Here is a 51058-nt window from a genome sequence, read left to right on the forward strand (position 1 = left end):
CGCGGCGGGCCCGGGCCCGCGCCAGGTGCGCCGACACCCCCAGCGCGGCGATGACGAGGAGGCCGAGGACGAGCTCGAGCCACGCCGACGGCACCGAGCGGGCGAGCACGAGCCCGCCGGGCACCCCGACGAGCGCCGCGAGCGTCACCGGCAGGAGGCGCCGCGGCTCGACGTCGCGCCGCACGCGCAGCAGGACGAGGAGCGCCACGATCGCCCCGAGGAGGTTGACGAGCACGACGCCGGGCGACGGCCCGACGAGCAGCACGAGCACCGGCGCCGCGACGACGGCGAAGCCCAGCCCCGTCACGCGCTGGGCGGCCGCCCCGACGACGAGGACGAGGGCCACCACGAGGGCCGCCGTCGTCGTCACGCCGCGCACCCTGCCACCGCCGCCCGGGAGCCCGCTGCGCGAGGCCGCCCGGCGCCGCTGGTCGGCAGGTCCGGCGCCGCCCGCCCGTGCGTCGGACTCAGCCCGCCAGCAGCTCCACGAGCCCGCGCACGGCGATGGTCGCCGCGCCGGTGGCGGCGACGACGAGGAGGCCGGCGCGCGCCGTCCGCTGGCTGAGGTGGCGGGACACCCGGTCCCCGAGCAGGACCCCGACGCCGAGGGCCGCGGCGATGCCCAGCCACACCCACCAGGCCAGCGCGGGCAGGGACGACGGGTCGATGGCGAGCTTGGAGCCGAAGGACACGAGGCCGGTCGTGATGAACAACGGCTGCAGGGTCGCCGCGAAGGAGCGCTGCGGCCACCTGCTCGCGACCGCGTAGACGCTGAAGGCCGGCCCGCCGACGCCCGCCGTCGTGTTCATCGCGCCGGCCGCCAGCCCCGCGACGACGGCCGGCGCCGTCCCCGTGGCCGCCGGCGCCCGGCGCGCGAGCAGCGAGGACGCGAGCGCCAGGAGCACGAGGACGCCGACGACGAGCTCGAGCCACGCGCTGGGCGCGGCCTGCGCCAGCACCGAGCCGGGGAGGATCCCGACGACGGCCGCGCCGCCGAGCAGCGCGTACCGGCGCCAGGCGACGTCGCGCCGCACGCGCAGGAGGATGAGCGTGCTCGTCAGCGCGGCGCAGACGTTGACGACGAGCACCCCGCCGACGGGGCCGAGCAGCAGGACGAGGAAGGGCGCCGTCACGAGCGCGAAGCCCATGCCCGTGACGCGCTGGCTCACCCCGCCGAGCACCACGGCCACGAGGAGGAGCACGGCGGTCGCCACGACGCGCCACCCTGCCACCCGGCCGTCGCCCTCCCCGACCGCGCCGTCACCGCCACGTCGAGCCCTGACCTGTTCGTCGGACGTGACCGCGCACGGTCACGTCCGACGAACAGGTCCGCCGAGCGGGGCCGGAGCGGAGCCGGTCAGGGGCGCACGGACAGCCGCGCCGCCGTCCCGAGCAGCGACACGGCGGCGAGCGCGCCGACGACGTCGCGGACGACGTCGTACGGCGTCACCGCGATGAGCAGCGCGACGCCGGTGGCGCCCGCGAGCACGAGCCCGGCGCCGGCCCAGCGGTACTCGGGCTGGTCGAGGGCGTAGGCGGCCGGGAGGCCGTGCGCGCCCATGGCCACCGCGGCGAAGGGCGCGAGCACCTGCGGCGAGCGCGTCGTCACCCCGAGGACGAGGACGACGGCGAGCACGAGCGCCAGGGACCCGGCCGTCCGGACGAGCAGGCGCCGCCACTCGGCGGGGTGGTCGCGCAGCCGCTCCGTCATGCCGCCGTCGGTGCGGGGCACGGGGCGGTGCGCCAGCCCCGCGAAGAGCCCCGCGAGGACGAGCGCGCCGCCCACGAGCCACAGCCCCCGCGGCACCCCGAGCCCGGTCGCCGCGACGGCGGACCACCCGACCCCGAGCGCCGAGATGGCCAGGGCGCCGCGCCGCCGCAGGACGCGGCTCCACAGCTCGGCCGCCTCGCCGCTCGTCGGCACGTCGGCGTGCTGGCGGGCCCGGACCCGCCCCCAGGACGTCCTCACGGCGACGAGGGTGGCACCGCGGGCGCGGCGCTCGTGGGTGTCCTGAGGCATCGATCCGGTCACGGCACCCGTCCGGCCCGCCCGGCCGCCCTCAGTCCTGGCTGCTGAAGGCGGCGTCGAACGACGCCGTCGGGCGGTCCCACAGCAGCGAGCGCACGAAACCGACGGCCTCGGCCGCGCCCTTGAGGCGGTCCATGCCGGCGTCCTCCCACTCCACCGAGATGGGGCCGGCGTAGCCGATGGCGCGCAGGGCGCGGAAGGAGTCCTCCCACGGCACGTCGCCGCGCCCCGTGGAGACGAAGTCCCACGAGCGGCGCGGGTCGCCCCACGGCAGGTGGGAGCCGAGGACACCGGCGCGGCCGTTGGCCGGGCGCAGGCGGGTGTCCTTGCAGTCGACGTGGACGATGCGGTCGGCGAACTCGGTGATGAAGGCCACCGGGTCGATCCCCTGCCACATCATGTGGCTCGGGTCCCAGTTGAAGGCGAAGGCGTCGCGGTGCTCGAGGGCCTCGAGCGAGCGCACCGTCGACCAGTAGTCGTAGGCGATCTCGCTGGGGTGCACCTCGTGGGCGAAGCGCACGCCCTCGCCGTCGAAGACGTCGAGCACCGGGTTCCACCGGCGCGCGAAGTCCTCGTACCCCGCGTCCATGACGGACGCCGGCACGGGCGGGAACTGGGCCACGTACGGCCAGATCTTCGAGCCCGTGAAGCCGACGACGACGTCGACGCCCAGGCGCCGCGCCGTCCGCGCCGTCAGCCGCATCTCCTCGGCGGCGCGCTGCCGGACGCCCTCGGCGTCGCCGTCGCCCCACACCCGCTTCGGCACGATCGCCTCGTGGCGGAAGTCGATCGGGTCGTCGCAGACGGCCTGGCCGGAGAGGTGGTTGGAGATCGCCCACACCTGCAGGCCGTTCCGGTCGAGGATCTCCCGGCGCTCGGCGAGGTAGGCGTCGTCCTCGACGGCGCGCTGCACGTCGAGGTGCGGGCCGCAGGCGATCTCGAGGCCGTCGTAGCCCCACGACGCCGCGAGGCGCGCGACCTCCTCGAGCGGCAGGTCGGCCCACTGGCCGGTGAAGAGGGTGACGGGCTGGCCGGCGCCGGGGGCACCCGTCCTGGCGGCGGCGGTCGTCGTGCTGTCGGTGTCGGCGGTCACGAGGCAGCTCCTGCGGGGGTGGGTGTGCGGGGGGCGGGCACGTCGACCCAGCCGCCCGAGCGGTGCGACGCCAGGACGGCGGCGGTGAGGTCGACGGCGCGGGCGCCGTCGGCGGCGAGCGGCAGCGCCTCGGGGGCGGCCCCGCGGGCGGCGGCGTGGGCGTCGGCGACGAAGGCGTCGAAGGCGTCCTGGTAGCCCTGCGGGTGCCCGGCCGGGACGGCGCACAGCCGGGCGGCGTCGGGCGCGAGCTGGTCGGCGTCGCGCGGCACGAGCAGGCTGCCGGAGCGCCGGCCGACCCACAGCCGCTCGGGGTCCTCCTGGTCGAAGGCCAGGCTCTCGGCCGAGCCCGCCACCTCGAGGTGGAGGCGGTTCTTGCGGCCCGGGGCCACCTGCGAGACGAGCAGCGTGCCGACGGCGCCGCCCGCGGTGCGCACGACGACGGCGGCGGCGTCCTCCGTCGCCACGTCGCGGTGCTGCGCGCGGTGCGGGTGGACGGTCGACAGGGTCGCCGCGAGCGAGGACACGCGGTCCCCCGTCACCGTCTCGAGGAGGTCGACGAGGTGGGAGCCGATGTCGGCGAAGGCCCGGCTGGGCCCGCCGCGCTCCGGGTCGACGCGCCAGTCGTCGTCCTCGGGGCTGAGCATCCAGTCCTGCAGGTAGGAGCCGGCGACGGTGAGGACGCGGCCGACCTCGCCGGAGCGCACCCGCGCCCGCGCCTCGCGGACCATCGGGTGGAACCGGTAGACGAACGGCACGGCGACGACGACGCCCGCGGCGGCCGCGGCGTCGACGACGGCCGCGGCCTCCTCGGGGCTCGTGGCCAGCGGCTTCTCGCAGACGACGTGCTTGCCCGCCGCGACGGCCGCGAGCACCTGCTCGGCGTGCAGCGCGTTGGGCGTGCAGACGTGGACGACGTCGACGGCGTCGTCCGCGAGCAGCTCCTCGAGCGAGCCGTAGGCGCGCTCGTGCCCGAGCGCCGCGGCGGCGCGCCGCGACCCCTCCGGCGTCGAGGTGAGCGCACCGACCAGCCGGGCGCGGGCCGTGCGCGCGGCCCGGGTGTGGACGGCGGCCATGAAGCCGCCGCCGACGACGGCAGCGCCGAGCGGGCCCCCGCCGCCGGTGGTGGCGGCGGGGGCCTCGAGCAGGGGGCTCACGAGGTGAGGGTCCGCGCGGTCGGGTCGAAGTCCTCGGGCAGGGCCGGGGCGACGTCGACCGTCGTCGTCAGCTCGACGGGGGCACCGTCGGTGGCGGCGCGCGTCGTCGAGACCATCGCGTCGAGGACGTGCAGCGCCAGGTCGCCGGAGGCCCGCTCGGGCACGCCGGCGCGGATGGCCCGGGCGAGCTCGAGGACGCCGGTGCCGCGCGTCGTCGTCGCGCCGACGGCCGGCTCGGCCACGAGGTCCTCGTCGAGGCGGTGGACGCCGACCTCGCCCTCGAAGGTGTTGGGGTCGGGCACGACGAGCGTGCCCTCGGATCCCGCGACCTCGAGCTGGGTGCGCTTGACGGCCGAGTCGAAGCTGAAGACGGCGACGGCGCTGGCCCCGCCGGCGAACTCGTAGAGCGCGCTGACGTGCGTGGCGACCGTGACGTCGAACTGCTGGCCGGCCTTCGGGCCCGAGCCGATGGTCCGCACCGGGCGGGCGACCGACGACGTCGCGCTGACGCGCCGGATCGGCCCGAGGAGCTGGACGAGCGCCGTCAGGTAGTAGGGGCCGATGTCGAAGAGCGGCCCGGCGCCCTCGGCGAAGAGGAAGGCCGGGTCCGGGTGCCACGACTCCGGGCCGGGGCCCTGGAAGAGCACCAGCGCCGACAGCGGGGCGCCGACGCGGCCGGACTCGAGGACGCGGCGCGTCGTCTGCAGGCCGGCGCCGAGGAAGGTGTCGGGCGCCGACGCCGCGCGCAGGCCCGCCGCGCGGGCGGTCTCGAGGAGGCGGCGGCCGCCCTCGAGGTCGAGCGCGAGGGGCTTCTCGCCCCACACGTGCTTGCCTGCGGCGACGATCTGCAGCCCCACCTCGACGTGCACGGCGGGGATGGTGAGGTTGACGACGACCTCGACCTCGTCGTCGGCCAGCAGCTCGGCGACCGTGCCCGAGCGGGGGACGTCGAACTCGGCGGCGCGCTCGGCGGCGCGCTCGACGTCGAGGTCGGCGACCCAGCGGACGTCGAGGTCCGGGAACGCCGTGAGGTTGGTCAGGTACTGGCGGCTGATCGTCCCGGCCCCGACGAGGCCGACGACGACGGGGCCGGTGCGGACGGCGCCGTCCGTGGCGGCGCTCACGCCAGGCCCTGCTCGCGCAGGAAGGCCGCGCTGTCGGCGACGGCCTGCAGGCGGTCCCCGCGGGAGTCGTCGAGCTCGACGACGCGCAGGGCGGTCGGGGCGGCGGCGACGATGTCGGCCACGGGCATGCGCCCCTGGCCGAGGGCCACCTGGTCGGCCGTGTCCGTCGAGACGGGGCCGTCCTTGAGGTGCAGCGCGACGACGCGGCCGCCGAGGCGCTGCAGCAGCGCCACCGGGTCCTGCCCGCCGACGGCCACCCAGTAGGTGTCGACCTCCAGGCCGACGGCGTCGTCGAGGGAGTCGGCGAGGACCTCGAGGGCCGGGCGCCCGTCGATCACGCTCTCGAGCTCGTGCGCGTGGTTGTGGTACCCGACGGCGACGCCGTGACGGGCGCCGACGACCGCCGCCGCGTTGAGCTCGGCCGCGACGGCGGCGACGTCCTCCGCGGTGCCCCAGCGGTCGGCGCCGACCATCGGCTCGACGACGCGGCCGATGCCCAGCGCAGCGGCGGCCGCGAAGACGGCGTCGAGCTCGTCCTCGGACAGCCCGACGAGGTGCTGGTGCGTCGTCGGGGCGGCGAGCCCCGTCTCGGCCAGGGCGCGGCCGAGGTCGGCGCCGCCCTCGCCGAAGGAGGTGAACGAGAAGGGCTCGACCTGGGCGAAGCCGAGGTCGGCGAGCGCCCGGAGGGTCCCGGTGAGGTCCTCCTGCAGCCGCTCGCGCAGCGTGTAGAGCTGGACGGACAGCAGGCCGTCGGCGGTCGGTGCGGTGGTCACGGGTCTCCTCGTCGAGTCGCTGGACTTCTGCCAGCAGTCAAGCACAAGTCGGCCGGACGGCGACACCCTTCCGCCGCGCGGATGGCCGTGCTGGTTGACTGCCCCCGTGACCGCAGGTGGCGCGCCGCTGGACGCCGGGACGCTCGTGCCGCCCGGCGCCGCGCCCGTCCTCCGGCTGCTGCGCTCCGGGCCGCCGCGCACGCGCTCGGAGATCGCCGCCGAGACCGGCCTGGCCCGCTCGACCGTGCAGGCGCGCGTCGACCAGCTCGTCGCCGCCGGGCTCGTCGCCCCCGCGGGCGAGGCGCCGTCGACGGGCGGCCGGCCCCCCGCGCGGGTCGAGTTCCGCCCCGACGCGCGGGTCGTCCTCGCCGTCGACCTCGGGGCGGCGCACGGGTCCGTCGCCGTCGCCGACCTCGCCGGGCGGGCGCTCGGCAGCCGCTCGCGCGCCCTGGCCATCGCCGACGGCCCGGGCCCCGTGCTCGACTGGGTGGCCGAGGCCGCGGCGGAGCTGCTGGCGGAGCTCGGCGGCGCCGGCGGGAGCGCCGCCGGGAGCACGGGGGTCCTCGTGGGCGCGGGCGTCGGCCTGCCCGGGCCCGTCGAGCACGCCACCGGCCGGCCGGTGCGGCCGCCGATCATGCCGGGCTGGGACGGCGTCGACGTGCCCGGCGAGGTGCGCGCCCGGCTGGTCGCCCGGGGCCTCGCGCCCGGCACGGGTGACCTGCCGGTCCTCGTCGACAACGACGTCAACCTCCTCGCCCTCGGCGAGCACACGAGCAGCTGGCCGGCCGAGGAGGACCTGCTCTTCGTCAAGGTCGCCACCGGGGTCGGCGCCGGCGTCGTCAGCGGCGGCCGGCTGCAGCGCGGCGCGCAGGGCAGCGCCGGCGACCTCGGCGCCGTCCACGTCGCCGGGGCGAGCGGCGCCGGTGCCCCCGGGGCGCCCGACGACGGGACGACGCTCGAGGCGCTGGCCAGCGGCACCGCCGTCGCCGCCCGCCTGCGCGCGCAGGGACGGCAGGCGCGGACGAGCCGCGACGTCGTCGCCCTCGTCCGCGCCGGCGACCCGCTGGCGCTCGACCTCGTGCGCCAGGCGGGCCGCGACCTCGGCGAGGTGCTCTCGACGTGCGTGAACCTGCTGAACCCCGGCGCGCTCGTCGTCGGCGGCTCGCTCGCCCTGGCGGGCGAGGACCTGCTCGCCGGCGTCCGCGAGGTCGTCTACCGGCGCTCGACGCCGCTGGCGACGCGGCACCTCACCATCGCGACACCGCGCGCCGGGGCCGACGGCGCGCTGCTGGGGGCAGCGCTCGTGGTGGCGCAGCACCTGCTCGACCCCGCCTGAGCGCCTGCTCCGCCCGGTGCCCGGGAGGGTCCGAGCACCTACGGTGCGTCCATGCTCCGCAGGCACCCCTGGCTCACGCTCCTCGCCGTCCGGCTCGGCGTGGTCGTCGTGGTCCTCGTGGCGGTCGAGGTGCTCGCCCCCGGGGCGGACTTCCTGCTCGGCGCCCTGGTCGCCCTCGGCGCGAGCGCGCTCGTCGGCGCCCTCGTCGAGAAGCGCCTCGGCATCGACGCGGCGAGCCGCCGAGCGGCGGCGGAGGGCGCGGAGGGCGCACGGCGTGCGACCCCCGACGGCGGGACGCCCCCGCCCGGAGGACCGGGCGGGGGCGCCGGGGGGCGCTGAGCGCCCCGACAGCCGAGCGTCCTGCGTCAGCCGGAGGTGGGCGCGCTGTTCGCCGCCTCCGCGAGCGCCGGCAGCTCCGCCTCGTCGACGGGGAACCCCGGGAAGCGCGTGAGCCGCACCAGCGGGATCGCCCGCATCATCCGGCCGTGCTGGGGGTCGTCGAGCATGGCGGCGGCGTCGCCCAGGCGGGCGCGCAGGTCGGGGCCGGCGACGGTGTGCTCGAGCCACGTGCCCGCCTCGGACTGCGGGGTGAGGAGCGGCACGAGGTCCTCGCCCTCGACGTCGACGACCGCCCGCTGGCGCACGTCGCGCGAGGACGCGCCGACGCGGACCTCGTAGCGGCCGCCCTCGAGCACCCAGCGGCGGTGGACCTCGCTCCAGTGGCCGAGGTCGCGGGCCGACAGGGTGAGCGAGACCTGCCGCGACGCACCGGCCTCGAGGTCGACGCGGGCGAAGCCGACGAGCTCCTGCTCCGGGCGGAAGACGCCGGCGTCCTGCGGCGCCGCGTAGACCTGGACGACCTCCGCCCCGGCGCGAGACCCGGTGTTGGTGACGGTCAGGGTGACCTCGACGCTCGCGTCCTGGCCGGCCCCCGAAGCCCGCACCACGAGGTCGGTGTGCTCGAAAGTCGTGTAGCTCAGGCCGTGCCCGAAGGGGAAGGAGACGGCCATCCGCCGGGTGTCGTACCAGCGGTAGCCGATGAGCAGGCCCTCGCGGTAGCGGACGACGCCGCTGTCGCCGGGGAAGGCGCCGTGCGCAGGGGTGTTCTCGAGGCGCAGCGGGACCGTCTCGGCGAGGCGCCCGGACGGCGAGACGACGCCGTAGAGGAGGTCCGCCGTCGCGGTGCCGCCGGCCTGGCCGAGCAGCCAGCCCTCGAGCAGGGCGTCGGCGTGGTGCGCCCAGCCGTCGACCGCCACGGCGCCGCCGTTGGAGAGGACGACGACGACCCGGTCGCAGACGCCGCGCACGGCCTCGAGCAGCGCGACCTGGCCGCCGGGGAGGTCGAGGTGCTCGCGGTCGTAGCCCTCGGACTCCCACGACGCCGGCAGCCCGAGGACGAGGACGGCGACCTCGGCGCCGCGCGCGGCCTCGACGGCCTCGGCGACGAGCGCGTCGTCGGCCCCCTCGCCCTCCGCGGGCTCGGCGACGTAGCCGGCGGCGAAGACGACCTCGCGGCTCGTGCCCGCGCGCAGGGCGGTGAGCGCGTCGTCGAGACGCGTCGGGTTCACCTGGCTGGAACCGGCGCCCTGGTAGCGGGGGCTGCGGGCCATCTCGCCGATGACGGCGATGCGCCCGCCCACGGACGGGTCGAGCGGCAGGACGCCGTCGTTGGTGAGCAGGACCGCGCTCTCGCGGGCGGCCTCGCGGGCGAGCGCGTGGTGGGCGTCGGCGTCGAAGGTCTGGCCGGGCGTCATCGCCGGCAGCGCCTTGGCGAGCAGCTCGAGGTTCCGGCGCACGACGACGTCGAGCTCGGCCTCGGTGAGGTCGCCCGCGTCCAGCCCGGCGCGGATGCTCGCGTCCCCGGAGCCGCCGGACGCCGGCATCTCGAGGTCGAGCCCGGCCGCGACGCCGCGCCAGCGCTCGTCGACCGCGCCCCAGTCGGAGACGACGAGGCCCTCGAAGCCCCACTCCTCGCGCAGCACCTGCGTGAGCAGCCACGGGTCCTGGCTGGCGTAGACGCCGTTGACCTTGTTGTAGGAGCACATGACCGTCCACGGCTGGGCGCGGGTGACCACGCGCTCGAAGGCCGGCAGGTAGATCTCCCGGAGCGTCCGCTCGTCGACCTCGGCGGAGATGCTCATCCGCTCGGTCTCCTGGTTGTTGGCCGCGAAGTGCTTCAGCGAGGTCCCCACGCCGCGGCCCTGGACGCCCTGCACGAGCGCGGCGGCCAGCTCGCCGGCGAGCAGCGGGTCCTCGGAGAAGTACTCGAAGTTGCGGCCGCACAGGGGGCTGCGCTTCATGTTGACGCCCGGGCCGAGCAGGACGGCGACCTGCTCGGCGCGGCACTCGTCGCCGAGCGCGGCGCCGACGCGGCGCAGCAGGTCGGGGTCCCACGTCGACGCCAGGCCGGCCGCGGGCGGGAAGCACGTGGCGGGCACGCTGTCGTTGAGGCCGACGTGGTCGGACTCGCCCGCCTGCTTGCGCAGGCCGTGCGGGCCGTCCGTGACCATGACGGCCGGCACGCCGAGGCGCTCGACGCCCTGCGTGTGCCAGAAGTCCGAGCCCGACGCGAGCGAGATCTTCTCCTCGAGCGTGAGCTGCGCCATGACGGCGTCGACGTCGAGCGGCGGGTCCTGCGGGGTGCTCACGGCGGTCCTCCTGCTCGCGCGCCCTCGCGCGGGTGGGTGGGGCGGGTGGACGGGGTCCATCGGTGGGGCTGCACCGGTCGGGCCGGGTGCCCGGCCGGACGCTAGCGCCGTACCGTGAGCGGGGTGCTGCACCGCCACCCCCGCGTGACGTCCTTCGTCGCCCGCTTCCTCGTCATCGTCGTCGTCCTCGCGGTCGTCGACGCGCTGGCACCGGGGCTCGGGACCGTCCTGCGCGTGGTCGTGGCCGTCGCCGCCAGCCTCGCCGTCGGCGCGCTCGTCGACCGGCACCTTGGCCTCACCGGCCGGCGCAACCCGGGGGACGGGCCGCCCGGGCAGCACTGACGGCCCACCCCGGGACGGGCTCAGGCCGGACCGACCGTCCGGAACCCGGCGTTGCCCATCGACGAGTCGGGCGTGTTGGCCGAGCGCGCGCTGTTGCGGTAGCGGTTGCAGTAGGAGTCGTGGCACAGGTACGAGCCGCCGCGCATGACCCGCTGGCCGGTCTCGCGCTGGGGGCCGCGGGGGTCGCGCCGCGGCGAGCGCGCGTAGTAGCCCGGGTCCGACCAGTCCGCGCACCACTCCCAGACGTTGCCCACCGTCTGCCACAGGCCGTAGGCGTTGGGCGCGTAGGTGCGCACCGGCGCCGTCGTGAGGAAGCCGTCCTCCTCGGTGTTGCGCACCGGGAAGTCGCCCTGCCAGATGTTGCAGGCCCACGCCTCGGGCAGCGCGTCGCCCCACGGGTACCGCGCGCCGTCGACGCCGCCGCGGGACGCGCACTCCCACTGCGCCTCCGAGGGCAGCGAGCGTCCCGCCCACGCGCAGTAGGCGACGGCGTCGTTCCAGCTGACGTGCGTGACGGGGTGGTCCTCGAGCCCGTCGACGTCGGACAGCGGCCCGCCGGGGTGGCGCCAGTCGGCGCCGCGGACGCCGAACCACCAGGGCGTCTGCGCCGGGCGGCCGAGGACGTCCTCGTCCCGCGCGGCGAGCGCGAGGTGGAAGACGGCGGAGAAGCCGAAGACCTCGGCCTCCGTGGCGTACCCGGTGGCGTCGACGAAGCGGGCGAAGTCCGCGACGGTCACCGAGGTGGTGTCGATCGAGAAGGCGTCGAGCTCGACGGCGTGGACGGGCGTCTCGCCGTCGCCGTGCCGGCCGTCGCCGCGGGCGTCGCCCATGGCGAAGACCTGCGCGGGGACGACCGCCTGCTCGACGCGGTGCTCGCCCGCCCCGCGGCCGGGCGCCACCGCCGGTGCGCCGCTGACGGGCGGGCGCGGCGGCGCCTGCGTGGGCTGCACGACGTCGGCCGCGGACGGCGCGCAGCACGCGCTCCGGGAGGCGTCGGCGGGTCCGGTCATCTCGTGCTCCTCGGGTGGTCGGGCGCCGCCGTCGGTGGTCACGCCGCCACCGCCCGGGCGACGACGAAGGCGAGCGACGCGGCGCCCACGAGCCCCAGCGCGGCCGTCAGCGCGGCGACCGCCGGGCCCGGCGACGGCAGGGCGCCGCCGCCGTCGGACACCAGCTCTCGGCTCACGCGGTGGTACTGCGTGGCGGCGCCGACGTACGCGGCGCCGCACAGGACGAGCCCGAGGAGCCCGACGACGGCGACGACCGGCCCCAGCACCGGCGCGACGAAGCGGACCACCGCCGCGCAGGCGACGGCCAGCGCGAGCGTCGTCCGCCGCCACGCCAGGAGCGTGCGCTCGGGCTGCAGGCCCGGGTCGAAGAGGTCGTCGACGGGCACCGCCCGGCTCACAGCAGCAGGCCCACGACGAGCAGGGCGCTCGCGAGGACCACGCCGCCCGCGACGACGGGCGCCAGCGAGGGGGCGGGCAGCGGCGTCGCCCGGCGCATGGCGATCTCCGCGCGGGCCCAGCCGAGCCACGCCTGGGCCGCCGACAGCAGGCCGAGGACGACGAAGACCACGGCGGAGGCGAGCCGCAGCACCGGGTCCACCGGCAGGGCGAGCGCCTCGAGGGCGACACCGGCGGCCAGCAGCGCCAGCGACGTCCGCACCCAGGCGAGGAAGGTGCGCTCGTTCGCGAGGCTGAAGCGGGGGTCGGGCTCCTCGCCGCGGCTGTACACGCGGCGGGGGAACCTCACGCGCTCAGCCACCCGTCGTCCTCCTCGCTCGCACCGACCGTTCGACGTCCTCACCCTGCCACCCGTCGGCGCCCCGACCGGCACGGCCTCGGGGGAGGGCCGGGCGCTACCCCTGCGCGACCCGCCCGTACCGCCGCGTCGCCGGCGCGGCCGTGACGCCGAAGGCGAGCGTGCTCACGGCGACGGCGAGCGACCCGGCCGCGAACAGGCGCGGGTCGGTGACGCCCTCGTCGAGGCTGTAGACGAGGTAGAAGACGGCGCTGACGCCCATGGGGCCGAACCAGCCGGCGAAGGCGCCGTCGCGGCCGGACAGCCCGAGGGGCCGGTGCAGCAGCAGGAGCGCCGGCAGCCGGCGGACCAGCAGCACGGCGACGGCGAAGACGGCGGCGCCCCACCCGAGGTCGGCCCAGTCCGCCCACGGCAGGACGACGCCGAGCACGAGGAAGAACGGCAGCACGGCGTAGCGGTTGACCGCCTCGTCGAGGGAGCTCTGCGGCTCGCGGTCCGACGTCGGCACGACCCGGTTGTAGGCGAGGCCCGCGACGAAGACGGCGAGGACGCCGTCGGCGCCCGCCACCCGCGCCACGCCCAGCACCGCGACGGCCAGGAGGAGCGTGATGACGAGGCGCGGGCCACCGGCGAGGGTGCGGTCGTCGTCCGCGCGCGGCACGAGGCGCCCGGCGAGCGTCCCCAGCACGACGCCGACGACGACGGCGACGACGACCTCGCGGACGGCGTCACCGACCGCCGTCCCGAGGCCCTCGTCGGGCAGCACCGCGGCGAGGCCGAGGAGGACGAAGGGCAGGCCGAGGCCGTCGTTGGCGCCGCTCTCGCCGGTGAGCACCTGCCGCAGCCGCGCCGGGAGGTCCTGCTCGGCGGGCCCGCCGGAGACGACGGAGGACGCGAGGACGGGGTCGGTCGGGGACAGGCACGCGCCCACGAGCAGGGCGAGCCCGAGGGGCAGGCCCATGGCCAGGGCCGCCGCCCCGCTGAGGAGCATCGCGAGCGGCATGACGAGGACGAGCAGGAGCACGACCGGTCGCACGACCGACCGGATCCCGCTGAACCGGAAGCGCAGGGCCGCGGCCATCACCGACCAGGCCAGCAGCAGGCGCGTGCCCTCGAGCAGCAGGGGGTCGCGGACGTCGTCGGGCACGACGACGAGCCCGAGGACCGCCGGGCCCACGAGGACGCCGAGCACGAGCGCGACGAGCGGCTCGCTCACCGGTGACCGGCGCACCACCGTGCTCAGCAGCGCCAGCGCGACGCCGACGACGCCCACCACGGCGTAGACGAGGTGCAGCTGCTCCACGGGTCCCCCTCGGCGTCGACCGGCCGCCCGGGTGATCGCGCGGCCCCCGCGATGGTGGTGGAGGAGCCCCGTGCGCGCAGCCCCGCGACGGCGCAGGGCCGGAGGGCCCTGGTCGGGCGGGGCGGGCCGCCCGCCTCGGGCCCCTAGCCTGGACCCGTGATCGAGGCCAGGGGCTTGACCAAGCGCTACGGCGCGAAGACGGCGGTCGACGACCTCTCGTTCACCGTGCGGCCGGGCTCCGTCACCGGCTTCCTCGGGCCGAACGGCGCGGGGAAGTCGACGACGATGCGCCTGCTCCTCGGCCTCGACCGGCCGACGTCCGGCGAGGCGCTCGTCGGCGGCAAGCACTACCGCGAGCACCGGGCGCCGCTGCGCGAGGTCGGGGCGCTGCTGGAGGCCCGAGCCGTCCACCCCGGTCGCAGCGCCCGCGCGCACCTGCTCGCGCTGGCGCGCACGGAGGGCATCCCGGCCCGTCGGGTCGACGAGGTGATCGAGCTCGTCGGGCTCACCGGCGTCGCCCGCAAGCGCGTCGGCGGCTTCTCGCTCGGCATGGGCCAGCGCCTCGGCATCGCGACGGCGCTGCTCGGCGACCCGGCCGTCGTCATGCTCGACGAGCCGGTCAACGGCCTCGACCCCGACGGCGTCCTGTGGATCCGCACCCTGCTCAGGGGGCTCGCCGCCGAGGGCCGCGCCGTCCTCGTCTCCAGCCACCTCATGAGCGAGATGGCGCAGACCGCCGACCACCTCGTCGTCGTCGGGCGCGGCCGGCTGCTGGCCGACACGAGCGTCACCGAGCTCACCGCCCGCACGCAGGACGCCGCCGTCACCGTGCGCTCGCCGCAGGCCGCGCGCCTCGCGGTGCTGCTGCGCGGCGTCGGGGCGCGGTCGGCCACCACGGGGGACGCCGACCGGCTCGAGGTGCACGGCGCGACCGCCGCGCAGGTCGGCGAGGTGGCGGGCCGCCACGGCGTCGTCCTGCACGAGCTGCACGCGCGGACCTCGACGCTCGAGGAGGCCTACATGGCCCTCACCCGCGACAGCCGCGAGTACCGCACCGACGACGCCGAGCCCGCCGGGACCGCAGCCGAGGGAGGCGCACGATGAGCAGCACGAGCACGGTGGGCGGAGGGTCGCGCGGCACCCGCCGGGGGGTCGCCGGGTCGCAGAGCACCGGGTCCGGCGGCGCGTCGCTGCCGCGGGTGGTCGGCGGCGAGTGGACGAAGCTCGCCACGCTGCGCTCGACGTGGGTCCTCGTGCTCGTCGTCCTCGTCCTCGGGATCGGCGTCGCCACGCTGTCCGGCTGGGGCGTCTCCCAGGCGCTGGAGGCCGCGGAGACGAGCGGGCAGGTGCCGCCCGGGGGCCCGCCGGGCGGGTTCCAGACCGGCCCGACGGGCCAGCTCGTGCCGATCCTCTCCTCGACGTCCCTCGCGGCTCTGCTGCTCGCGGTCCTCGGCGGCCTGGCGGTCACGGGCGAGTACGCCACCGGCACCATCACGGCGACGCTCACCGCCGTCCCCCGCCGCTGGCCGGTGCTCCTCGCGAAGGCGCTCGTGCTCCTCGTGCTCGCGGGCGTCGTCGCGCTGGTCGTCTCCTTCGCCGCGCTGCTGCTCGGGGCGTCCTTCTTCCCCGAGGACGTGCGGGTCGGGCTCGGGGACGACGGCGTGCTCGGCGCCGTCCTCGCCAACGCGGCAGGGATGGTCTCGCTCGCCCTGCTCGGCCTCGGCGTCGGGGCGGTGCTCCGCAGCACCGCCGGCACCATCACGCTGCTCGTGGCGCTCGTCTTCGTCGCGCCGCCGCTGCTGCCCGTCTTCGGCGTGGACTGGCTCACGACGGCGTCGGAGCACACCCCCGTCTCGGCCGCGCTGTCCTTCGCCCAGCTCGACGGCTCGGCGCCGTACGGGACGACGGCCGCGGTGCTCGTGCTCGTCGGCTGGGCCGTGGTCCCGCTCGTCGCCGGGCTCGTGCTGCTGCAGCGCCGCGACGCCTGAGCCGCACACCGACCTGCGCGACGGCTCGTCCGCGGTGATCGCGAGGCCCTGACCTGCGGTGACGCTGCGCGACCGCGCCCTCCGCAGGTCGCTGTGCGCGGGACGGCTGCCGTCGGGGAGGACGAACCCCTCCGCTCGCGGCAGCGCGGGGCGCTGACCTGCGCCTCCGCGCGCCGGTTGCATCTTCGTCCTCCCCGGCGGCGCGCCTCAGGGGGCCGGCGGGCCCTCGACGGGGACGGGCGACCGGCGGCGGGCGGCGCGGCCGGGGCGCGCGGAGCGCGCCGGGCGGGCGGCGCGGCCCTCGTCGGCGTTGACCGCGACGGCCCCGGCGACGATGAGCGCCCCGCCGAGCAGCTGCACCGGCACGGGGAGCTGGCCGAGCAGCACCCAGGCGACGAGGACGGCGAAGACGACCTCGGTGAGCCCGACGAAGGAGGCCGTGCGCGAGCCCAGGCGCCGGGCCCCGGCCACGCCGGTGGCGTAGGCGATCGCGCCGGCGACGACGCCGAGCCCGAGGACGGCGACCCACCAGGGCACCTGGGCGCCGGCGAGCAGCACGTCGCCGCCCGAGACGGCGAGCGGCACGAGCCCCACGAGCCCGGCCAGCCCGAGGACGGCGGCGCCGACGACCAGGCCGCCGGTCGCGAGCACGAGCGGGGGCAGCCCCGCGCCGGGCCGGGCCGACAACGCGAAGTAGGCCGCGAGACCGCACGCCGCGAGCAGGGCCCACGCGACGCCGACCGGGTCCACGCGGACCGAGCCGGTGAGGTCGAGCACGAGGACGAGCCCGCCCAGCGCCAGGACCGTGCCGAGCGCCACGAGCGGGGAGGGCCGGCGGCCGCGCACCCACGCCAGGAGCACGAGGAGCGCCGGGGCGAGGTACTCCAGCAGCAGCGCGACGCCGACCGACACCGTCTGCACGGCGGTGAAGTAGGCGAGCTGGCAGCCCGCCACGGCGATGACGCCGTAGGCGACGACGAGCCCGGCGTCCGCGCGCAGGAGGTGCCAGCGCCCGCGGAGGACGAGCGCCGCGGGCACGAGCAGGACCGCGGCACCGACGACCGCCCGCACGAGGACGGCGGCCCCCGGCGTCCAGCCCGCCTCGAGCAGGCCCTTGCCTAGGGTCCCGGAGGTGCCGAAGGCCAGCGCCGACAGCAGCGCGACCGCGAGGCCGACGGCCCGGGTGCGGCCGGTGGCGGGGACCGTCGTCGTGGGGGCGCTCATGCGGTCCACCTCCTCCATCGGTCGTCGCCGACCGGGTCGTCATCAGTCATCGGTGCGTACGCTGGTGACGCTAGGGACGTCGACGTCAGGAGTCAACATGGTCTTCGCCCATGACACGGAGGTGTCGCTGACGACGGCGGCTGCGCTCGTCAACACCGCTCCCCCGGCGGCGCCCGGGCACCGGCGGGAAGGGGTCGACCAGCTGGCGACCACCGGCGACCTCGACGCCTTCGTCGAGGAGTGGGACTACACGGGGTCGCGCACCCACGACGCCGCCGAGCTGGACGCCGTCCGGGCCCTGCGACCGCGGCTGCGGCGGCTGTGGACGGGTGAGGAGGAGGAGCAGGTCACCGGCGTCAACGACCTCCTCGCCCGGGCGCGGGCCCTGCCGCAGCTCGTGCGCCACGACGGGTGGGACTGGCACCTGCACGCCACGACGCCGGACGCGCCCCTGGCCGAGCGGATGGCGGTCGAGGCGGCCATGGCGCTCGTCGACGTCCTGCGCTCGGGCGAGCGCTCGCGGCTGCGCACGTGCGCGGCGGAGGACTGCGACGACGTCCTCGTGGACCTCTCCCGCAACCGCTCCAAGCGCTTCTGCGACGGCGGGTGCGGCAACCGCGCCGCGGCTGCGGCGTACCGGGCGCGGGTCGCCGACCGCGGCTGAGGGGGTCTGCCCACCTCGCCCGGGACCTCCGGCAGCGAAGGAGGGCGACGAAGTCCGGCCCGGGGGGCCCCGAGAGGGGACGAAGGCGACGAAGGACCGCCCGGGGGCGCCCCGAGAGGGGAAGAAGGCGACGAAGTCCGCGGCGAGGTGCTCCCGCACGGAGGCGGGCGACGCCGTCCGGGCGGCGGCGAGGTGGGCGGGGCGCCGGGCGGCGTCTGCCAGAGTTGGCGCGGCTCACCACCGGCGGCGTGCTCGTCGGCGGCGACCCGACCTGCTGACCGTCCTGCGGCGCCGACGCGCGGCGGGCCCACCGAAGGAGCCGTCCCGGCGTGACCTCCCCGCACCGCGCGCTGCCCGCCCTCCCCGCCCACCTGGAGAGCACCTCCCCGGGCAGCGGGCGGCGCTGCGCGCCCCGCGCGCGCGTCCGCTCCGACGCCCCCGAGCTCGACCTCTCGGGCACGTGGCGCTTCCGCCTGTGGCCCACCGCCCTCGGCGGCGGGGAGGACGACGCCGCGCTGGCCGCGCTGTCCGAGCCGGGCGCCGTCCCGTCGAGCGGTGCGGCGGAGGGCTGGGACGACCTGCCCGTGCCCTCGCACTGGGTGATGCACGGCGACGGCCGGTACGGGCGGCCCTGGTACACGAACGTCGTCTACCCCTTCCCCGTGGACCCGCCGCACGTGCCCACGGAGAACCCGACGGGCGACCACCTGCGCTCCTTCACGGTGCCGGACGAGGGCCCCGAGGCGGACGCGTGGACCGGGGCCGAGCGCCACGTCCTGCGCCTCGACGGCGTCGAGAGCGCCTGGCGCGCCTGGCTCAACGGCGTCGAGGTCGGCACCGGCACGGGCAGCCGCCTGCAGCAGGAGCTCGACGTCACGGGGCTCGTGCGCCCGGGCGAGAACGCGCTGCTGCTGCGCGTGCACCAGTGGTCGGCGGCGACGTACCTCGAGGACCAGGACCAGTGGTGGCTGCCCGGCGTCTTCCGCGAGGTGACGCTGCTCGCCCGGCCCGCCGGGGCGCTCGACGACGTCGCCCTCGACGCCGGCTACGACCACCGCACCGGCGCGGGCCGCCTCGACGTCCGCGTCACGGCGGGGGCGGACGCCTACCCCGTCGTCCTGCGCGCGCCCGGGCTCGGCGTCGAGGTGACGTGGGAGGGGCCGGACGACGTCGCGCCCGTCGACGTCGACGCCGTGGAGCCGTGGAGCGCCGAGGTGCCGCGCCTCTACGACGTCGAGGTGTCCTCGCGCGGTGAGACCGCCTCCCTGCGCGCCGGCTTCCGGACCGTGGAGGTCGTCGGCGACCAGTTCCTCGTCAACGGCCGCCGCGTCGTCTTCCGCGGCGTCAACCGCCACGAGGTGGCCGCCGACCGCGGCCGGGTCTTCGACGAGGTGCACGCCCGCGAGGACCTCGCCCTCATGAAGCGGCACGGGGTGGACGCGATCCGCACGAGCCACTACCCGCCGCACCCGCGCCTGCTCGACCTCATGGACGAGATGGGCTTCTGGGTCGTGCTCGAGAACGACCTCGAGACCCACGGCTTCGAGCTGACCCCCGGCGCGCCGTGGCGCGGCAACCCCAGCGACGACCCGGCGTGGGAGGAGGCGTACCGCGACCGCGTGGCCCGCACCGTCGAGCGCGACAAGAACCACGCCTGCGTCGTCCTCTGGAGCCTCGGCAACGAGGCCGGCACCGGGCGCAACCTCGCCGCGGCGGCCGCGGAGATCCGGCGGCGGGACAGCACCCGGCCGATCCACTACGAGGGCGACCACACGGCCGCCTACACCGACGTCTACAGCCGCATGTACCCGACGCTCGAGGAGGTCGAGGCCATCGGCTCCGGCGTCGGGCCGGTGCGCTGGACGACGCCCGCGCAGGCCGCGGCGGTGCGCGCGCAGCCGTTCCTCCTGTGCGAGTACGTGCACGCCATGGGCAACGGGCCCGGCGCCGTCGCCGAGTACGACGCGCTGACGTGGCGGCACCCGCGCGTCCACGGCGGCTTCGTGTGGGAGTGGCGCGACCACGGGCTCGCGCACCGCACCGAGGACGGGACCCCCTTCTTCGCCTACGGCGGCGACTTCGGCGAGCCGATCCACGACGGCAACTTCGTCACCGACGGGCTCGTGCTCTCCGACGGGACGCCCTCGCCCGGGCTCGCCGAGTGGGCGGCCGTCGTCGGCGCCGTGCAGCTGGCGCTCCACCCCGCCCGCCCCGGGGCCGGGCCGCTGCTCGAGGTCACCAACCGCCGCCACACGGCCAGCACGGCCGACCTCGCGCTGGCCTGGCGGGTCGAGCGCGACGGCGAGGTCGTCGCGTCCGGAGACCTCGAGGCGGCGCCGGTCGAGGCCGGCGGAGGGGCCGTCCTCGGGCTGCCCGACCCGGCCGCCGCAGCCGGCCCGACGCCGGGGGGTGCGGAGGACTGGCTCGTCGTCGAGGGGGCGCTCGCCGCGGCCACGGGCTGGGCCGACGCCGGGCACGTCGTCGCCCGCGCGCAGCTCGACGTGACGCCGCCGCGGGCCCTGGCACCCGCGCGCCCGGCGGGCGCCCCCGTCGTCGTCGCGGACGACGGGCGCACCGCCCGGGTCGGCGACGCCGTCCTCGACCTGAGCACCGGGCGGCTGGTGGCCGTGGGCGACCTGCCCGTCGACGGGCCGCAGCTCGAGCTGTTCCGCGCCCCGACCGACAACGACCGCGGGCGCACCCCCCACGGCTACGAGGACGTCTCCCCCGCCGAGAGCGCCGGCGAGGGCACGGACCACCCGTCGTCCGCCGAGCGCTGGGCCGCGCTGGGGCTGCACCTGCTCCAGCACCGCGTGCGGTCCGTCGACGTCGGCGAGCGCGAGGTGGTGGTCCGCTCGCGCGCGGGCCTGCCGAGCACGGACCTCGGCGTCGACGTCACCTACCGCTGGTCCGCCGGTGCGGACGGCGCGGCCGAGCTGGCCGTCGAGGTCTCGCCCACGGGCCCGTGGACGGGCACCTGGCCGCGGGTCGGGGTGCGCCTCGACCTGCCCGCCTCGGTCGGGACGGCGACGTGGTTCGGCACGGGGCCGGAGGAGTCGTACGCCGACTCGGCCCGCGCGGCGGTCGTCGGGGCCTTCACCCGCCCGGTCGACGACCTCGTCGTCGCCTACAGCCGGCCCCAGGAGAGCGGCCACCGCCCCGACCTGCGGTGGGCGCAGCTGGCGGGCGCCGAGGGCGGCCTGCACGTGGCCTCGCTCGCCGACCGCCCGGGCGAGGCCCGGGTCGGCTTCACCGCCCGGCGCTGGACGCCCCAGGAGCTGGCGGCGGCCGCGCACGACCACGAGCTCCCCGCCTCGGACCGCGTGGTGCTGCACCTGGACGCCGCGCAGCACGGGCTCGGCTCGCGGGCCTGCGGGCTCGACGTCCTGCCGCAGCACCAGCTGCGGCCCTCGGCGCGGGCCTTCCGCGTGGCGCTGCGGGCGGTGCCCCGCGGCTGACGCGGGCCGCCCGTCGACCCCGGCCTGTCGACCCCGGAGCGCGAGCCCGTCGACATCCGCACAGCGACCTGCGCAACGGCGCCCCTAGAGGTGGCGCACGCGCCTGACCCGCGGTGACGCAGGGTGGACGCGCGTTCCGCAGGTCGCTGTGCGGCGTCGACGGCGCACCGCCTCGCCGGGGGTCGGCGGGTGGGGCACGGTGAGGGCGTGAGCACCGTGGAGATCGCCCTCACGACCCCCGACCTCGAGCGCCTGGCCGCCTTCTACGCGGGCGTCCTCGGCGCCGACCCGGTGGGTCGCACGCCCGAGGACGGCCCGGCGGTGGCCGTCGTCTTCGACCTCGACGGCGTCGCGCTGAGCCTCGTGGCCGAGGACGGAGCCGAGCCCGGGCCGGGGCGGGCCGTGCTCACGCTCGGGGTCCGCGACGTCGCGTCGGCCGTCGGGCGGGCGGTCGACCTCGGCGGCGCCGTCCTCGCCGAGCCCCAGGACGTCTCGTGGGGCCAGCGCGTGGCCTCGGTGCAGGACCCGGACGGCGCCGCGCTCACGCTGGCCCAGGACCTCTGACCCCTGCGGCCCCCGGGCCGCAGGGCCCTCGGCCACCGGAGGTGCTCAGCCGCTGCGCGGGTCGACCTCCGGCCCGACGCCGCGCGGACGCCCGCCTCAGCGGTCGCAGTCGAGGTCGTCGAGGTCGACCGCCGCGGCGAGGGCCGCGTAGCCGGCGTCCCCCGGGTGCAGGCCGTCGCCGCTGTCGTGGGCCGGCAGCAGCCGGTCCGGGCCCGGGGACGACCGAGCCTGCGGGCGATCAGCCCGCCGCGGGAGCGGAGACCCACACGGCCGTGCTGGCGGGCAGGCTCACCCAGCCGTCGCCGGCCGTGACCGAGCCCTCCGAGGCGAGGAGGACCTCGCCGTCGCACGGGACGGCGACGGCCTCGTGCCCCATGTTGACCCAGCAGGAGACGCGCCCGGTGGCGTCGTCGCCGCGGTGGACGACGAGGACGTCGCCCCGCCGCTCGAGGGAGGCCGGGCCGCGGCCGAGCGCGCGCAGCTCGCGGCGCAGGACGAGAGCGGTGCGGTAGAGCTGCAGCGTCGACGCCGGGTCGGCCGCCTGCCGCTCGACGGACAGCTCCTCCCAGCCGGCCGGCTGGGGCAGCCACGGCGGCGCCGAGCCCTCCGCGGAGAAGCCGGCCGCGGGGCCGGTGGTCCAGGGCATGGGGATGCGGCACCCGTCGCGGCCGGCGCGCAGGCCGCCCGAGCGGAAGAAGATCGGGTCCTGCTTGGCCTCGTCCGGGACGACGACCTGCGGCAGGCCGAGCTCCTCGCCGGCGTAGAGGTACGGCGAGCCGGGCAGCGCGAGGAGGAGCATCGCCGCGGACCGGGCGCGGGAGAGGCCGTGCGCGCCGCCGCCGAAGCGGGTGACCTGGCGGTCCTTGTCGTGGTTGCCGAGCACCCACGAGACGGGCGCGCCGACGCGGTCGAACGCCGTCAGCGCCGAGCAGACGCCCTCGGCGAAAGCGGCGGCGTCCCACGGCGACTTGAGCAGCCGGAAGGCGAAGGACTGGTGCATCTCGTCGGGCCGGACGTAGGCGGCGACCCGGTCGAGGTCGGCGAGGCAGACCTCCCCGACGAGCATCCGCTGCCCCCCTGCCTCGTCGCCGTAGGAGTCCACGAGCGCCCGCCAGCGCCGCCAGACGGCGTGGACCTCCGGCTGGTCCCAGGTGTGGCGCTGCTCGTCGCCGTGCCCGAAGAGCGTCGGCGAGTAGGTGCCCGGGTTGTCGCGCAGGCCGGCGTCCTTGAAGAGGCCGTAGGCGACGTCGACGCGGAAGCCATCGACGCCCAGGTCGAGCCAGAAGCGCAGGGTCTCCTCGAAGTCCTCCGCGACGGAGGGCTCGCGCCAGTCGAGGTCGGGCTGCTCGGGCGAGAAGAGGTGCAGGTACCAGCGGCCGTCGGGCGTGCGCGACCACGCGCTGCCGCCGAAGAGGCTGCGCCAGTTGTTCGGCGGCTCCTCCGAGGGCGGCGCGAAGACGTACTTGCGGGCGTGCGGGCCGTCCGGGTCGGCGAGCGCCGCCCGGAACCACGGGTGCTGGTCGGAGGTGTGGTTGGGGACGACGTCGAGCAGCACGCGCAGGCCCAGGGCGTGCGCGTCCTCGACGAGCAGGCGCACGTCCTCGACGTCGCCCAGCTCGGGGTCCACGGAGCGGTAGTCGCAGACGTCGTAGCCGCCGTCGGCCCCGCCGGAGGGGTAGTGCGGGGTGATCCACAGCGCGTCGACGCCCAACCACGCCAGGTGCGGCAGCCGTGACCGCAGGCCGGCGAGGTCGCCCACGCCGTCGCCGTCGCCGTCGGCGAAGGAGCGCAGGTACACCTGGTAGACGACGGCGTCGCGCCACCAGGCGTCCTCGACGCCCGGCGCCAGGTCGGGGCGGGGGCTCGCGGCCGGGGCGGCGCTGCAGCTCTGGCGCTGCTGCGGCAGGCGTCGCGTGGCGTTCGCGGGGGCGGCGGTCTGGGCCATGCGGGTGTATCGGCGGGCGGGTCGCCCTCCTGGACCCCTGTCCCCGACGGGCCCGGCGTCACGGCGACCGGCCTGACCGCGACCGGCCTCGTCGCGACCGGCGGGGGCGCTCACCGCCGCGTCCCGGCGAAGTCCCGGAGGAGGTCGCCGGCCGCGCCGAGGTGCTCGCGCGGGCGGTCGTCGTCGGGGGCCTGCGGGCACGACGGGGCCGGCGCGGTCGTGGGCAACGAGGCTCCAGGAGGGGTGTCGGGAGGCGGTGGAGACTCCCCGTCGACCCTCCGTGTCGCTTCAACTACACCACGGGAGGCGCCGGGAGGGAAGACGAGGCAGCGCGGTCCCGACCGTCACCCGGCGTCCTCGGCCCCGGGACGGGGGTCGCCGCCGGCGTGGTCTCCCGGGCGGGGGCGGGTGAGCCTGCCAGCACCTCGTCCGCCGGGGCGGGGCGGCCGTGGAGGTAGCCCTGCGTCTCGTCGCAGCCCAGGGCGACGAGACGCGCGAGGACGTCCTCGTCCTCGACGCCCTCGGCGACGACCCGCACACCCAGCCGGTGCGCCAGCTCGACGGTGCCCGCGACGATGGCGGTGGTGCGCTCGTCGGCGACGCGGGCGGCGAACACGCGGTCCAGCTTGAGCTCGGTCACGGGCAGGTCCTGCAGGTAGGCCAGGGAGGAGTAGCCCGTGCCGTAGTCGTCGATGCTCACCCCGGCCCCGAGGGCGACGAGCCGGCGGGCCGCCGCCACGGCGGCGTCCGGGTCGGCCATGACCGTGGTCTCCGTGACCTCCAGGACGAGGGCGGAGGGCGGCGTCCCCGTGCTCGCCAGCACCTCGGCGACGGCGCCGGGCAGCGCCGGGTCCGACAGGCAGCTCGTCGAGAGGTTGACCGACGTCCGCAGCGCGCGGCCCTCCCGCCGCCAGACGGCGGCGTCCTCGAGCGCGCGCCGCAGCACGTGCCGGGTGACCGCGCCCATGAGCCCGTGCTGCTCGGCGAGCGGCAGGAAGACGTCCGGCGGCACGAGGCCGCGGCGCGGGTGGCTCCAGCGCACGAGCGCCTCGGTGCCGACGACGCGGCCCGCGGCGTCGAGCTGCACCTGGTGGTGGACGACGAGCCGCCCGACGTCGGCCCGCCCGCCCCTGCCGCCCTCGGCGTCGCAGCCCGGCCCCAGCAGCGCCCGCAGCTCCTCGAGGACCTGGGCGGCGTCCTGCGCCGCCCGGTCCAGCTCACGGTCGTAGCGGCTGACGCCCCCGCCGGCGGCCTTCGCCGTGTACATCGCGACGTCGGCCCGCCGCAGGAGCTCCTCCCCCGTGAGGTCGCTGCCGCCGTCCGCGCAGGCGACGCCGACGCTGCCCCCCACGACGAGGCGGCGGTCGGCCAGGAGCACGGGCCGCTCCAGGGCCCGGCCCACGGCCGCGGCCACGGCGGGGGCCGACCCGGCGGAGCGGGGGCCCAGCACCACGGCGAACTCGTCGCCTCCCGGGCGCGCCAGGTAGGCGTCGGCGGGCAGGACGCCGTGGAGGCGCACGGCGACCTCCTGCAGCAGCAGGTCGCCCGTCGCGTGGCCGTGGCGGTCGTTGACCTCCTTGAAGCCGTCGAGGTCGAGCAGCAGCAGGGCCCTCCCGCGCCCCGCGTCCGGCGCGCCCAGCTGGGCGGCGAGTCCCCGGCGGTTGCCCGCGCCGGTCAGGTCGTCGGTCAGCGCCTCCTGGCGCCGGACGGCGAGCTGGCTGAGGTCGCGGACGAGGTGGGCGGCGCGGGCGGCGACGCCGAGCACCGCCAGGACGCCGTAGGCCACGGGCAGGAGGGCCTCGACCGTGACGGGGCCGCGGGAGACGACGAGGAGGGCGAGCGCGAAGAGCAGCACGAAGACGGCCCCGCCCGTCGACGCCGACGTCGTGGCGGGCCGCGGCGCGTGGGGCTCGCCCATCGTCGTGATGCTCACGAGCGCGACCACGACGGCGAGCACGACGCCGGCCGCGCGGGACGTCGCCGTCCCCGCCGCGGGGTCGACGAGGCGGGCCGCGAGCGCCACCGCGACCCCGCCCGTCGCGGCCGTCAGCGCCCAGATGCGGACGTCCGCGAGCAGGCCGGCCAGGGAGGCCACCGTGGGCAGCGTCCCCAGGAGCACGAGCACGGCGCCGAGCTGGAGCAGCCACGCCTGGGTCGCGACGAGGGAGCCGGGGAGCTCGGCGCCCGTCCACCGCAGGAGCAGCGTGCCGAGCGCGGCGACGCAGAGGACCGCGCCCACCCCGTTGAGCCAGTCCCCGGGGCCGGTCGCGGGCCCGCGGAACCGGTTCCAGTGCAGCGTCCCCTGGTAGAGGAGCAGCGCCGCCACGAGCCCGCCCGCGTCGGCGGCGGGCAGCGCCGCCGCGCCGAGGGCCGCCGCGACGTCCTCGCCCAGCCCCGCCACGACGACGACGGCGCACGCCGCGGCCCACCACCGCCACACGGGCCCCTCGCCGGCGCTCGCCCGGGCGCGCCGGACGACGAGCGCCGCGGCGACGGCCGGCCCCAGGGCTGCGAGGAGCGCCCGCGCCGGGCCGGGCGGCGCGGCGGCGCCCAGCCCGGTGCCAGCGGATCCGCCCCCACCCAGCCCGTCCCCACCCAGCCCGTCCCCACCCAGCACGGCCGCGACCGAGACGGCGCCCAGGACGGCGACGAGCAGGGCCGCGGCGGCTCGCCGCTGCCACCCGGGCTCGATCTCGCGCCAGCCCGGGGCGTGGCGGTGCCACCAGCGGGCAGGGCTGCGCCCGGTGCCGGTGCTCGAGCGGTCCCCCACACCTCCCCCGTCGGCCGCGGACCGCCTGCGGCGCACGGGCGCCCGCGCGCGTCACCCGCTCGCGCCGTCTCCTCCCCCGGACGCCCGCCCGGTCGCCGAGGCGCAGGAGAGCGCTCCCACCCCCCGGGTCCGCCCTCCCGGGCCGGGGCACGTCACCGGGCAACCCTCGGGTGCCTGTAGAGTTCCCGCCGGCACGCCGGCCCACGCCCGCGGTCCCCCCGCGGGGCACCGGCCCGGCCGCCCCCCGGACGTCCGCCGCGCACGAGCGCGCGGCCGCGGACGGCCACCCCGACCTCTGCGCGACGACGCGCCCACCCCGCCAGCACGTGACGAGCGGGCGCGCCCGCGCGAGCGGCGCCGCGCCCGGGACGGAGACCGCATGAGCACGCCATCCGCACCGCCGGACGACCACCGCGACGACCACCGGGGCGGCCCCGACAGCGGGACCGAGCACGCCCTCGCCGGTGCCACGACGGCCGACGGCGCGACCGTCGGCACCGTGCCCCCCGGCCCCGCGGAGAGCCCCGGGGAGAGCGCCGCCGAGTCCTCGGGCGGGCGCCGCCGCGTGTCCGCGCCCGCGCGGCCGCACGGCGGCATCTCCGTCCTCGAGGCCCTCAAGGACCCGCGCCGGCTGCGCATCGAGGTCCTCGCCGGCCTCGTCGTGGCCCTGGCGCTCATCCCCGAGGCCATCGCCTTCTCGATCATCGCGGGGGTCGACCCCCGCCTCGGGCTCTTCGCGTCCTTCACGATGGCCGTGACGATCTCCTTCCTCGGCGGCCGGCCCGCGATGATCTCGGCGGCCACCGGGGCGACGGCGCTCGTCGTCGCGCCGCTCGTGCGGGAGCAGGGCGTGGAGTACCTCTTCGCCGCGGTCATCCTCGGCGGACTCGTGCAGGTGGTCCTCGGCGTGCTCGGCGTCGCCCGCCTCATGCGCTTCATCCCGCGCAGCGTCATGGTCGGCTTCGTCAACGCCCTGGCGATCCTCATCTTCATGTCGCAGGTGCCCCAGCTCGTCGACGTGCCGTGGGCCGTCTACCCGCTCGTGGCCGTGGGCATCGCCGTCATCGTCCTGCTGCCGCGGCTGACCACCGCGGTGCCCTCGCCCCTCGTCGCGATCGTCGCGCTCACCGGTTTCGTCGTCCTCGCGTCCGTGACCGTGCCGGACGTCGGCGACCAGGGCGAGCTGCCCCAGGACCTGCCGTCGCTGCTCCTCCCCGACGTGCCGCTCTCCTGGGAGACGCTGCAGCTCGTCGCCCCGTACGCGCTCGGCGTCGCCGTCGTCGGGCTGCTCGAGTCCCTCATGACGGCGAAGCTCGTCGACGACGTCACCGACACCGGTTCCTCGAAGACCCGCGAGGCCTGGGGCCAGGGCGGCGCGAACATCGTCACCGGCTTCTTCGGCGGCCTCGGCGGCTGCGCGATGATCGGCCAGACGATGATCAACGTGAAGTCCTCCGGGGCCCGCACGCGGATCTCGACGTTCCTCGCCGGCGTCTTCCTCCTCCTGCTCGTCGTCGTCCTCGGCGACGTCGTCGCGGTGATCCCCATGGCCGCGCTCGTCGCCGTCATGGTGATGGTCTCCGTGGGGACCTTCGACTGGCACAGCGTCCGCCCCGCCACGCTGCGCCGGATGCCGCTGTCGGAGACCGCGGTGATGCTCTCGACCGTCGCCGTCACCGTGGCCACGCACAACCTCGCCTACGGCGTCGTCGTCGGCGTGCTCGTGGCCATGACGCTCTTCGCGCGTCGCGTCGCCCACCTCACGGAGGTCGTCGAGGTCGCCCAGCCGGACGAGGGCACCCGCGTCTACGCCGTCACCGGCCAGCTCTTCTTCGCCTCCAGCAACGACCTGGTGCACCAGTTCGACTACGTCGGCGACCCGCACGACGTCGTCATCGACCTGTCGGGCGCCAACGTCTGGGACGCCTCGACGGTGGCGACGCTGGACGCCATCGAGACGAAGTACGCCGCCCGCGGCAAGACGGTGCGCATCACCGGGCTCGACGAGCACTCGGCCCGCCGCCGCGACCGCCTCGCCGGCCACCTCGGCGGGGGGCACTGACGGTGGCCGGTGCTGCCGGGGCCAGGGCCGACGGGGACGGGGGCGCCCGGCCGCTGCAGATCGGGCGCGTCGCCGAGATCACTGGCCTCTCGCTGCACACGCTGCGGCACTACGACGAGGTGGACCTCCTGCGCCCCTCGGCGCGCAGCGAGGGCGGCTTCCGGCTCTACACCGCCGGCGACGTCGACCGCCTCCTCGTCATCCGCCGGATGAAGCCGCTGGGCTTCTCCCTCGAGCAGATGCGCGAGCTGCTCGAGGTGGTGGACGCGCTGCCCTCGGCCGACGGGGCGCAGGAGGCGGAGCTGCGGGAGCGGCTCGCCGGCTTCACCGCCCTCGCCGAGGACGCCCGGCGGCGCATGGTCGAGCGCGTCGCCATGGCCGACGAGCTGCTGGAGCGGCTGCGCGCGCGCTGACGGGGCCCCCCGCCGCCCAGCGACGGCTCACCCCGGCAGGTCCAGCACCGCCCGGGCGAGGTCGCCGTCCGCGACGAGCGTCGAGACGAGACCGGCCCGGGCGGCGGCGCGGGTCGCGACGGCGCGGTAGGCGCCGTAGCTCGTGGCCAGCCGCTGCGGCGCCCGGCGGAGCTGGTCGACCGACAGGCCGACGACCCGCTCGTCGAGGGGGGTCGCGACGAGCTCGCCCGCCGCGTCGACGAGCCGGCCGCTGATCTCCCCGACGGCACCGGCGTCGGTGACCGCCCGTCGCACCTCCTCGTCGAGCAGGTCGTAGACGGCCGAGCACGAGGAGCGCCACGCGCCCACGGAGACGACGGCGACGTCGAGCCGGTCCCCCAGCGCGAGGGCGGCCGCGATCTCCGGCTGCCGCCGCAGCCCCGCCGCGGTGGCCGCGTCCTCGACGACGAGCGGCGCGTAGACGGGGTGGCCGTGGGACCCCGCGGCCGCGGCCACCCGGCGGACGACCTCGACCGACCCGAGCAGCCCGTCCGCCGGGTGGACGGCCCCCGCGAGCTGCACGACCGTGCAGCGCGGCAGGCGCGGCAGCTGGTGGCTCATCGCCTCGATGGCCCGGCTCCACGTCATCCCGAGGACGTCGCCCTCGCGGACGAGCTCGCCCAGGACGGCGGCCGCGGCCGCGGCGACGAGCTGGAGCGGTGCTGCGGACCGGGGCGCCCCCTCGCCGCCGGCCGGCGGGGCCTGGACGACGACCGCGCGCGGCACGTCGAGCGCCTCCTGCAGGGCGGCGCTCAGCTCGCGGTCGACGCCGCCGGGCGTGGTGATCTCGACGCGGACGGCGCCCCGCCGACGGGCCTCGGTGATGAGGCGAGCCACCTGGAAGCGGCTGACGCCGAAGGCCTTCGCGATCTGCACCTTGGACGCGTCGTCGAGGTAGAAGCGGCTCGCCATCTGGACGCCGAGGGCGTCCTCGTCCCACCGCGCCAGGGCCTCCCGCTCCGCGCGGGAGAGGGGCTCGTCCCCGCCCGGACCACCGGTCTCCGCGTCGCTCGCCATGCCGCGATGGTGCCCGCCCCCGCGCGCCGGAGCGCCACCGGCCCGCGCCGCTGCACTTGCGGTCGCTCGGCTCGGCCTCGCATGCTGGCTCTCAGATGAGAGGAGCCCCCCTCATCTGAGCGACCGCGACGGAGGCGAGCCCATGTCGAGCACCACCGGACGCCCGGACGAGCCGCCGGGCCCCTCCACGACGGGGTCGGCGAGCCCGTCCTCGACGGGGGACCCCGCGGTGACACCGCGCCGCGCCGTCGCGGCCGCCTTCAGCGGGGCCTTCCTCGAGTGGTACGACTTCTACCTCTTCGGCACCGCCTCGGCGCTCGTCTTCGCCCGGCTCTTCTTCCCGGAGTCGTCGCCGACCGCAGGCACCATCGCGGCCTTCGGGACGTTCGCGGCGGGCTTCGTCACGCGCCCCCTCGGGGCGGTGCTCTTCGGCCACTTCGGCGACCGCCTCGGGCGCAAGCCGATGCTCATGATCACCATCCTGGTCATGGGCCTCGGGACGTTCCTCATCGGCGTCCTGCCGACCTACGACAGCGTCGGCGTCTGGGCGGCCGTGCTGCTCATCGCGCTGCGGCTCGTGCAGGGGCTCGGCATCGGCGGCGAGTTCGGGGGCGGGGCGCTCGTGGCCCTCGAGAACGCCCCGGCCCACCGGCGCGGCGTCATGGGCAGCATCCACCAGATGGGGACGCCCGTCGGCCTCCTGGCCTCCACCGGGATCTTCGCGCTCGTCGAGACGCTCCCCGAGGACGCCTTCCTGTCCTGGGGCTGGCGGATCCCCTTCCTGCTGGGCGGGGCGTTCCTCGTCGTCGCCTTCTACGTGCGCGCCCACCTGCCGGAGACGCGCACCTTCAGCGAGGAGAGCTCCGAGCGGCGCCGCTTCCCGCTCGCCGCGCTCGTCAAGGAGCACCCGCGGCAGATCCTCCTGGCCATCGGCGCCCGCATGACGGACGCGGTGACGTTCAACGTCATCAACGTCTTCGGCATCGCCTACGCGACCTCGGCCCTCGGGCTCCCGGAGCAGCTCATGCTCACGGGCTTCGTCATCGCCTCGGCCGTCGAGGTCGTCCTCCTGCCCGTCATCGGGCGCGTCTCCGACCGCATCGGTCGTCGCCCCGTCTACCTCTTCGGCATCGCCGTGTGCGCCGTCATGGGCGCCGCCTACTTCCCGCTGCTGTCGACCGCGTCGACCGTCGTGGTGTGGCTGACGATCGTCGTCACCCTCGCCGTCGGCACGGGCTGCATGTTCGGCATCCAGGGGACGCTGTTCTCCGAGCTCTTCGGCACGCGCATGCGCTACACCGGTCTCGGCGTCGCCTACCAGGTCTCCGCGCTGCTCGGCGGCGCACCCACGCCGATCATCGCGACGGCGCTGTCGGCCGCCGTGGGCAGCTACTGGCCGGTCGTCGTCTACCTCGTCGTCGTCTGCGTCATCAGCTTCGCCTGCGTCGTCGCGGCGGGCGAGACGCGCGACCGCGACCTGGTCGAGGAGCGGGCCCGCGCCTGACGGCGCGGCCCCCGTCCCCCCACCGCACCGGCGCGGTCCCGCGCCGGCCCACCCCCCCCCGCACGAGGAGGTCCCGTGGTCGACGCACCCGGGAAGAGCACCGGACGACGGCCCAACGTCGTCTTCGTCATCACCGACCAGCAGCGCTTCGACACCGTCGCAGCGCTGGGCCACGACCACGTGGACACCCCGCACCTCGACCGGCTGGTCGCCGAGGGCACCGCCTTCACGCGCACCTACGTGACCGCGCCCTCGTGCGCGCCGTCGCGGGCGAGCCTCTTCACCGGCATGTACCCGCACTCCACCGGCGTCCTGCGCAACGACGACGTCTGGCACCACTCGTGGGTCGAGCGGCTCGCGGCCGCCGGCTACCGGTGCACCAACGTCGGCAAGATGCACACCTACCCCTACGAGACGTCGATCGGCTTCCACGAGCGCCACGTCGTGGAGAACAAGGACCGCGGGCACCCCGACCTGCCGTTCTTCCTCGACTCGTGGGACAAGGCGCTGCACGTGCGGGGGCTGGAGAAGCCCGACCGCGTGAGCCTGCGAGGTCGCGAGGACTACCGGGAGAACCTCGGCGCCTTCACCTGGTCGCTCCCGGAGGACATGCACCCCGACCACTTCGTCGGAGACCTCGCCCGGTGGTGGCTCGAGCGCTACCTCGGCGGCTCCCCGGAGACGACCGGCAGCCGGCCGGGCGAGCAGCCCTTCTTCCTCCAGGTGGGCTTCCCCGGGCCGCACCCGCCGTACGACCCGGTGCCCCGCTACCTCGAGCGGTACGCCGACCGCGACGTGCCCCTGCCCCACCGCACCCCGGAGGACCTGGCCGCTCAGCCCGAGCCGCTGCAGGAGCTCCGGCGCGCCCACCAGGCGGTCGACCACGACGCCGTCGTCCACCTCGAGGACCCGAGCGACGAGCAGCTGCGGCGCCAGCGGAGGCACTACCTGGCCAACGTGACGATGCTCGACGACCAGGTCGGCGCCCTGCGCGAGGTGCTCGAGCGGCTGGGCGTCTGGGACGACACCGTCCTCGTCTTCACGTCCGACCACGGCGACTGCCTCAACGACCACGGCCACAGCCAGAAGTGGACGATGTACGACCCCAGCGTCCGGGTGCCCGCCATCGTGGCCGGGCCCGGCGTGGCGGAAGGACGGCGGGTCGAGGGGCTCACCTCGATGATGGACCTCGGGCCGACCGTCCTGGAGCTCGCGGGCGTCGAGGTGCCGCACTGGATGGAGGCGCAGTCGCTGGTGCCGGCGCTGCGGGGCGAGGAGTGGCCCGGGCGCGAGCACGCCTTCTCCGAGCACGCGCGCGACCACATCCTCACCGGCACGGCGATGATGACGATGGTCCGCGACGACCGCTGGAAGCTCGTCTCCTTCGTCGACAGCGACGAGGGCCAGCTCTTCGACCTCGAGGCCGACCCGCACGAGGAGCGCACCCTCTGGGACCACCCGGCGTGCGCCGAGGTGAAGCAGCGCCTGCTCGAGGTCATGGCGCGGTGGCGCACGGAGTCCGCGCTGCGCAGCGCCGACTGGGCGGCCGACGTCCGCTGACGCCCGGACGACGCCGGGGCGGGCCCCGCCCCGGCGTCGTCTCAGCGCGTGCGGAGCAGCTCTCCGACGGGCGAGCCGTCGAGGTTCTCCAGCAGGTCGGCGGGGTCGCGGTACACCGCGGCGGCGCCGGCGCCGAGCAGCTCCTCGCGCGAGCTGCCGCCGCAGGTGAGGGCGATGCAGGGCATGCCGGCGGAGCCGGCGGACTCGACGTCCCACACCGTGTCCCCCACCGCGACGCAGCGGCTCGGGTCGAGGCCGTGGGCCTCGGCGGCCCGGCCGAAGATGTCCGGGGCCGGCTTGGCCGCCTCGACGTCGCCGGACGTGAGCACGCCGGCCAGCTCGTCTCCCGCGCCGACCGCGGGGAGCATCCAGTCGAGGTCGCTCTTGTCGCCGCTCGTCGCGAGGACGACGGCGAGGTCGCGCTGCGCGAGCGCGTCGATGAGGTCGGCGGCCCGCGGGAAGGGCTCGACCTCCTCGCGCATCCGCGCGTACTGCTCGGAGTGCCCGCTCGTCACGGCCTCGACGAGGTCGTCGTCGACGGCGTCCGAGCCCGGGGAGCCGAGGCCGTCGCCGAGGACCCGGCGCACGAGCTCGGAGCTGCCGAGGCCGATCGCGCGGTGCAGCACCGCCATCGGCACGCCGTGGACGTCCGCCGCGCGCAGGGCCCGGGACCACGCGACGACGTGGAGGAAGTTCGTGTCGAGCAGGGTGCCGTCGACGTCGAGCAGGACGCCGGCGCGCGGGGAGTCGGGGGCGGCGCCGTCGTCGGACCGGTCGTCGGGCGAGCTGGGCACGGGGGACCTCCTGGCGGTGGTGGGGCACTCGCGGCGCCGGGACGGGCGCGGGGGCGGGGGCCGCGGGACCTGCCGACCGTAGGCGCGCCGCGCCGCCGCCACCCGTCGGCAGCGGTCGCGGGCGACGACGGCGCCCCCTACCTTCGGACGTCCCCTCCGCCGGGGTGCTCGTCGTCCGGGCGCCGCGGCGGTCCGCCCGCAGCACCCGCGGCTGCGCCCACCCCGAGGAGCCCCCCGTGGCCCACGAGACCTCCCCCGGCGAGCGCCCCGCGCGCCGCCCCGACGGCGACCACCACGACGACCGGCCCGCCGACGACGTCCGCGGGCACGCGCACCGCGGCGGCACCGAGCCGCTGCCCCGGGCCGCGGGCTCCGCGCACGACCAGCGGGGCGACGACCGTCGTGACTACGACCGGGGCTACGAGGAGGGGCGGGCCGCCGCTCTGGGTGCCGGCGCCGCGACCGGCGGGCGCGTCGCGCAGCGCGAGGGCACGCGGTCGCCCAAGCCCGCCAAGACGAGCGCGGCGGCGACCTTCGCCCTCGTCTTCGGCCTGTCGTCGCTGCTGTCGGCCCTGACCCTGCTGCTCACGCCGCTGGCGCTGGTGCTCGGGATCATCGGCCTGGTGCTCGGCGTCGTCGGCATCTCGATGACCAAGCGCGTCGGCGTCACCGGGCGCGGCCTCGCCGTCGGCGGCCTCGTGCTGGCGGTGCTCGGCCTGGTGGTCAGCCTCGTGCTCATCATCGGCATCACGACCGTCCTCAACGACGACCAGGCCGTCCAGCGGCTGCAGGACCAGGTGCAGCAGCTGCAGAGCCAGCTGCCCGAGGACCTGCAGCCGACGACTGGGAGCTGAGCCGGTCCGCCGAGACGGAGCCTGTGGTCACCGCAGGGGGACGTGGGTGACCACAGGCTCCATCTCGGCGACGGCGGGACGCGGCGGCCTCAGCGGCCGGCGGCGAGCAGCGCCTCCACCGCGGCCGCCGAGGGGTCCTCGGCCTCGTCGCCCGTGACGACGGCGGCCCGCAGGAGCATCGCCATCGCGACGGCGCCCGGGTCGGGGGTGCCGACGACGCGGTCGCCGAGGTAGGCGGCCCGGCCGCGGCGGGCCCGCACCCGAGTCGTCGCACCTGCGCCGTCGGCCGCGGCGGTGGCCGCGTCGCCCAGCGACCCGCCGTCGGCGAGCGCCCGCACCGCGGGGTCGAGCGCGTCGACGAGGGTGCGGTCGCCCACCTGCGCGCCGCCGACCCGCTGCACGGCCGCGACGCCCTCGCGCAGCCCGTCGGCCCACGCCGCGTCGCCGGCCGAGGTCTCGCCGCCCGCGCGCTCGGCGGCCGCCGCGAGCTCGGCGAGCAGCAGGCCCACGAGCGGGCCGCTCGTGCCGCCCACCTCGTCGAGGAACACCTCGCCGGCCGCCGCGAGCGCCTCCGCCCCCGTGCGGTCCGACGCGGGGCCGTCCGCGTCGAGGCGGGCGACGACGCGGCGCAGGCCGCCGCGGACATTGTCGCCGAAGTCGCCGTCACCGGCCAGGCGGTCCAGGCGCGTGAGGTCGTCGTGCGCCGCCTCGACGTCGCCCGCCCAGCGGCGCAGGGCCCGCTCGGGCGCGGAGGCGCCCTCCGGCAGCGACCCGTCGGCGGGAGCCGCGCCGTCCACGGGCGCCGCGGCCGCCGGGGGCTCACCGTCGGCGCCCGCCCACGGCGCGGGCACGACCTCGGGCCCGCCGGGGCCGCCGCCCGAGAGCGCCGCCGAGGACGACGGTGCCCGCCACAGGTCGAGCCAGCCCTCCTCGAGCGCCGTCAGCGTCACCGAGAAGCCGTGCATGTCGAGGGCCGCCACGTAGGTGCCGACGAGCGCGCCGGCGACGGCGACCCCGCGCCGGTCGAGCGCCTCGGCCACCTCCTCCATCACCGCGTAGAGCTCGAGCTGCGTCGTCGCGCCGAGGCCGTTGACGACGACGAGCACGCCGTCGCCGGCCGCGCCGGACGCCGCGCCCTCCACCGGGAGGGCGGCGAGGACCTGCCCGGCGAGCTGCTCGACGAGCTCGGGCAGGGGCGGCCGCGCGACGGTGCGCTCCGCGCGCTCGCCGTGGATGCCGACGCCGAGCTCGAGCTCGTCCGGGCCGAGCGCGAAGGCGGGCTCGCCCGTCGCCGGGTCGGTCTGCGCCCGGGAGGCGACCGCGAGGCTGCGGCTCGCCGCGACGACGCGGGCGCCGAGGTCCGCGAGGGCGTCGACGTCGGCCCCGGCGTCCGCCGCCGCGCCGAGCAGCTTCTCGACGACCACGGTGGCCGCGGTCCCCCGGCGGCCGGCCGCGTTGTCGGCGGAGTCGGTGGCGACGTCGTCGTCCACGAGCACCTCGCCGACGCGCACCCCCTCGAGGCGCAGGCGCTCCGCGGCGATGCGGAAGTTGATGACGTCGCCCGTGTAGTTCTTCACGACGAGCACGACGCCGTCGGGCCCCGCCGCCGCCCGGCCCGCCTCGAGGACCTGCCGGTTGTGCGGGGAGGTGAAGACCATGCCGGGCGCGGCGCCGTCGAGCAGGCCGGGTCCGAGGAGGCCGACGTGCAGCGGCTCGTGGCCGGCGCCGCCGCCCGAGACGAGGCCGGTGCGCCGGCCGGCGTGCCGGGTGCGGGCCAGCAGGTGCAGCGGCTCGGGCCGCAGGGCCACGAGGTCGGCGTGGGTCCGCGCGAAGCCGGCGGCGGCGCGGGCGACGGGCTCGTGCTGGGGGTGGGCGAACGGGGCGGCCACGGCTCCTCCTCCGCGCGCGGCGTCGGCACCGCGCGGCGGGGCGATCCTCCGCGCCGCCACCGCGCCGGGGCAACCCGCCCGCGGGGGCGGACCGGCGACGACTCGCGCTCCCGAACGCGACGCGAGGGCGAACCGGCGACGACTCGCCCTCCGGTGGGCGGCTCAGAGGGCGAACCGGCGACGACTCGCCCCGGGGGGCCGCGTCGTCACGCGCCGGCAACGCGGGGACACGCCGGGGCAACACGGGCGCAGGAGCGTGCACCCGCCGTCCCGCCCGGGGCCGGCGGACGAGGAGGACGACGTGGACGAGCTCACGACCCAGCGGCGCGACGGGGCCGTCCGGCTGACCGACGGGCCGACCGGCGGGCCGGCGATCGGCCCGACGCCGGAGCAGGCGGCGGAGGTGCTCGCGCGCGGCCTCGGTCGGCGGGGCTTCGTCCGCGCCGCGGCGGGCATGGGCGCGGCGGCCGCCGCGGTCGTCGGCGGGTCGGCCGCACCGGCGCTCGCCGCCCCGCGCGGCGCCGCGGGCCGGCCGGTCCCGGTGCTGCAGCCGCTGCGGCGGCCCCCGGCCCGGGAGACCTACGTGCCCTGCGACCCGGCGACGGCCCTGTGGGGGCGCCTGCCCACGCGGAGCACCGACCCGGTGGCGCGGGTGACGTCGGGGACGGTCCTGACCATGGACACCGTCTCCCACGAGGGCGTCCTCGAGGACCAGGGCAAGGACCCGCTCGACTACTTCACCTCCTTCGGGGTGAGCCCGGACGCGGTGCTGCAGGACGCGATCGGCGTCGCGGCGCGCACCCCGCACGACGGCCCGGGGCCGCACGTCGTCACGGGCCCGGTGCACGTGCGGGGCGCCCGGCCCGGTGACGTCCTGAAGATCGACGTCCTCGAGCTCACCCCGCGCGTGCCCTACGGCGTCATCTCCAACCGCCACGGCAAGGGCGCCCTGCCCGGGGAGTACCCGGAGGCGTGGCGCGGCGACCCGTCGCTCGCCGAGTGGTTCAACCAGGGCGGCAACGTCAGCGTCTTCACCGCGGTCCAGAGCCGGCAGGGCCGCCTCGTCGGCGCGATGCCCGGCCCCGTGCCGGCGCGGTTCCCGCTGCGGCCCTTCCTCGGGATGATGGGGGTGGCCCGCGACACGACCGCCCTCGTCGACTCGGTGCCGCCCACGGACGCCGGCGGCAACATCGACGTGGCCGACGTCGGCGTCGGCGCCACCCTCTACCTGCCGGTGCGGGTGCCGGGCGCCCTCTTCTTCGTCGGCGACCCGCACATGGCGCAGGGCGACGGCGAGGTGGCCCTCACGGCGATGGAGGGCTCGCTGCGCGCCCGGCTCCGCCTGTCCGTCGTCCGCCCGGGCGACGGCGCCCCCCGCATCACCGCGGAGCAGCCCTTCGCGGAGACGCCCGAGCACTGGATCCCCATCGGCCTGTCCGACCAGGACGGCCCCGAGGGCGGTGGCAACGGCACGGACCTCGACGTCGCCATGCGCCAGGCCGTGCGCCACGCCCTGGCCTTCCTCACCGAGGAGCTGGGGATGCCGGGGCCCGTGGCCTACACCTACCTCTCGGCGGCCACGGACTTCGCCGTCTCGCAGGTCGTCGACCGCACGACGGGCGTCCACGCGCTCATCCGCAAGGCCGACTTCGGCCGCTGACGCGCCGCGCACGAGCCTCGGCCGGGTGACCGCGCCCCGGGGTCGGGCCGCCGGGATGGCGGTCCGGCCCCGGGAGTGCTGGTGTGGCCCCGACGGGCTGCAGAGCAGCGGCCCCCGCTCCCGGGAGGCCCCCCGTGACCACGACCGCCCGCTCGCCCCGCTCGTCCGGGGCGCCCCGCTCCACCGGCTCCTCCGCGGCGCTGCGCGCCCTGCAGGTCACGGCCGCCCTCAGCGTGCTCGCCGTGGTGTGGCAGTTCGTCACCGCGGGCAGCCTCGTCCAGGACCCCTCGTGGCTGGGCCTGCACGGCGGCGGCGCGATCGTCCTCCACGTCACCTCCGGCCTGGCGGCGCTGGCGGCGCTGTGGTGGTGGCGCAGCGGCGCGTCGGCCCGCCTCGCCGTCCTCGCCGTCGTGACCTCCGCCGTCACCTACCTGCAGGCCTGGAGCGGTGACCACGCCCCGCTGTCGGTGCACGTGCCGCTCTCGCTCACCGTCGTCGCCACGACGGCCTGGCTCCTCGTCGCCGCGCTCGTCGCCGGGCGGCGCCGGGCCTGAGGACCCGCCCGACCGGTCGGCGCCGCCCCGGGCCGCCGCCGGGCGGGCGAGGAGGACCGACGGGCGCCGGAGGGGCGGGTGTGGCGCCCCGCGGTCGCCCGGGAGAGGGTGCCGTCGTGCGACGGACCGGGACGAGGCGGGCGCGCCCCGTCCCCGTCGCCACGGGGGCCGGGGTGCTGGTCCTCTACGGGCCCCTCAGCGGGCTCTCCTACATCCCGGTCTCGGTGGGCCTCGGGGAGCAGGTCGGGCTCACCGGCTCGCAGGTCGGCCTCACCGTCGGGGCGCACGCCCTCGCCGCGGCGGTGGGCACCCTGCTCCTCGGCCCGCTGCTCGACGTCGTCCCCGTCCGCCGGGTCCTGCCCGCGGCGGTCGTCGTCAACGGCCTGGCCTCGCTGGCCCTGTGCCTGGCCCCCGCCCACGGCCTGCTCCTCGCCGGGCGGCTCGTCACGGGGGCCGCGAGCGCCGCCGTGACCCTGTGCGCCTACGTCGTCGTCAGCGACGCCGCCCGCGACGACGACGTGCGCCGCGACCGGACGCTCTCGCTCCTGCAGGGCTTCATGAGCGTCGGGGCGGCGAGCGCCCTCGCGCTCGGGGCGGCGGCCGCCGCGGCCGGCCGGCCGCGGTGGGTCTTCGTCGTGCTGGCCGCCTACAGCCTGGGGATGCTCGTCGTGGCGCTGAGGCCGACGCGGGGCCGCCCGACGGCGGTGGGCCCGGCGCGCGGCCCCTCCCGCCGCGGTGCCGGCCGTCGACCCGGTGGCGGCGCCGGTGCCGGCCGTCGCCGCCCTGCGGACGGGCCTCGCCCGGACGGCGCGCGAGGTCGGCGGGCTCATGCGCCAGCGGCGCGTGCTCGCGCTCATGGCCGGCTCCCTCGTGCTGGGGCTCGTCATCTCCGGCTCGCACTTCGGCGTGAGCCTGCTGCTCGAGGGCCGCCCGGGAGGGGTGCCGGCGCTCGAGCGCGTCGTCCTGTCCGTCCTCATCCCCGTCGGCGTCTTCACCGGTGCGGCGGTCAACCGGCAGCTGCTGCGCCGGCGCACGCGCGAGGCCCTCTACCGGGGGCTGTACCTCGTGCTGCCGCTGCCCGTGCTCGCGTACGCGGCGGCCACGGCGTACGCGGGGAGCCTCGCGCAGGCGGCCTGCCTGGTCCTCGTGGGCGTGCTGCTCGGCGCGATGATGCCGCTGTCCACCGCCCTGGGCATCGGCTGGTTCCCCGACCTGCGCGGCAGCGCCACCGCCGCCGAGGGGACGGCCCGGGGCGCCGGCGCGACGCTCGGCCCCGTCGCCGTCGGGGCCGCGGCGGTGGCGTGGTCGGACCCGGGCGCGGCGCTCGTCGTCGCGGGGGTCGCCGTCGTCGGCCTGGTCGCCTCGCGCGGCGTGCGCAGCCGCGGGGCGGCGCCCGCGCCCGCCCGGGCCTGAGCCGACGGCCCTCCTACGGCGAGGACCTCAGGCGCGGACCTCAGGCCTCGCCGCCCTCCCGGCCGGCCTTGACGACGAGCACGGGCGCGTCGGCGCCGAGGATGACGCGCTGCGCCGTGCTGCCGAGGAGGAACTTGCCCACGGGCGAGCGCCGCCGCGTGCCGACGACGACGAGCTCGGCGCCCTCGGCGACGACGGCGTCGAGGAGCGCGTCGACCGGCTCCTGGTGCTCCGGGCGCGGCAGCACCCGCACCGCCGCCGGCGCCGGCTGCAGGCCGGCGACCGCGCGCCGGGCCGCCTCGCCGTGGTCGTCGCGCGCGCCCAGGTCGAGGACCGCGAGCGGCAGGTCGCGCAGCTGCGCCTCGACCGCGCCGCGCTCGAGCGCCGCGGCCCCCTCCGCCGTGCCCGACCAGCCCACGAGGACCACCACGCCGACCACCTCCGCACCGGCCCGGCGGCTCGTCCGCCCGGCCCCGCACTTGCTACCACGCGCCGCCGACGGCGCAGGCGCCCGCGCCGTGTCGCGCACGTCACGCGTCCGCTCCCCGGCCGGGCCGCCTCCGGGCGCCCTCCGTGCGGGTAGCGTCCCCGCCGACGAGGAGCGGCGTCGTGGCCGGGGCCGGTGGTGGACCGGTCGGGGCGGCGGCCGACGAGAGCGGCCTGCGGGGCCCCGGACGAGGAGTGGCATCGTGCGACGACGCGCGCGTGCGGTCATCGGGGTGGCGCTGCTCGTGCCCCTCGTCGGGGCGGCGGCCTGGGACGCCCGCAGCGCGGGCACCCTCTCGGGGGCCCGCACCGGCCTGACGATCATCGCCCCGGCGTCGCCCGGCGGCGGCTGGGACACCCTCGCCCGCCGGCTGCAGGGGACGATGCGGGAGACCGGCGTCGTGACGAACCCGCAGGTCGTCAACATCACCGGGGCCGCGGGCACCATCGGGCTGGCCCAGCTGCAGCAGATGGAGGGCCGGGGCGACGTCCTCATGGTCACCGGGACCGTCATGGTCGGCGGCGTCGAGATCAACGACAGCCCGGTGGGCTTCGACGACGTCACGCCCATCGCGCGGACGACCGACGACTACGAGGTCATGGTGGTGCCGGCGGACTCGCCGCTGGAGTCGGTCGACGACCTCGTCGCGGCCTGGCAGGAGGACCCGGGCGCCGTCGCCGTGGGCGGCGGCTCGCTCGGCGGCACCGACCAGCTCCTCGCGGCGCAGCTCGCCCTCGAGGTGGGCGTGCCGGCGACGGAGGTCAACTACATCGCCTACTCCGGCGGCGGCGAGGCCATCCAGGCGCTCCTGTCCGGCGCCAGCGACGTCGGCATCAGCGGCTACAACGAGTTCGCCGACCAGATCGAGGCCGGGACGCTCCGGGCCCTCGCCATGTCGGCGCCCGAGCCGCAGCCCGAGGTCGGCATCCCGACGCTCTACGAGCTCGGCTACGACGTCCACCAGGGCAACTGGCGCGGCGTCCTCGCGCCGCCGGGGCTCACGGACGAGCAGCGGCAGGAGCTCACCGACATCGTCACCGAGACGCTCGCCACCCCGGAGTGGCAGCAGGTCCTCGAGACGAACGCGTGGGTGGACGCCGAGCTCACCGGGGACGACTTCACCACCTTCATCGACGAGGAGGTCGCCCGCATCCAGGCGATCCTCGAGGAGGCGGGCCTGTGAGCACCCCCGCGGGCACCGACCGCCCGGGCCGCCCCGTGGGCGACGAGGCCGACGACGCCGCCGGCGGCACGGACGAGCGCGCGCCCCTCGCGGCCCCGGAGCCGTCGCGGGGGTCGCCGGCGATGGCGCTCGTCGTCACGGCCTTCGCCCTGTACCTCACGTACGGCCTCGTCGTCATGGACGCCAACACGAGCAGCGAGGGCGGCCCGGGGCCGCGCTTCTTCCCCGTGCTGGTCCTCGTCCTCGCGTGGGCGGTGACGGTCGGCCTCTGGGTCGACGTCGTCCGCCAGCGCCGGGCGGCCCGGCGGGAGCGCGACACCGGCTCCGTCGGCGGCGCCCCCGAGCCGGCGCCCGCGCGCTCGGCCACCGACGACGCGGGGGCGGGCACCGCGGGCCTCGCGCCCGAGGGCGCCGGCACCGTCCCCGAGGGGGCCGGCGACGACCGGCCCACCGCCCCGACCGACTGGCGCTCCGTCGCGCTCGTCGCCGCGACCTTCGCCGTCTTCATCGCGGTGCTCGTGCCGCTCGGCTGGCTCCTGGCGGGCACGTGGCTCTTCTGGGGCACGGCGCAGGCGCTCGGCAGCCGGCGCCGCCTCTTCGACCTCGGCGTGGCCCTCGCCGTGGCGTCCGTCGTGCAGCTGGCGTTCCGGGCGGGCCTCGGCCTCAACCTGCCCGCCGGGGTGGTCGGGCTGTGAGGCGACCCGTGCGCCGACCGCCGACCCGGACCGACCTCCCGCCCGTGACCGCCCCCGCGACCCCGCCCGTGACCCCGCCCGTGACGGAGGACTGATGGACGCCCTCGCGAACCTCGCGGACGGCTTCGGGACCGCGCTCTCGCCGATCAACATCCTGTGGGTCTTCGTCGGGGCGGTGCTCGGCACGGCCGTCGGCGTCCTGCCGGGGCTCGGCTCGTCGATGGCGGTGGCGCTGCTGCTGCCCGTCACCCTCGTCCTCGATCCGACCGGCGCGCTCATCATGCTCGCGGGCGTCTACTACGGCGGTCTCTTCGGCGACTCGATCACCGGCATCCTGCTCAACACGCCGGGCAACTCCTCGGCCATCGCGGCGACGTTCGAGGGCCACCGCATGGCCCTCGACGGGCGCGCCGCGCAGGCGCTCGCGACGTCGGCCATCGGCGCCTTCACCGGCGGCCTCATCGCGACGACGGTCGTCGCCTTCGGGGCGCCGGCCTTCGCGGACCTGGCCTCGGCGTTCGGGCCGGAGGAGTTCTTCGCCCTCACCGTCTTCGCCTTCGTCGCCACGGCCTTCGTCGTCGCGGACTCGGCGCTCAAGGGGCTGGCGGCGCTCGTCATCGGCTTCACGGTCGGCGTCATGGGCATCGACACCCTGACGGGGACGGTGCGCTACACGCTCGGGGTGCCGCAGCTCCTCGACGGCATCGGCATCGTCGTCATCACCGTCGGCCTGCTGGCGCTCGGCGAGGTGCTCCACGTCGCGTCCCGCTCGCGCTGGCAGAGCGGCGACCGGCTCGTGACGGTGAAGGGGCGGCCTTTCCTCTCGCGGGCGGAGTTCCGGGAGGCGCTGCCGGCGTGGCTGCGCGGCACGGCCTTCGGCGTCCCCTTCGGCGTCATCCCCGTCGGCGGGTCCGAGGTGCCGACCTTCCTCGCCTACGGCACCGAGCGGCGGCTCGACGCCCGGCGCCGGCGCCCGATGTTCGGCCGCGGCGCCATCCGCGGCGTCGCCGGCCCGGAGGCCGCCGGCAACGCCACCGCCGGCACGGCCATGGGCGCGCTGCTGGCGCTCGGCCTGCCGACGTCGGCCACGGCCGCCGTGCTCCTCGGCGCCTTCCAGCAGTTCGGCTTCCAGACCGGGCCGCTGCTCTTCGCCCGCTCGGGCGACCTCGTCTGGGCGCTCGTCGCGAGCCTCTTCATCGGCCTCGTCGTGCTGCTCGTGCTCAACCTGCCCTTCGCCCCGGTGTGGGCGCAGCTCCTGCGCATCCCCCGGCAGTACCTCTACGCCGGCATCGCCGTCTTCGCCGGGCTGGGCATCTACGCCTCGGCGGGCTCCGTCGTGGACCTCGTGCTGCTGCTCCTGCTGGGGCTGCTCGGCTTCGTCATGCGCCGCCACGACGTCCCGCTCGCCCCGGTGCTCATCGCCGTCATCCTCGGCCCGCTCGCGGAGGAGAACCTCCGCCGGAGCCTGACGATCAGCCAGGGCGACCCGGCGGTGCTCGTCTCCACGCCCATCACCGTCGGCATCTACGCGCTCCTCGTCGTCGCCGTCGTGATCGCGCTCGTCGCGCAGGTGCGGCGCCGCCGCAGCGCCGACGTCTGAGGGTCTCGCACCACGTCTCGACCGGTCTCTGCCGCCGTCTAGGGCTCGTCCCAGACGGCGGCAGAGACGGTGATCGACCGGTCGACGCGGCCGGCCCGACCGCCCCGGCTCAGAGCCCGACGCCGGCGCGTCCCGGCGCGGCGAGCTCCTGCAGGCGCGCCCACGTCGCGTCGTCGATCGCGTGGCGCGCCAGCTCGAGCGTGCGCGCCACGCGACCGGGTGCGGACATCCCGACGACGGTGGCCGCGACGCGCTCGTCGCGCAGGGAGGACTGGAGGGCGGCGGCCGCGAGGGGCACGCCGGCCTCCTCGCAGACCCGCTGCATCTCCCGCACCCGGGCGAGGACGTCCTCGCCTGCGGGCCGGTAGCAGTAGGTGGGCACCTCGTCGGGGCCCCGGACGAGCATCCCGCCGCCGTACGGCGCCGCGTTGACGACGGCGACGCCCGCGGCCGCGGCGTCCTCGACGAGCGGCTCCGCGGAGGAGTCGACGAGCGTGAGCCGGTTGTGGGTGAGGACGACCTCGAAGACCCCCGTCGCGACGTAGCGGCGCAGCAGGTCCACGGGTCCGCCGGCGACGCCGAGGTGGCCGACGAGCCCCTCCTCGCGCAGCGCGACGAGCGCCTCGACCGGGCCGCCGGGGGCCGTGGCGTCCTCGAAGGAGATCCGCTCGGGGTCGTGGAGGTGCACGAGGTCGAAGCGCTCCTGGCCGAGGCGCTCGAGGCTCTCCTGCACCGAGCGGCGCACCCGGGCGCCGGAGAAGTCGTCGGCGCCGGGCAGCGGGTCCACCTTCGTCGCGAGCAGGACGCCGTCGGGCAGGCCGCCCGCGCGCCGCAGCCCGAGGCCGAGGCGCCGCTCGCTCTCGCCGTCGCCGTACTGGTTCGAGGTGTCGAGGTGGGTGATGCCGCGGCGGAGCACCTCCTCGACCGTCGCGAGCGCCTCCTCCTCCGGGACGTCGTGCGCGGGCGGGATCGTCGTCCCGCCGAGCGAGCTCGTCCCGAGGGCCAGGGCGGTGGTGGACAGGCCCGTGCGTCCCAGCGGGCGGGTCGCGAGGGGGTCGGGGGTCGTCGTCGGCACAGGGGCTCCGCATCCGTCGGGTCGGTCGGTCGGGTGGTCGGGCTGGGTCGGTCGGGCTGGGTGGGTCGTGCGGCGGGTCAGGTCGTGCGGCGGGCCAGGCGCAGGGTCACCACCTGGAAGGGCCGCAGCCGCAGCGCCGCGCCGCCGCCCTCGTCGAGGTCTCCGCTCGCCAGCGCGCCGCGGACGTCGTCGGGCGCGGGGCGCTCGAGCAGGTCGACCTCGTCGACGCCCGCGACGGGGAAGGACGGGAGGAGGCGGGCGCGGGCGCGGCCGCCGAGCGCCTCGTAGAGCCGGACGACGACGTCACCGGACCGGTCGTCGGCGACCTTGACCGCCTCGACGACGACGGCGCCCGGGGCGCTCTCGTCCTCCAGGCGGACGACCGGTGCGACGGCGCGGCCCCCGGTGGCGCGCCGCTCCGGCAGGTTGAGGGCGTAGCCCTCCCGGACGGCGTCGGCCGTCCCGGCGCCGACGACGAGGGACGCGCGCAGCACGTGGGTCCCCTGGTCGGTGTCCGGGTCCGGGAAGCGCGGCGCGCGCAGGAGCGACAGGCGGACGGTCGACGTCGTGCCGCCGCCCTCGCGGGGGTGCCGGGTGACGTCGTGCCCGTAGGTGGCGTCGTTGACGACGGCGACGCCGTAGCCCGGCTCGCCGACGTGGACGAACCGGTGGGCGCAGACCTCGAAGCGGGCGGCGTCCCACGTCGTGTTGACGTGGGTGGCGCGCCGCAGGTGGCCGAACTGCGTCTCGAAGGCGGCCGAGTCCGTGTGGACGTCGAGGGGGAAGGCGAGCTTGAGGACCTTCTCGCGCTCGGCCCAGTCGATCTCGCAGCGGACGTCCACGCGGGCCGCACCGGGGACGAGCACGAGGTCCTGCACCGCGGTCGAGGCGCCGAAGGAGCGGCGCACCCGCACGCCGGCGGCGCCGTCGCCCGCGTCCGGGAGCAGCTCGACGGCGTCGGCGCCGACGAGGTCGCTCACGCGGTGGCGGTAGGAGGCGTCGAGGTCCCAGGAGTCCCAGGCGTTCGGGGCGTCGGGGTGCAGCTGGAGCAGCGCGCCCGCGCCCCCCGGGGCGAGGACCTCGCGGTCGGCGGCGAGGTCGCGCACGGAGGTGAGCAGCCCGCGGGCGTCCACGACGGCGCGGACCACGCCGTTGTCGAGCACCCACCCGTCGCCGTCGCGCTCGGCCCGCGCGGGCGGCGCGCCGTCGTCGGGGACGCCGGCGCCCAGCGCGGGGACGCCGCGGCGGGCGTGCGGGGCGGCGTTGAGGACGACGTCGCCGTCGCTCCCGTCACCCGGGAGCGCGTCCAGGGCGGACGCGACGAGGCCCTCGAGCTCCTCGGTGACGCGGGCGTAGGTCGCGCGCGCCTCGCGGTGGACCCACGCGATGGAGGAGCCGGGGAGGATGTCGTGGAACTGGTGCAGGAGCACCGTCCTCCACAGCCGGTCGAGCGCGTCGTGGGGGTAGGCGAAGGCGTCGTCGGCGAGCGCGGCCGCCGTCGACCACAGCTCGGCCTCCCGCAGGAGGTGCTCGCTGCGGCGGTTGCCCCGCTTGGTGGCCGCCTGCGAGGTGTAGGTGCCCCGGTGCATCTCGAGGTACAGCTCGCCCACCCACACGGGGCCGTCGCCGTGCTCGTCCTCGACCGCCGTGAAGAAGGCCGACGGCGCCTCGACGGCGACGCGGGGCGAGCCCTCGAGGTCGGCGGTGCGCCGCGCCCGCTGGAGCATCTCGCGGGTGGGGCCGCCGCCGCCGTCGCCGTACCCGAACGGCACGAGGGACCGGTTCGACCAGGCCGTGTCGCGGTGGTTGCGCTGGGCGTGGGCGAGCTCCGCGCCCGTCAGCTCGGCGTTGTACGTGTCCACGGGCGGGAAGTGGGTGAGCACGCGGGTGCCGTCGAGCCCCTCCCACCAGAAGGTGTGGTGCGGGAAGACGTTCGTCGTGTTCCAGCTGATCTTCTGCGTGAGGAACCACCGGGAGCCCGACAGGCGCACGAGCTGGGGCAGGGCCGCCGAGTACCCGAAGGAGTCCGGCAGCCAGACCTCCTGCGTGTCGACGCCGAAGCGCTCGAGGAAGTACCGCTTGCCGTGGACGAGCTGGCGCGCCATGGCCTCCGAGCCCGGCATGTTCGTGTCGGACTCGACCCACATGCCGCCCACGGGGACGAAGCGCCCGTCGCGCACCTTCTCCGCCACACGGGCGAAGACCTCGGGGCGGTGCTCCTCGAGCCACGCGTACTGCTGGGCGGAGCTCATGGCGTGGACGAGGTCGCGCCCCTCGGGCGCGTCCATGAGGTCGACGACGTTCGACGCCGTCCGCGCGACCTTGCGCACGGTCTCCCGCAGCGGCCAGAGCCACGCCGAGTCGATGTGCGCGTGCCCGACGGCGGTGACGCGGTGCGCGCTGGCCGTCGCGGGCGCCGCGAGGACCTGCGTGAGCTCCGCGCGGGCCGCGGCGGCCGAGCCGGCGACGTCCTGCAGGTCGAGGGCGTCGAGGGCGCGCTCCAGCGCGCGCGCCACCTGCCAGCCGCGCGGGTCGCCGTCGGCCAGCTCGGCGAGGAGGCCGCCGAGGACCTCGAGGTCGGCGACGAGCTCGTGCACGTCGCGCTCGAGGACGGCGACGTCGGCGCGGTCGAGCCGGTAGAGCGGCTCGGGGGGCGCGGTCGTCCGGTCGCCCAGCACGGTCGGGCCGAAGCGGTCGCCCTCGTCGGCGAGCACGAGGGGGTTGGCCGCGGCCTCGACGAAGAGGTCGACGCGCTCGCCGCCCGCGGCGGGGTCGGCGACGGGCACCCAGCCGTTGCGGGGGTTGAGGCCCTTCACCGGCGTCCCGTCGGGCCGGTGGACGAGGCCCTCGGCCTGGAAGCCCGGCGTCGCCCCCCGCCAGCCGAGGTCGACGACGAGCTCCACCCGGTGACCGGCCGCCTCGGCCGGCACCTCGCCGGTGAGGTGCAGCCACGTCGTCCCCCACGCCGGGCCCCACGGGTCGCCCACGGCCATCGGCTCGTAGCGGGCGTCGGCGGCGCGCGCCGGGCCGGGCAGCGCGGCGGCGGGGGCCACGGGCTCCCCGCGGCCCCGGCGCCCCTCCTCGTCGGCCACGTGCCAGGCCTCGACGCGCAGGGGCGCCACCGTGCGGTGCACGGCGGGACGCAGACGGTGCTCGAGCGTGCGCACCAGGCGGGCGCGCAGGAGGTCGCGGTCGTCGTGCATGGGTGGGGCTCCCCTCGGGGCGGGCCGGTCGGCGGAGGCGGCGGTCGGTGGGGGCCGCGGTCGGTGGGGGCCGCGGTCGGCGGAGGCGGTGGTCGGCGGAGGCGGTGGTCGGCGGAGGCGGTGGTCGGCGGAGGGGCGGCGGTGAGGTCCTCGGGGTCTCGGGGCCCGGTCGGGGTGAGTGCCGGTTCCTCGGCGGGTCCGGTCGTCGGCGGGTCCGGTCGTCGGCGGGTCCGGTCGTCGGCGGAAGCGGCACGGGCAGTAAGGCACACGCGGCCGCCGTGTGGTGGCGAGCGCACCGGCGGGCCGCCGACCACCGCGGCGGTGAGGGCGGTCCGGACGTCGATCGAGGTCTCTCGTGCCGTCTAGCGCCGCGTCGAGACGGTCGCAGACGACGGCATCGGACACCGCCGACCGGTCGTCCACAGGCAGCCGCCGCCGACGGGCCGCTGTCGGTGGGGGGCGCTACCGTCGTGCTTGTTCGAACAGGCGTTCGACTGTCGGTGAGGGGAGGTGCCGTGGACACCACGGACGGCGAGCGCGCCCCCTCGGACGACGGGCCGCCGGGCGGCACCGCCTCGGTGCGTGACCGGGCCCGCGCCCTCGTCGACGACATGGTCGTCGGGCAGGCGGAGCGAGCGCGGTCCTGGGCCGGGACGCTGCGGGCGGTCGCGGACCTCGTCGACGCCCTCTCCGCCCCCGACGCGCTCGCCGGGCCGCTCAGCGGCGGACCCGACGGCTCGTCGGCGCCCACGGCCACCGGAGGCGCGCGCGCCGGGTCGCCCGCCGCCGCCCGAGCCCGCCACCGGGCTCGTCAGCGGGCCCGGGCGAGGGCCGTGCGCGCGCACGCCACGGGCGACCCCGTCGAGGCCGCCGTCGCCGAGGTGGCCCTGGCGATGCACCTGACGACCGCGGCCGCCGCCCACCTCGTCGACCAGGCGCTGGCGCTCACCACCGACCTCACGGCCACCTACGCCGCGCTGGCGGCCGGCACCACGGACGAGGCCCGCGCGAAGGTGGTCGTCGACGGGACGGCGCACCTGCCCGCCGCGTCGGCGCGGCGGGTCGACGCGCTGCTGCAGCCGGCCGAGCTCGCCGGGCTGACGACGGCCGAGCTGCGCGCGCGGGTCCGCCACCTCGCCGCCGTGGCCGAGCCCGCCGAGGAGGCCGCCCGGAGCCGGGAGGGCGTCTGCGCCCGCGGCGTCCGCCTCCTCCCCCTGGGCGACGGGCTGGCCGAGCTGCGCGCCACCGGCCCCGCCCTCGACCTCGCGTCCGCCTTCGACGCCCTCACCGGCGCCGCCCGCGCCCGCTCCGGCCCGCACGGGCGCACCGACCCGCACGCCGCCCTGGCCGCCGGGGTCGATCCGCTCGTCGTCGACCCGGCGTCGCTGCCCGACCGCCGAGGTGTGGACGCACGGCGCTTCGACGCGCTCGTCGACGTCCTCGTGCGGCCGACGGCGGGGGCCGCGGAGCCCGCTGCCACCGCCGGGCGCGCGACCGACGAGGACGCCGACGCGGCAGGAGACCGCCCGGCCGCTGATGACGACGCCGACGACCACACCGCCGAGCGCGCCGGCGCGCACGGCGGTCGCTGCCACGGGCCGCAGGTGGTCGTCGCGATGACGAGCCTGCTCGGCCCCGACGACGAGCCCGCGCAGCTGGCGGGCGTCGGGCCCGTCCCCGCCGCCCACCTCGTCCAGCACCTGCGCGACCACCCCTTCCGCCGGGCCTTCACCGACCCCGCCACCGGGCGGCTGGTCGCCCTGGACGGGCACCTCCTGCGCGTCGCCGGCGGGGCGGGCTCCCGGAGCACCGCGACGGTGCCGCTGCCGGGGCTGCAGCGGCTCCTCGCGGAGGGCTCGCCCGCGGACGCCGGCGCGGCCAGCGGCGGACCTGCGTCGAGCACGTCACCGTCGACCCATGCACGTGAAAGGGAGCCGCGAGGCGACGACCAGCCCACCGACGGGGCGGCGGACCGCGGGCCGGCCGGGAGCGGTCCCCCGCCCGGTGCCTCACCACCGGGGGCCCCGGAGCCGTCGACCTCCCCGGCCACCACCTCTCCTCCCGGGCGCCGCCGCGGCGCACCGGCACGTCCTCGCCTGGCGTGCCCCGTCGCCGCCGCCGGAGGCGGCCCGTACACGCCGAGCGCAGCCACGCAGCGGCACCTGCGCGCCGCGCGGACCCGGTGCGCCTTCCCGGGCTGCCGCGTGCCGGCCGAGCGCTGCGACCTCGACCACGTCGAGCCGTACGCGACCGGCGGACCCACCTGCCCGTGCAACCTCCACCCGCTGTGCCGGCGCCACCACCTGGCCAAGCACCGCTTCGGCTGGCGGGTGCAGCACCCCGCCGGTGGCGGCGGCCCGACCCGCTGGACGAGCCCGCTGGGCCAGGTCGCCACCACGCGCGCCGAGCCGCTGCTGCCGCCCGCCACCCCCGCCGCCTCCGGTGCGTCTGGTGCCACTGGGCCTCCGGGGAGCGGGACAGACCGTCCGCTCGAGCCGACCTACCCGGCGTGCGACGCGGGCGCCGACGACGCGCGGTGGACCCGCAGCTGCGTCGCCCGCGACCGAGAGGAGCTCGGGGACGGTGAGCGCCAGCAGGAGGAGCGGCGGCACGGTGAGCGCCAGCAGGAGGGCGGCGGCGACCCCCGCCCCGACGACCACCGCGCCGACGACCGCCGCGCCGACCCGGCGCCACCGGACTCCTGGGGCGGCGGGGACCCGCCCTTCTGAGGAGGCCGAGGCGCTCGAGCCACCCGTCGGACACCGCCGGGACGCCCGGGGTCACCGCGCGGGAGCGAGATCACCCGGCCGGACGGAGGTCACCGGCCGGACGAAGGCCACCGGGCCGGACGGAGGTCGGCGGCGCGGGGGGGGGACG

The 51058-nt window shown here is 77.5% G+C and carries 41 protein-coding genes and 1 pseudogene; 21 read left to right on the top strand and 21 right to left on the bottom strand.

Annotated features, from left to right (window positions below; all coding sequences use genetic code 11):
* The 7 genes from WDV85_RS10945 to WDV85_RS10975 all read right to left on the bottom strand — a co-directional run.
* Positions 1–370 (bottom strand): TSUP family transporter (locus tag WDV85_RS10945; protein ID WP_339570642.1); only part of this gene is annotated, 370 nt, incomplete at its 3' end.
* Positions 371–467: 97 nt separating this feature from the next.
* Positions 468–1214: a sulfite exporter TauE/SafE family protein gene (locus WDV85_RS10950; protein WP_339570643.1), complete on the bottom strand. Its 747-nt coding sequence runs from the start codon at positions 1212–1214 to the stop codon at positions 468–470.
* A gap of 143 nt (positions 1215–1357) precedes the next feature.
* Positions 1358–1969 (bottom strand): hypothetical protein, encoded by a 612-nt coding sequence (locus WDV85_RS10955; RefSeq protein ID WP_339570644.1) that lies wholly within the window; start codon positions 1967–1969, stop codon positions 1358–1360.
* 91 nt (positions 1970–2060) lie between these two features.
* Positions 2061–3122 (bottom strand): sugar phosphate isomerase/epimerase family protein, encoded by a 1062-nt coding sequence (locus WDV85_RS10960; RefSeq protein ID WP_339570645.1) that lies wholly within the window; start codon positions 3120–3122, stop codon positions 2061–2063.
* Complete coding sequence (locus WDV85_RS10965) at positions 3119–4267, bottom strand: Gfo/Idh/MocA family protein (protein ID WP_445263303.1); 1149 nt, start codon at positions 4265–4267, stop codon at positions 3119–3121. Before WDV85_RS10965 ends, WDV85_RS10960 begins: the two co-directional genes overlap by 4 nt.
* Before the next feature lie 5 nt (positions 4268–4272).
* A complete protein-coding gene (locus tag WDV85_RS10970) occupies positions 4273–5400 on the bottom strand; it encodes a Gfo/Idh/MocA family protein (RefSeq protein ID WP_339570647.1) in 1128 nt (375 codons plus the stop codon).
* The gene (locus WDV85_RS10975; protein WP_298990735.1) at positions 5397–6173 is read right to left on the bottom strand and encodes a sugar phosphate isomerase/epimerase family protein; all 777 of its coding nucleotides are present in this window, start codon (positions 6171–6173) and stop codon (positions 5397–5399) included. The genes WDV85_RS10970 and WDV85_RS10975 overlap by 4 nt, the downstream gene beginning before the upstream one ends.
* Positions 6174–6279: 106 nt before the next feature.
* Between WDV85_RS10975 and WDV85_RS10980 the strand changes: the two genes are divergently transcribed.
* Positions 6280–7509: an ROK family transcriptional regulator gene (locus WDV85_RS10980; protein WP_339570648.1), complete on the top strand. Its 1230-nt coding sequence runs from the start codon at positions 6280–6282 to the stop codon at positions 7507–7509.
* A gap of 51 nt (positions 7510–7560) precedes the next feature.
* The gene (locus tag WDV85_RS10985; protein WP_339570649.1) at positions 7561–7848 is read left to right on the top strand and encodes a hypothetical protein; all 288 of its coding nucleotides are present in this window, start codon (positions 7561–7563) and stop codon (positions 7846–7848) included.
* 26 nt (positions 7849–7874) lie between these two features.
* Here the strand turns inward: WDV85_RS10985 and WDV85_RS10990 are convergent, their stop codons facing one another.
* Positions 7875–10115 carry a glycoside hydrolase family 3 C-terminal domain-containing protein gene (locus WDV85_RS10990; protein WP_445263304.1) on the bottom strand — a complete coding sequence of 747 codons (2241 nt, stop codon included), beginning with the start codon at positions 10113–10115 and terminating at the stop codon, positions 7875–7877.
* 156 nt (positions 10116–10271) lie between these two features.
* On the opposite strand from WDV85_RS10990, the gene WDV85_RS10995 reads away from it, so the two are divergent.
* Entirely contained in the window at positions 10272–10499 is a 228-nt protein-coding gene (locus tag WDV85_RS10995; protein ID WP_339570651.1) for a hypothetical protein, read from the top strand.
* A 20-nt stretch (positions 10500–10519) separates the two neighbouring features.
* On the opposite strand, the gene WDV85_RS11000 is transcribed toward WDV85_RS10995, so the two are convergent.
* From WDV85_RS11000 to WDV85_RS11015, 4 genes are all read right to left on the bottom strand, one after another.
* Positions 10520–11509, bottom strand: a complete 990-nt coding sequence (locus WDV85_RS11000; RefSeq protein WP_339570652.1) for a formylglycine-generating enzyme family protein — start codon at positions 11507–11509, stop codon at positions 10520–10522.
* 38 nt (positions 11510–11547) lie between these two features.
* Positions 11548–11907, bottom strand: coding sequence for a DUF202 domain-containing protein (locus tag WDV85_RS11005; RefSeq protein WP_339570653.1), 360 nt, complete (start codon positions 11905–11907; stop codon positions 11548–11550).
* Positions 11904–12266: a YidH family protein gene (locus WDV85_RS11010; protein ID WP_339570654.1), complete on the bottom strand. Its 363-nt coding sequence runs from the start codon at positions 12264–12266 to the stop codon at positions 11904–11906. The genes WDV85_RS11005 and WDV85_RS11010 overlap by 4 nt, the downstream gene beginning before the upstream one ends.
* Positions 12267–12360: 94 nt before the next feature.
* Entirely contained in the window at positions 12361–13566 is a 1206-nt protein-coding gene (locus WDV85_RS11015; RefSeq protein WP_339570655.1) for a cation:proton antiporter domain-containing protein, read from the bottom strand.
* Positions 13567–13722: 156 nt separating this feature from the next.
* Between WDV85_RS11015 and WDV85_RS11020 the strand changes: the two genes are divergently transcribed.
* Together WDV85_RS11020 and WDV85_RS11025 are read left to right on the top strand one after the other, a co-directional pair.
* The gene (locus WDV85_RS11020; RefSeq protein ID WP_339570656.1) at positions 13723–14670 is read left to right on the top strand and encodes an ABC transporter ATP-binding protein; all 948 of its coding nucleotides are present in this window, start codon (positions 13723–13725) and stop codon (positions 14668–14670) included.
* On the top strand, positions 14667–15554 hold the full coding sequence (locus tag WDV85_RS11025; protein ID WP_339570657.1) for an ABC transporter permease subunit: 888 nt from the start codon (positions 14667–14669) through the stop codon (positions 15552–15554). The genes WDV85_RS11020 and WDV85_RS11025 overlap by 4 nt, the downstream gene beginning before the upstream one ends.
* 207 nt (positions 15555–15761) lie before the next feature.
* Here WDV85_RS11025 and WDV85_RS11030 read toward each other — a convergent pair whose 3' ends face one another.
* The gene (locus tag WDV85_RS11030; RefSeq protein ID WP_298990754.1) at positions 15762–16778 is read right to left on the bottom strand and encodes an EamA family transporter; all 1017 of its coding nucleotides are present in this window, start codon (positions 16776–16778) and stop codon (positions 15762–15764) included.
* A gap of 97 nt (positions 16779–16875) precedes the next feature.
* On the opposite strand from WDV85_RS11030, the gene WDV85_RS11035 reads away from it, so the two are divergent.
* From WDV85_RS11035 to WDV85_RS11045, 3 genes are all read left to right on the top strand, one after another.
* The gene (locus WDV85_RS11035) at positions 16876–17442 is read left to right on the top strand and encodes a CGNR zinc finger domain-containing protein (protein WP_298990756.1); all 567 of its coding nucleotides are present in this window, start codon (positions 16876–16878) and stop codon (positions 17440–17442) included.
* Between the two features lie 329 nt (positions 17443–17771).
* Complete coding sequence (locus WDV85_RS11040; protein WP_339570658.1) at positions 17772–20900, top strand: glycoside hydrolase family 2 TIM barrel-domain containing protein; 3129 nt, start codon at positions 17772–17774, stop codon at positions 20898–20900.
* Positions 20901–21107: 207 nt separating this feature from the next.
* Positions 21108–21464 carry a VOC family protein gene (locus WDV85_RS11045; RefSeq protein WP_339570659.1) on the top strand — a complete coding sequence of 119 codons (357 nt, stop codon included), beginning with the start codon at positions 21108–21110 and terminating at the stop codon, positions 21462–21464.
* A 238-nt stretch (positions 21465–21702) separates the two neighbouring features.
* Here WDV85_RS11045 and WDV85_RS11050 read toward each other — a convergent pair whose 3' ends face one another.
* Positions 21703–23409, bottom strand: a complete 1707-nt coding sequence (locus WDV85_RS11050) for a glycoside hydrolase family 13 protein (protein ID WP_339570660.1) — start codon at positions 23407–23409, stop codon at positions 21703–21705.
* Between the two features lie 292 nt (positions 23410–23701).
* The gene (locus WDV85_RS11055) at positions 23702–26179 is read right to left on the bottom strand and encodes a putative bifunctional diguanylate cyclase/phosphodiesterase (RefSeq protein WP_339570661.1); all 2478 of its coding nucleotides are present in this window, start codon (positions 26177–26179) and stop codon (positions 23702–23704) included.
* A gap of 379 nt (positions 26180–26558) precedes the next feature.
* On the opposite strand from WDV85_RS11055, the gene WDV85_RS11060 reads away from it, so the two are divergent.
* A complete protein-coding gene (locus tag WDV85_RS11060; RefSeq protein WP_339570662.1) occupies positions 26559–28241 on the top strand; it encodes a SulP family inorganic anion transporter in 1683 nt (560 codons plus the stop codon).
* Between the two features lie 2 nt (positions 28242–28243).
* Positions 28244–28654: a MerR family transcriptional regulator gene (locus WDV85_RS11065; protein ID WP_339570663.1), complete on the top strand. Its 411-nt coding sequence runs from the start codon at positions 28244–28246 to the stop codon at positions 28652–28654.
* Positions 28655–28681: 27 nt separating this feature from the next.
* On the opposite strand, the gene WDV85_RS11070 is transcribed toward WDV85_RS11065, so the two are convergent.
* Positions 28682–29710 (bottom strand): sugar-binding transcriptional regulator, encoded by a 1029-nt coding sequence (locus tag WDV85_RS11070; RefSeq protein ID WP_339570664.1) that lies wholly within the window; start codon positions 29708–29710, stop codon positions 28682–28684.
* A 142-nt stretch (positions 29711–29852) separates the two neighbouring features.
* Here WDV85_RS11070 and WDV85_RS11075 point away from each other — a divergent pair, with 142 nt between their 5' ends.
* A complete protein-coding gene (locus WDV85_RS11075) occupies positions 29853–31214 on the top strand; it encodes an MFS transporter (RefSeq protein ID WP_339570665.1) in 1362 nt (453 codons plus the stop codon).
* A 75-nt stretch (positions 31215–31289) separates the two neighbouring features.
* Positions 31290–32774 (top strand): sulfatase family protein, encoded by a 1485-nt coding sequence (locus WDV85_RS11080; protein ID WP_339570666.1) that lies wholly within the window; start codon positions 31290–31292, stop codon positions 32772–32774.
* Between the two features lie 41 nt (positions 32775–32815).
* Here the strand turns inward: WDV85_RS11080 and WDV85_RS11085 are convergent, their stop codons facing one another.
* On the bottom strand, positions 32816–33568 hold the full coding sequence (locus tag WDV85_RS11085) for an HAD family hydrolase (RefSeq protein WP_339570667.1): 753 nt from the start codon (positions 33566–33568) through the stop codon (positions 32816–32818).
* 236 nt (positions 33569–33804) lie between these two features.
* Between WDV85_RS11085 and WDV85_RS11090 the strand changes: the two genes are divergently transcribed.
* Entirely contained in the window at positions 33805–34422 is a 618-nt protein-coding gene (locus WDV85_RS11090) for a hypothetical protein (RefSeq protein WP_339570668.1), read from the top strand.
* An 89-nt stretch (positions 34423–34511) separates the two neighbouring features.
* Here the strand turns inward: WDV85_RS11090 and WDV85_RS11095 are convergent, their stop codons facing one another.
* On the bottom strand, positions 34512–36311 hold the full coding sequence (locus WDV85_RS11095; protein WP_339570669.1) for a dihydroxyacetone kinase subunit DhaK: 1800 nt from the start codon (positions 36309–36311) through the stop codon (positions 34512–34514).
* Positions 36312–36612: 301 nt separating this feature from the next.
* Between WDV85_RS11095 and WDV85_RS11100 the strand changes: the two genes are divergently transcribed.
* The 4 genes and pseudogenes from WDV85_RS11100 to WDV85_RS11110 all read left to right on the top strand — a co-directional run bounded on the left by WDV85_RS11100 (position 36613) and on the right by WDV85_RS11110 (position 39938).
* Positions 36613–37971, top strand: a complete 1359-nt coding sequence (locus tag WDV85_RS11100) for an acetamidase/formamidase family protein (protein WP_339570670.1) — start codon at positions 36613–36615, stop codon at positions 37969–37971.
* A 134-nt stretch (positions 37972–38105) separates the two neighbouring features.
* Entirely contained in the window at positions 38106–38525 is a 420-nt protein-coding gene (locus WDV85_RS11105; protein ID WP_339570671.1) for a hypothetical protein, read from the top strand.
* Positions 38526–38749: 224 nt separating this feature from the next.
* Positions 38750–39235: pseudogene (locus WDV85_RS17150) on the top strand (MFS transporter); the annotation flags it as partial.
* A gap of 25 nt (positions 39236–39260) precedes the next feature.
* On the top strand, positions 39261–39938 hold the full coding sequence (locus tag WDV85_RS11110) for a hypothetical protein (protein ID WP_339570672.1): 678 nt from the start codon (positions 39261–39263) through the stop codon (positions 39936–39938).
* 40 nt (positions 39939–39978) lie between these two features.
* Here the strand turns inward: WDV85_RS11110 and WDV85_RS11115 are convergent, their stop codons facing one another.
* Entirely contained in the window at positions 39979–40368 is a 390-nt protein-coding gene (locus WDV85_RS11115; protein WP_339570673.1) for a universal stress protein, read from the bottom strand.
* 259 nt (positions 40369–40627) lie between these two features.
* On the opposite strand from WDV85_RS11115, the gene WDV85_RS11120 reads away from it, so the two are divergent.
* The 3 genes from WDV85_RS11120 to WDV85_RS11130 all read left to right on the top strand — a co-directional run bounded on the left by WDV85_RS11120 (position 40628) and on the right by WDV85_RS11130 (position 43903).
* Entirely contained in the window at positions 40628–41608 is a 981-nt protein-coding gene (locus WDV85_RS11120) for a Bug family tripartite tricarboxylate transporter substrate binding protein (RefSeq protein ID WP_339570674.1), read from the top strand.
* Entirely contained in the window at positions 41605–42303 is a 699-nt protein-coding gene (locus WDV85_RS11125) for a tripartite tricarboxylate transporter TctB family protein (protein WP_339570675.1), read from the top strand. The genes WDV85_RS11120 and WDV85_RS11125 overlap by 4 nt, the downstream gene beginning before the upstream one ends.
* A gap of 94 nt (positions 42304–42397) precedes the next feature.
* Positions 42398–43903 (top strand): tripartite tricarboxylate transporter permease, encoded by a 1506-nt coding sequence (locus WDV85_RS11130; RefSeq protein WP_339570676.1) that lies wholly within the window; start codon positions 42398–42400, stop codon positions 43901–43903.
* A gap of 109 nt (positions 43904–44012) precedes the next feature.
* On the opposite strand, the gene WDV85_RS11135 is transcribed toward WDV85_RS11130, so the two are convergent.
* Both WDV85_RS11135 and WDV85_RS11140 read right to left on the bottom strand, forming a co-directional pair.
* On the bottom strand, positions 44013–44978 hold the full coding sequence (locus WDV85_RS11135) for an aldo/keto reductase (RefSeq protein ID WP_339570677.1): 966 nt from the start codon (positions 44976–44978) through the stop codon (positions 44013–44015).
* A 77-nt stretch (positions 44979–45055) separates the two neighbouring features.
* Positions 45056–48181 (bottom strand): alpha-mannosidase, encoded by a 3126-nt coding sequence (locus tag WDV85_RS11140; protein ID WP_339570678.1) that lies wholly within the window; start codon positions 48179–48181, stop codon positions 45056–45058.
* A 515-nt stretch (positions 48182–48696) separates the two neighbouring features.
* Between WDV85_RS11140 and WDV85_RS11145 the strand changes: the two genes are divergently transcribed.
* A complete protein-coding gene (locus WDV85_RS11145) occupies positions 48697–50910 on the top strand; it encodes an HNH endonuclease signature motif containing protein (RefSeq protein WP_339570679.1) in 2214 nt (737 codons plus the stop codon).
* Positions 50911–51058: the final 148 nt, after the last annotated feature.

This window comes from Pseudokineococcus sp. 5B2Z-1 (genome assembly GCF_037482305.1).
Classification (GTDB): domain Bacteria; phylum Actinomycetota; class Actinomycetes; order Actinomycetales; family Quadrisphaeraceae; genus Pseudokineococcus.

Excerpts from the sequence above, each read along its gene's own strand:
- WDV85_RS11140 (WP_339570678.1), bottom strand. The coding sequence starts at position 48,181 with ATGCACGACGACCGCGACCTCCTGCGCGCCCGCCTGGTGCGCACGCTC.
- WDV85_RS11050 (WP_339570660.1), bottom strand. The coding sequence starts at position 23,409 with ATGGCCCAGACCGCCGCCCCCGCGAACGCCACGCGACGCCTGCCGCAG.
- WDV85_RS11035 (WP_298990756.1), top strand. The coding sequence starts at position 16,876 with ATGGTCTTCGCCCATGACACGGAGGTGTCGCTGACGACGGCGGCTGCG.
- WDV85_RS11075 (WP_339570665.1), top strand. The coding sequence starts at position 29,853 with ATGTCGAGCACCACCGGACGCCCGGACGAGCCGCCGGGCCCCTCCACG.
- WDV85_RS10985 (WP_339570649.1), top strand. The coding sequence starts at position 7,561 with ATGCTCCGCAGGCACCCCTGGCTCACGCTCCTCGCCGTCCGGCTCGGC.
- WDV85_RS11060 (WP_339570662.1), top strand. The coding sequence starts at position 26,559 with ATGAGCACGCCATCCGCACCGCCGGACGACCACCGCGACGACCACCGG.
- WDV85_RS11070 (WP_339570664.1), bottom strand. The coding sequence starts at position 29,710 with ATGGCGAGCGACGCGGAGACCGGTGGTCCGGGCGGGGACGAGCCCCTC.
- WDV85_RS10990 (WP_445263304.1), bottom strand. The coding sequence starts at position 10,115 with ATGGCGCAGCTCACGCTCGAGGAGAAGATCTCGCTCGCGTCGGGCTCG.
- WDV85_RS11000 (WP_339570652.1), bottom strand. The coding sequence starts at position 11,509 with ATGACCGGACCCGCCGACGCCTCCCGGAGCGCGTGCTGCGCGCCGTCC.
- WDV85_RS11030 (WP_298990754.1), bottom strand. The coding sequence starts at position 16,778 with ATGAGCGCCCCCACGACGACGGTCCCCGCCACCGGCCGCACCCGGGCC.
- WDV85_RS11025 (WP_339570657.1), top strand. The coding sequence starts at position 14,667 with ATGAGCAGCACGAGCACGGTGGGCGGAGGGTCGCGCGGCACCCGCCGG.
- WDV85_RS11130 (WP_339570676.1), top strand. The coding sequence starts at position 42,398 with ATGGACGCCCTCGCGAACCTCGCGGACGGCTTCGGGACCGCGCTCTCG.